The following is a 57671-nucleotide window of genomic DNA, read 5'->3' on the forward strand; positions in this document are numbered from 1 at the left end:
ACAGCAACAGCAACAGCAACAGCAACAGCAACAGCAACAGCAACAGCAACAGCAACAGCAACAGCAACAGCAACAGCAACAGCAACAGCAACAGCAACAGCAACAGCAACAGCAACAGCAACAGCAACAGCAACAGTAACAGTAACAACAACAGTAACAACAACAGCAACAGCAGTAATGCGACGTCCGGTGCTATTACTTGACGTGTGTATTGCACATAAAAAAAAGCGAACAGCTTGCGCCATTCGCTTTAAAGAGCCTTATCACGAAGAACCTGTTTACGATCTGTAGCGAGCGGGCGTCAGCGGGTTGAAGAGCCGCGCATGAGGCCCGATCACGCTCGCGCAGTAAGATCGTAAGCAGGTTCTAAGGCCTGCTTTCAATTTGCCCAGTAGGTATACTCATCATTCTTGTCGCGCGGCTGGTCCAGGGTTTTGTCTATGTAGATAGGGGCGGCAACCAGGGATGGCCAGAGCGATGCAGGCATGCTGGCGTGGTGTTGTTGCAGTATGAGTTTTAACTCACGCAATTTTTCTGGCTGCAGTGCGGCCAGGTTGGTTTTTTCCGTGGGGTCGGTTTGCAAGTTGAATAGCCAGTCTTTTTTGGGCAGCTCGGATGAAATCAGTTTCCAGTCCTGGTAGAGCACGGCGCGGTAGTCGCCGTCGCGCCAGAACAGGGGGCGCTGGGCTTGTGTGGCAGGCTGGCTGCCCAGGAAGGGCAGGAGGTTGACGCCGTCTATGATACGGCCATTGGGCAAGGGGGCTCCAGTGGCTGCGGCGATGGTGGGTAGCATGTCGATGTTGGAGACGGATTGCGCATAACGCTGGCCAGGGGCGATGTGGCCTGGCCATTTCGCCATATAGGGTACGCGTATGCCGCCCTGGAAATGGGTCAGTTTCCAGCCACGGTAAGGGCGGTTGACTTCCGGCAAACCTATATAGCCGGGGGCACCGTTGTCGCTGGAAAAAATCACCAGGGTATTGTCATCCAGGCCTTGTTCGCGCAGGGTTTGCAATATCCTGCCTACACTGCGGTCTATAGAGCGCACCATGGCGGCGTAGACACGCTGGCGGTGATCTTTGATACTGCTCAGTGCGTCGTAATCGGCCTTGCTGGCTTGTAACGGCGTATGTACACCCCAGTGTGCCAGGTACATGAAGAAGGGGCGGTTACGGTTTTTCTTGATGGCAGTGACGGCTTCGTCAGTGAAATAATCGGTCAGGTATTTGTTGGGCTCAAACCATTTTCCACCGTTATAGCTGACACCAAAACGCATGTTCGGCCACAGGAATTTATCGATAGGATCAAAGTCCTGTTTGGAATTGACCACGTCAGGACTGTTCTGCGGCAGATAGAGGCCGCTTTCCATGAACAGGCTTTCATCAAAACCCTGGTTGTTCGGTCGCATGTCTTTGGTGCTGCCGAGGTGCCATTTGCCGATGTGGATATTGTGGTAGCCGCGTTGCTTCAAGACTTCTGCGATGGTGACTTCAGACGCGGGCATGCCCAGGTCATCAAAGTCTTTCATCTCTGTGATTCTTTCTTCATTCAGGATGGTGGGATGCAGTTGGTCGGCCTCGGTATTGAGCTTAGTCACTACCCTGGCCATGGCACCCGGCAAGGGCGTGAACTCTACCCCAAAACGCCAGGGATAACGGCCAGTCAGCAAGGCCGCACGTGATACCGTGCAGACGGCAGCACCAGAATAGCCTTCAACAAAATTGACACCATCACGGGCGATGGAATCAATATTCGGGGTGGGTGCCCCCAGCCGGGTATAGCCGCCACCATTGGTGCTGACATCATTGATGCCCAGGTCATCTGCCAGGATGATGATCACATTCGGCAGACGAGGGCTAGTACTTGCGGTTTGCGCTGACCCATCCATCCACTGCACAGGCCTGTAAGCTTCACGCGGATGCTTGATATCGGTGTACCAGCCCAGTGAATAACGCAGGATACTGATGCGATTGAGATACAGCGTGCCAGCGGCGACGGCAATAAAGCCTAGTGTTACCAGAGTTGCAGATTTTAATTTCATGCCAGATTTTTTGTAGATGTGTTTTATGCAGAGCTTGCTCGCGATTATTTCAGTACGGTCAGCCTACCACGGCAAATTGCCCAGCATTATCCGCCAGCCATTGCTGCGACAGGCTGGCATCATGCTGATCGGGATGAAAGTCCGTGGCCAGATAGTCACGCCATGCCTGGCGATTGGCACTGATGATGCCATCCCTGCCAAATAGAAAACGCCAACCACTGCGCCAGGTAGCAAAATTGAAAAGTGCTTTGTCATGCCAGAGATTGCGCATGGTCTGGTACAGCACATCCGTCATGAATACCATGGTGATATAGCGAAATACCTTGATGCGTCTGGGATAGTCACCGCCTGCGGCCTGATAGATATCATAGGCGGTGCAGCGATGCTCGGATTCTTCTGCACTATGCCATAGCCACATGGTTTTCAATCTGTCTTCACTACCCTGCAAGGCATGTGGATGACGCAGCATCCAGTTCGCCAGGATGGCGGTGAAATGCTCAGTTGCTGCCGTGGCTGCCAGATGCAGGCGCACATCGAGATGGGCATTTTTTTCCAGGCGTCGCAAGGCCCGCCTTTCTATGATATTCGGAAAGCCCAGTTGCTCCAGATGGGCATTGAACAGGCTGTGTATGCGTCTGTGGGTTGCCTCTTGTCCTACGAAACCACGCACTTCCTGTTCATGCTTTGCACGTGCTGCATCTGGCAAAGTCTTCAAACCTGCTTTGACAGAATCGATGAAGTATTGTTCACCCACAGGGAAACTCATCGACAAGGCATTGAAGAATGCAGAGCGAAAGGCATCTCCGCCATTCCAGCGTGCCGGTATAGGAGCTGCCAGATCAATCAGCAAACGGCGGACGACAAGTTCAGTCATGATCTTTCCTCAGTCCAGGTTACGCAATTCACGGCGCAATATCTTGCCCACATTACTCTTGGGCAGTTCGGCGACAAAGCGTATTTCTTTGGGGATTTTATAGCCTGTCAGATGCTCGCGGCAGTGGGCCAGCAAGCTTGCTTCATTCAAGGCGGGGTTCTTTTTGACGACAAAAATTTTCACGACTTCGCCAGCATGGGCATCGGCCTTGGCGACGGCGGCCACTTCCATGACATCTGCATGCATCATGACGACTTCTTCAATTTCATTGGGGTAGACATTAAAACCGGATACAAGGATCATGTCCTTCATCCTGTCGACGATTTTCAAAAAGCCCTGTTCATCCATGATGGCGACATCACCAGTGCGCAGATAACCATCGGCAGTCATGACCTTGGCGGTTTCTTCCGGGCGCTGCCAGTAACCCTGCATGACTTGCGGGCCGAGTACGCATAATTCGCCAGCTTCACCAGGGGGCAATTCCTGCCCGTTGTCATTGCGTATTGATACATAGGTCGAGGGCAGGGGCAGACCTATGCTGCCGCTGTATTCTTTCATGTCCAGCGGATTGACGGTGACCGAAGGCGAGCACTCCGTCAGGCCATAACCTTCCACCAGTGGCGAGCTGGTGACTTGCTGCCAGCGCTCTGCCACCGGCCTTTGCACCGCTGTGCCACCACCTATGGCAAAGCGCAACTGGCTGAAATCCACCTTGGCAAATTCAGGGTCATTCAACAGGCCATTGAACAAGGTATTCACCGCAGGCAAAGAGACAAAGGGATATTTGGCCAGTATCTTGACAAACTCAGGTATCTTGCGCGGATCAGCCACCAGCACATTGGTGCCACCCAGGCCAACAAAGCCCAGGCAAGAACCAAGGGCAAAGATATGGTAAAGCGGTATCGCTGTGATGCTGGTGATTTCTTGCGACTTATCGAGGAAAGGTGCGCTCCACAATTCCCCCTGCTTGGCATTGGCGAGTATATTCAGATGACTGAGCATGGCTCCCTTGGACACGCCCGTCGTGCCACCGGTATATTGCAGGAAAGCCAGCTCATGGGGTTCTACCCTGACAGTACGATAATCACTCGCCTTGCCCTGCGCCAGTACATCCAGAAAACTGACATGCCCAGGCAGTTTATAGGGCGGCACCATTTTCTTGACTTTGCGTATCAGGAAATTGCCCAGCATGCGCTTCACAGGCGGCATCATGTCAGCCAGACCAGTGACGATCACATGTTTGACGCTGGTATTGGCAATCACCTTTTCCAGGGTATGGGCATACAGCTCCACCACGACCATGGCGACTGCACCGCTATCCTTCAACTGATGTTCAAGCTCGCGCGGCGTGTACATGGGGTTGACATTCACCACCACATAGCCAGCCCGCAAGAGGCCAAACAGGCAGACCGGGTATTGCAGCACATTCGGCATCATCAATGCCACCCGTGCCCCCTTGGGCAAATCAAGCTGGTTCTGGAAATAGCTGGCCAACTGCCGCGACAGCAGATCAAGCTCATCATAGGTATAGCTGACGCCGCTGCTGCCGCTAATGAAGGCACGGCGCTTGCCATATATCTTGACGGCTTGCTCAAAATACTCACCTATCGAAGTCAGCGCTGCCACATCGATATCCGCCGGTACCCCGGCACTATAACTGCGCGTCCAGATCCTCTCCACCATCAGCAGCCTCCATATTGGATTTGTTTTCAATACAGTAGTGTATTGAAAACTGGATGTCAATGGGAATTGTGTTGCACAAAGGGAAACGGGATGTCGACAGCGTTTTTGTGGGAGATGATGTGATGGCAATGAGATGGGACAGAATGACCGCGTTGGTGCAATGGGTCAGAGCCAAGGTAGGGCGGAGGAAAGCGCCAAGGTCGCTCGCCGTTGTAGGAGCGGCTTCAGCCGCGAATCTCCGATGAAGGATATGCCCAGTCTTAAGATGAGTCTGGGTAACTAATGTTCGTGGCTAAAGCCGCTCCTACCAAACAATAATTGATCCTAATCCATTGCCAAGACGTAGTCTCAGCATATCAATCTATCAGCGTCTTGACCAGAATACGCCCATCCGGCATCTTGCCCTCTTGTCTCAGCATGATCTGGCCTTGCTTGGCAAACCAGAATTTGGCCACCGACCCGGGACGGTTGTAATCACTGGTCACCAGCCAGCAATCGATATTGCCAGTGGGCCCGGCTATGCTTTCTTCGCCCGCCACTTTGAATGTGTAGTAAGTCGGTGCAGTAGGGCTGCCGGGATGGTAAAAATTGACCCTGGCTTCATAACCCGGCGCTAGCGGCAGGGTCTGGAAAAATTCCAGGTCGGTTTCAAAATTGTAGCTGGGTTCAGCAGATGGCATGAGGAAGTCTTTCTGGCTATTCTCTGCCAGGTCTTTCATGCCTGTGATTTTGTCGGCGCTAAACAGAAAGCCTTCGACCAGGTGCTTGCCGTCTTTGTCGGTGATACGTTCGTGGCTGATGGGTTTGAAGCTGGGGAACTGCGCCCATGAATCCAGGCGCTTGGTGGTCGCAGGGCTGCCCGCCGGATTTGCTGCTCCATCCCAGCGCTGGCGGATACGTATGCGTCGCTCGCCATCCTGCTCAACAATTTGTACCTCACGCGACCAGATATCCAGCGGTGTATTGCTGTCGCCATCCTTGAAATAGCGCAGATAATGATGCGTGCCTGCTTTTAACAAAGTTATGCGCGACAAGGTTTTGCCGGGAGATAAAGTTTCACTGGCAGCCTGAGCCTGGCTGATGCAGGCAAAGAGCAGGGCCAGGGCAGGGAATACAATTGATCGCATGATAGTCTCGCTGGAATACTTAATACTGGGATCAGACTTATTAGTCACAACTAAGTTCCTGCATAGATGCAGAGGGACGGGGGAAACAGTGGCTGCTGCATTAGCACCGGTAGGAGAGGCAATGGCCGCGAATATTGAAAATGCCTGATATTAAATAAAAGCTTCGCGGCTGAAGCCGCTCCTACAAAACAGTAGTGGGTATTAAAAAGCAAAACCTGTTGCACATGCCGGACAAAAAACTCGCTAAACTCTTGCTCTCAATGAATTTACCGGAGCCAGCCTTGCATTTTAGTCATCACAGCCATCGCAGCCACCATAGCCAACACCATAGCAACATTCTCTCCAGCATCCCCGGCATACATTATGGCTTTGGTAATGCCCGCAATTTCGTTCCGGCCATTTTGAGCGAGTATTGGGATACCGTGCCCAACAAATTGCAAGTACATGGCATGCGTGTGGTGGAAGTGACCGAAAAGTCCCAGCAGTGCGGCGATGCGGATGCTTTTTTCACGCGACTGCCCGGCATACCAGTGACCGTCATCACTGCAGATTGCGTGCCTGTCTTGCTGGCCAGGCGGGATGGCAAGATGATAGCCGCCGCTCATGCGGGCTGGCGCGGCATCGTCGGTGGTGTGGTACAGGCGCTGTGGCAAGAACTGGCAGCTCAGGGTGAGCAGCCGCAAGACTGGATAGCGGCCATAGGGGCGCATATAGGTCCATGCTGTTTTGAAGTCAGTGAAGAGCTGGCGGCGGATTTCGTGCGGCAATTTCCTGACCTGGATGCCGCAGCGATTAACCCGCGTTATCGTCACATCGACTTGAATGTACTGGCACGCCGCGCCTTGCAGGAAATTGGCATTAGCGAAGTTGATCATGCCGTGCCATGCACCATGTGCAGCAAGACAGCAGAAGGCAAATATGTCTACCGCAGTTACCGTCGTGGTGACCGTAATTCTTTTCAGCATTCAGGGCTGGTGATTTTGCCTCGATCAAATTACTAAGTCTTGTCTTGCGCATGCTGGTTCAGATAGCCAAGAAAATTGCTGGCGATTGGGGACAAGCGTTTACCATGCAGATGGACGATATACCAGTTCGACATGATGGGGAAATCTTCGACGTCCAGAACGGTCAGGTTTTGATCTGTCAAATGATCGCCCAGCGCATGGCGTGACAGGATGGTCAGCCCCATGTCTGCCGCTATCGCTTGTTTGATCGCCTCGTTGCTACCCAGCTCCAGTCTGACCAGGGGGGTGATCTTATTTTCGCTAAAGTAGTGCTCACATGCCAGCCTGGTGCCAGAACCTCGCTCACGCAGGATAAAGCGCTCTTTTAATAATTGCGCAAATTGCAGCCTGGTTTTTCCCGCCAGATGATGGTGCAAGGGCGCAACGACGACCAGTGGATTTGGCAAGAATACTTGTTTGACGACGTCAATATCTTTTGGAGGCGTAGACATGATATAGATATCGTCCAAATTGTTTCTTAAACGCTCAACGACGCCGTCACGGTTTTGCACTTCGAGCGCAATATCTATTTCTGGATATTCCCTGCAAAAATCGCCCAGCATGCGGGGGATAAAGTATTTCGCGGTGCTGACCACGGCCACGCGCAAGCTGCCCTCGGTCAATCCTTTCATTGCAGCGATTTGTTGTTCAAAGCTGGCCCATTCATGCGCCAGAGTGCGGGCGGTGCTCGCCAATTCTTCGCCTGCTTTGGTCAGATACAATTTTTTGCCTATGACTTCATATAAGGGCAAACCTATGCTGTCTGTCATTTCTTTCAGTTGCATGGACACCGTGGGTTGCGTCACATGACAGGCGCGTGCAACAGCACTGATGCTGCGTAGCTCTGCCAGGCGTACAAAGATCTGCAATTGTCTAAAGCTAATGTTCATAGGTTTTTATCTATGATTGTATTCAATGAAATTGATTTTACCTTATGATTGCCTGCGCTTACCATGCCTGCCATCGATATACTTAAGGCAGATATGCAGAGCTTACTTGACCCAGCCATCCTCTTCTTTATCTTTGGCATCCTGGCTGGCTTGATGAAATCAAATCTGGAGATTCCCTCACAGATTGCCAAATTTTTGTCACTTTATTTACTCATGGCCCTGGGTCTGAAGGGCGGATTTGCGCTGGCGCATTCTGGCCTCAACCTGCAACTGGTGACCAGTCTGGGGTGTGCGGTCGCATTGGCGCTGATTGTTCCCGCCTTGTCTTACCTGGCCTTAAAGCGAATTCTGCCAGCCCTTGACGCCGTCGCTGTTGCTGCGACTTACGGTTCTGTCAGCGCAGTCACGTTTATCACAGCTGTACAGTACATGGATACTCATAGTTTGCATTATGGTGGTCACATGGCGGCGGCAATGGCACTGATGGAGTCGCCAGCGATTCTGTTTGCCGTGATCCTGGCAAACACATTGCGCAAGCGCCGCGCGACTGCTGCCGCGGATGAGGATAGGGCTGGTACTGTACCCACGTTAAGCAAGATATTGCACGAGTCTCTGACGGATGGCGCACAGTTACTATTGCTAGGGGCCATGCTGGTGGGCATACTTTCCGGTGAGGCAGGCAAGGCATCGATGCAGCCATTTTCTGGCGACCTGTTCAAAGGCATGCTGGCGTTCTTTCTGCTTGATATGGGCTTAAAGGCTGCACGCAACCTGGAACAGGTGCGTGGAAAGTCCCCCTTGCTGATTGCCTATTCTTTGCTGGCGCCGCTGGTCCATGCCGGAATTGCGCTGATCCTTGCGGCCCTGTTCAGCGTGCCTGCAGGGGATGCTGCACTGTTGATGGTCCTTGCTGCCAGCGCCTCCTATATTGCAGTGCCGGCTGTTTTACGCTTTGCTATTCCTGAAGCCTCACCGGCACTGTATTTGGGTATGTCACTGGGGCTGACTTTCCCATTCAATATTTTGCTTGGTATTCCTTTGTACGTGAGAATCGCTCATAGTGTGTTGATTTGAAACCGACTCACCTGATTTGCTTAAAAAGCATACAATCTGGCATGCTTGATTAGACTTGTTCAACTTTAGCGGACTCAGCATGAGCAAACATGACTTGAATATCAACGGCAAGATGCAAGCAGTGGATGTTGCCCCGGATACACCTCTGCTATGGGCGCTGCGCGACAGCCTGAACCTGGTCGGCACAAAATATGGCTGCGGTGTGGGGCAATGTGGTGCCTGCACCGTGCATATCAATGGTGCGCCTACCCGCTCTTGCCTGGTGCCGGTATCTGCCCTGAGCAAGCAAAAGATTACCACCATAGAAGGCCTGGACGCCAAGGCCATGCACCCATTGCAAACTGCATGGCAAGAACTGGACGTACCGCAATGCGGTTATTGCCAGGCAGGGCAGATCATGACGGCTGCCGCCTTGCTCAAAGACAAACCCCATCCTACTGATGCTGATATCGATGCTGCCATGGGCGGCAATCTGTGCCGCTGCGCTACCTATATACGCATAAGAGCTGGCATACACAGGGCGGCTGAGCTGGCGAATGGCAAGAGTGGCAAGAAGAAGGTGACGAAATGAATAAGCGCGAGAATAGCTCAGCACAGCCAGAAGCCAGTTCCCCGGCACGTCGTGACTTTTTGCGCATGTCAGCATTCACAGGTGGCGGCCTGGTATTGGCCTACCTGGGTACTGGTGACAGTGCGCTGGCCCAGATCAGCAAACCGGTTGCACTGTCATCTACCGACTTTGTCCCGCATGCCCTGATACGCATAGGCAGCGATGGTACTGTGACCTTGGTATCCAAGCAGCCTGAGATAGGCCAGGGTATCAAGACTTCATTGCCCATGGTGATCGCTGAAGAGCTGGAAGTGAACTGGAAAGATGTGCGCATCATCCAGGGTGATCTTAACCCGGCCTATGGCAGCCAGGGCGCAGGTGGTTCGACTTCTACGCCAACGAATTACAATGAATTCCACAGGCTGGGTGCCACGGCGCGCACCATGCTTGTCAGTGCGGCTGCACAGACCTGGAATGTGCCAGCATCTGAATGCCACGCCGCCGACAGTGCCGTACATCACGCCGCCAGCCAGCGCAAGCTGACGTATGCAGCGCTGGCCGCCAAAGCTGCTACATTGCCTGTGCCAGATGCCAGGGATGTCAAGCTCAAAGACCCGGCGCAATTCAAATTGCTGGGCACGCGCATAGGCGGGGTCGATAATCCATCCATCGTTGCTGGCAAGCCCTTGTTTGGTATTGACGTGAAATTGCCCGGCATGCTGTATGCCGTGTATGAAAAATGTCCGGTATTCGGTGGCAAGCTTGTCAGTGCCAATCTCGATCATATCAAGGCCCAGCCTGGCATCAAGGATGCTTTCGTGATTGAGGGCACGGACAATCTGCGCGGCCTCATGCCCGGCGTCGCCATCATCGCCGAGACCACCTGGGCAGCCTTTAGCGCCCGCAAACTGCTGGAAGTGAAATGGGATGAAGGCAAGGGGGCGAATGCCAGTTGGGCAGACTTTACTGCGCAAGCCAAAAAACTGTCTACCCAACCCGGTACGAGCAGCTTGCGCAAGGATGGCGATGTTGCAGCCGCCATGAGCAAGGCGGCCAAAACGGTGGAGGCGGCATATAGCTACCCCTTTATCTCACATGCCAGCATGGAGCCACAAAATTGCACGGCTGCATATAACGTGCAAGACAGCAGCCTTGAAATCTGGGCACCAACCCAATTGCCAGAATCTGGCCAGGCGCTGGTGGCCGATGTACTCGCCATGCCCAAGGAAAAAATCAAGCTGCACATCACCCGTAGTGGTGGTGGCTTTGGCCGTCGCCTGAGTTCAGACTTTATCGTTGAAGCGGCAGCGATTGCCAAACGCGTCAATGCGCCGGTCAAGCTGACCTGGTCGCGGGAAGATGATATGCGGCATGATCATTTCCGTGCGGGTGGCTTTCACTTCCTGCGTGGTGGGCTGGATGACAAGGGCAAGCTCACGGCCTGGCATAATCACTTCGTCAGTTTTGGCAATCAAGTCATGCGGGATGGCAAGCCACAATTACAGGCCGGTAGTGGTGCCAGTTTGTCCGGCGATGAATTCCCTGGGCGCTGGCTGGAAAACTGCCTGCTGGAACAGACACTGATGGAGAGCCATATCCCCATGGGCCCCTGGCGCGCACCTGGCAGCAATGTGTTTGCCTGGGTATTCCATAGTTTTATTGATGAACTGGCCCATGCGGCTGGGCGTGATCCTATGCAGTTCCGCCTCGATATCCTGGGTGATAAAGAGATCGTGCCCGGCACAGGTGAGCGTGGCCAGCCCTACCATGTAGGCCGCATGAAGCGTGTCTTGCAGGAAGTAGCTGTCAAGGCAGATTGGGGTAAGAAGAAATTCCCGCGCGGCCAGGGCCAGGGCATCGCCTTCCATTTCAGCCATCGCGGCTATATTGCCGAGGTGGCCGAAGTCACCGTCAGCAAGCAGGGGGAACTCAAGGTGGACAGGGTGGTTGTGGTTACCGACATAGGTTCGCAAATCGTCAACCTCAGCGGTGCCGAGCACCAGGTACAGGGCTCAGTCCTGGATGGTATCAGTACCCTGATGTATCCCGAGCTTGATATTCAGCGTGGCCGCGTCGTGCAGGGTAATTTCAATGAATACCCCTTGCTGCGCATCAAGGACAGTTATACCAAGATTGAGGCACATTTCCTGAAGACGGATTTTCCGGTGACGGGTCTGGGTGAACCGGCGTTCCCGCCATTGGCACCGGCAGTGTGTAATGCGATTTTTGCAGCGACCGGCAAGCGCGTCAGGCAGTTGCCTTTGACGCATACGGATTTGAGCTGGAGTTAAGGGCCGAAATTTGCTTCTCGTAGGTTGGGCTACGCTTCACCAGCCCAACACTGGGCCTCAACAAACGTATACATTATTAAAACGCCGAGTGTTGGGCTGATACCCCGTAGCCCAACCTACCAAATTGCCCAAGCTACGATCTGTCCACTCAACTCTCCATCCCATACCGCAACTTCAATTGCCTTGAAATCCGCTTCATCAACAAGGTCAGCGGATAACAAAAACAAAAGAAGAACAAACAGGCATACAAATAAATCGGCAACATCAAACGCGTATTACCCGTCGCATTGATGACGGTATTGCAGCGACTGACGAGTTCACTGACGCCGATGATGGATGCGGTGCTGGATGCCATGACGATGATGAGTGCATAACTGGTCCAGCTGGGGATGAACAGGAAGGCGGCATGGTGGTTGCCTTTTTTCCATTCATCCATGGCGATGGTCAGGTTGTCACTGGTGAAGCCAATGACGGCGATCGCCAAGGCCAGCGCTGCCTTGATCCATACAGGGAAGCTGATGATGGTCTTGAAATAAGGCAGCAGGATTTCAGATGGCAGCATGAAGGCCAGGTAAAACTGGAACACGATAGTCGGTATGCTGCGTGAAAACTCAGTTGCCACCAGGCTAACTTTGACGCGGCGCGCATGGCTGGAGAGGCGCAGGGATGCCAGCATCCAGCCTATGCCCGTACCTATCACCATGGCGACGATGGATATCCAGATATTCATGGCAAAGCCACCCAGCAGATAGGGTGTCCAGGTCAGCAAGTGCTGGAAGATTTCCATTGCTTCCATCATGCTACCCTCGCCAGGATTTTTTGTTCCAGCTGGCGTATGACACGCACCACGGCAAAAATAATCAATAAGAAGGTCAACAGCAGGGCATTCATCATGACGCCGACATTGCCGCGCTCATTGATGATGGAAGTAGTAGCGGATAATAATTCCGGCACGGCGACCGCAGACGCCATCATGGTGGCCTTGGAGACATTGATCAGAGAAGCCGTGACTGAGCCACTGGCCAGCCTGGCGATGTGGGAAGTGTTGGCAAACCGCAGGCGGAATTCACCATGCTGCAAACGATAGGCGGCAGCAGCATCCAGCAAGGCTGTCATGACCCCTGCACCGGTATACACGCTGAGGCAAAACACCACCACACCAAAGGCTGGCAGCGCGATGCCGACAGTTTCACTGAGTATTGCACCCACGCCAAACAGCAGCAAATACATGCACAGCAGAGGCGGCGTCATGCGGCCCACTGTGCCCAGCAGACGTGCCGTGGCCGACAATAACCATACTCTGGATTCGGCAAACACCGCGCCGGCCCAGCCCAGCAAGAGGCTGCAAGTGATACATAAAACCGTCAGCGCCAGCGTCACCAGCAAACCATAAAAAAACTGGCTGCGGTCAAAGCTGTCATATACCAGGGTCAGGTTAATGCCTGTGGTTTCATTGAGCCATAAACCAAGTTGCGCCAGACCACCTACATCGGTCGATGTCAGGAAGACCTGGTTACGGCATTCTGCGCGCCAGCTGCCATCTGGCATGCGGTGGCAGAAGGCGCTATTGTCTTCTTCATTCTTTTGCCACAGTGCATGGGTATCTGTCAGGAACCTGGATGGGGCTATGCCCCAGGCTTTTTCTCTTTCCTGCAAAAAGCCGCTACGATGCCAGTCAGCGACGATATCGCCCAGCATTTTTTCAAACTCCGTGCCTTTTTCATCTTTGCTGATAGCCATGGCCCAGGGGGTGCTCAGGGTAGGTGGCAGCGGTGCCTTATAGCCCTTCCATTCGGGATTGGCGAGGTCATTGATGACGGCGGTATTGTCAAACAGATAGCCTATGCAGCGTCCATCCTTGACGGCCAGTTTGGCATCCCTGGCATTGTTATACATCTGCAATTCCATCAGGTAGCGCTGTTGCATGATGCGGTTGAAATAAGAGCCTTGCGTTGCGCAAACCGGGTGACCGCGGGTATCTGCCCAATCCTTGATATTGGCGGTAGGCGGCATGAAAAGCGTGACGCCAGATGCATAATAATTGGGCTCTATCATGGTGACGATCTGGCGGCGCTCTGCCGTGTCACCAGTCGTGGCAAGAACCAGATCGACGACACCTTCCTGTAATTTTTGCAGGCGGTTGCTGCCGGTAACACTGAGCTTGCGCAGTTGTACGCCCAGGCGTTTGGCGATATCGGCAGCCAGGTCATGCTCGAAGCCTTCTGGCACGCCATTGACATCCAGCATGCCAAAGGGCGGGTAATCGGTTTTGACGCCGACGACGATTGCGCCACGTTCGCGTATCAGTGTCAGTCTTTCACTTGCTACTGGGGGTTTTGTTGTCTGGGCCTGAGCGGTCATGAAAAACAGCATGAGCAAGAGCAGGCTGTAATAGAATTTTATTTTTCTTGGATACGTCATCATGATTGCATCATATTTTATACAGGCACCGCAACCGCACGTATGCCATAGCCCAGGGCCGCAGGCAGCAAGGGCAGCAGGGCTTCGTCGAGCTTGCCCAGAAAATCAGACTGGGTAATCATCCATTCCGGCAGCAGGCTTTCTGGCGACAGGGCAGTGATGGCAAAGCCTGCTTCCTGCAATTCTGCACGCAAGCCTGTAACTGAATACAGATGATAAAAAAACTGGTGCGCCTGTTTGTCTATATTGCGGGTGAAGAAAATATTACCGGGTTCTTTCTGTGTGTCGCGCGCCTTGCCTGTCATGCGTTGCCAGTGAGCCGCAAATAATTCCAAAGGGCGACGGCGGAAAATGCTGGGTACACTGAGTACCAGCTTGCCCTCAGGCCGCATCAGGCGACGTAATTGTCTCAGTGACGCGATTCTGGCGGTATGGTCGCCGACATGACTGAGTACACCAAACATCAGCATGATCATGTCATAGTCACCCTGGGCGTTGAGCTTTTCTGCTTCGCCATCGAATAAACGCATGCGCGCTGCATCCGGGTGATTTTGCAAAAAGCGTGATAGCTCGGCAATTGCGGCATGCGAGATATCAAAGGCCGTTAAATTGGCTCTGGTCTGTTGCAGCAGGGGCAGGGCATAGCGACCATTGCCACAACCAAAGTCGAGTATGTCTTTCGCTTCTTTTGCACCATTCTCAAACAGGAAGTGCAGGGTACTCTGGTTAGGCTTGGGATAACGCTTTTCGTATTCGTGGCTGGTGTAATAGCGGTCATACAAATCCGTCATCGCCTCAGTGATTTGATGATTATCACGGATGGGTGCTGGCAAATCATCTTTCACAGGCATTCTTTCGGTGTACTGGGGCTGATGCTGTCGCCACATAACCATTTGTCGCCGTTTTTCTGGTTCCAGGTCTTATGCATGTCATCGAGAAAACGTGATGGTGGTATCGACCAGGATTTTTCGGCTTGCTGCAAATAGCCATTCCTGTGCCAGTTGATGATGGTTTTGGACAGGTATTTTTCCAGTTCACCACCACGTTCAGCTGGGGCAATCGCAATCGACCAGGGCGTCGTGAAGATGGTCGTCATGGGCATGACAAAGTCATTCGCCCATTCTGGCGCACGTAGCATGGCAGCGATAGCGGTATCGTCATACACCAGGGCGGCACAGCGGCCATCACGCAAAGCCTGTTTCGACCAGTCATTCGAATACAGGGCAACTACATCGGCACCATAGGTGACCGTCACGCGGCGATTATAAAAAGCCCCGCGACGACTGCAGACCCGGCGGTTTTTCAAGTCTGTCCATTCCTTGAAGTTTTCAGTCTTGCGGGTCAACAGGTTCACACCTGAGCTATAGTAATGCGGCAGGATGAGATTGAGTTCTTTTTGCCTCTCCGGGGTATCGGTCAGGGTGGCGATCAGGATATCGACCTGACCGCTTTTGACGGCGTCTATGCGTTCTGCCGTCAGCACGCCTACCAGTTCCAGCTGTACACCCAGCTCAGTGGCGATGCTTTGTGCCAGATCAGGTTCCATGCCTATGATCTTGCCGCTACCTGCATCCTGGTAACCCCATAGCAGTACGTCTTTTTTGACACCAACGACGAGTTTGCCGCGCTGCTTGATTTCTGCCAGGCTGGTCGCCTGCGCGACACCGCCCAGCATTAACATTGTGCTGAGCATTGTCACATAGGCCAGGCTAAAGATGCTGGATTTGTATGTCATCATGATACCTGCTGATTTTCTTGTGGTTTATTGTCGGCTGCACTGTTTTTTGCAAAGTGGAAGTGCAGGGCAACACAGGTAATATCATCCGACTGCGGCGCTCCATTGGCGTGCAGGTCTACATCAGCAACAGTGCGGTTGACTGCTTCATTGACATCTGCAATCGGGTGGTTTTCAAACAGGGGTGGCAGGCGCTCTGGCGTGTATTCTTCATTTTGCGGATTGAAGGCTTCAGTCACACCATCGGTATACATGAGTACGTAATCACCCGCCTGCAACTGTATGGTTTTTTGTGCAAAGGGTATGCCATCCATGATGCCAAGTGCGCTGCCGCCCGTCATGGGCAGGAACTCTGTTGCGCCATCCTGATGTATCAGCAGTGGTGGCGGGTGGCCGCCATTGACATAGGTAAGGATGCCAGTCTCTGGATCAAGCACCGCATAAAAGGTGGTGACGAAGATACATTCATCATTGTCTTCTGCCAGTATGTCATTGGCGATAGCAATGATTTCACCAGGTTCGCTGGCATTGCGGGTGGCGGTAGCACGTATCAGGGTTTTCGATACCATGCCGAACAAGGCTGCAGGCACACCCTTGCCACTGACATCGGCCACCACTATGCCTATCTTGCCATTGCCCAGGGAGAAGTGGTCATAAAAATCCCCGCCCACTTCCTTGGCAGAGCGCATGATGCCCCACAGCGAAAACTCTTTTTCATTCGGCCAGTGGCGCGGCAAGATAGACAATTGCATGTTCGCCGCAATATCGAGTTCTTGCCTGATGCTGACGAGTTGCAGGCTTTGTTTGAAGGCTTGTGAGATGGTTTCAAACCAGGGTTTCCAACTGCCTGGTACTGCCGGTATAGGGGCGGGGGTGAACTGGCTTTCTTGCGCGATATGCGCCACCAGTTTGGATGCCGGTGAAATGAATTCACGTGTGGTCACATAATAAGTGACGACCATCAGCAGGGTCAGGCCCAGTATCACCAGTAGCATGATGGGGCCACGCTCCCATAATAGATTTTTCCATAGCTGGTTCTTGGGGACGACATACACCAGTTGCCATGGCGCTGAAATGAAGGGGTGACGTATCAACAGATAATCCCCGATCTCGACAGCCTTATTGGCAGGGATGTCGGTCAGGCGTTTGCCATCTGTGAGTATGCCTGCAGGCATGACTTTTTCCAGTCTTTGCGTCGCTTGCATTTCCAGAGCATTGGCATGAGCCTCAGGATGGGCGACCACTTCGCCATAGGCATCTACCAAAAAGGCAGTGCCAGGCGTATAGGCAAAGTCAGCATTGATGCGGTTCAGATAATCGAGACTGGTATCAATGGTGACCACACCACGGAATTTGTCATCACGGTAGATGGGGGCAGCGGTGGGCACCAGCAAACCTGCGGCCGTGCCACCGTAATACACAGGCGCCCAGTATTTTTCGCCAGTGGGGTTTTTCTCAGGCGTGCCCATGATCCAGGCCTGGCTTTGATATACCTTGTCGCTATGCGGGCGTTTGGCACTATCCATCCAGGGATAGGTATTGGAAAAATTATCGACCGAGATGAAACGGCTTTCACTGGCATTCGGTAAATTGAAAGCGATGGCCTGGAAAACCTGGTTCAGGTTCAATGCCATTTCCACATCCAGATAAAACTCAGGTGTGCGGCCTGAGAGTTTACCTATGCCATTCAGATTGCCAGTAGCATCTTTTTCTGGTGCCTTGTCGAGGTCAAAGCTGCCGGTTTCCTGCTCCAGTTTCTTGAACAGGGGGGAGTGCCCGGGATGCGTTTCTGCTTCGCTCGACGTGACTGGGGCATTGTCGTAAAAATCTGCCGCCGAGATACGCATGGCTTCCAGGCTGTCCAGCGATGAGCGCAGGATGAATTCAACAAATTGCCCATGTCTGTCTACATGGCCTTGTATGACCTTGACTTCTTCCGTATGTTTTTGCCGTATCTGGAATAAAAAGAAACCCATGGTCAGTACGACGATGGCGATATAGGTGAAGCCAACCAGGCGATTATAGTTGCGGAAGAAGTTGATATTGTCATTGCTGACGGCTGGCGCAGTGCTGGGCATTTTCTGATCCGGTGTCTGGTTGTCTCTGGTCTGTTTTCTGAAAATGCTCAGGATGGAAAATTCTTGCTAAAGCGTACTTCATTGAACTCGCCATCGCGGCGATAAGTAAAGCTGTCTGCCATCTTCCTGACAAAATGCACGCCCAGGCCACCTATATCACGCTCATCGACATCAAGCGTGATATCTGGCTCGGCAATGGAGAAAGGGTCAAAGGCAGGTGCGCTGTCGCGGATGATGACTTCGACGCCATTGACGATGCTCAGCACGCTGACTTCAATTTCACCACTGTCAGTTTTTCCATAACCATGCATGACGACATTGGTCAATAGCTCATCAAGCATGAGAATGATGCTGTTGACGGTGCGGGCAGGTATCGCCAGCCTGTCGGCCCAGCCGCGCAGGGCTTCAGTCAGTGCTTCAATTTCGGCGATATGACCGGGAATGATGTGGTGGAATCTGGCATGGTCCGGCGCTGCTTTGTCATTCGGCATTCATGCCTCCTCAGCTGATGGTATTCGCCCGTCTATAGGATAACAAATCCGGCAATATAAAGATGCAGCATGCGCATGGTTAAAGAATGTTAAAAGCTGATTGCCGAAAAACTAGCCAGGGAAAAGCAGTTAAAAAAGCAGCGCGATGCAGGAATTTCAGATTCGTGTACAGCGATCAGTAAGCGATGCTGCTTACTCAGACTATTATTCCCTTGATGGAATTTTTTGTCGATGATTTCTAACGCAAATTAACAGATTTGTCGTGTTTTCTTCGCAATTTATTTTATATGTTCGCAAGTGTTGTTTGCCTGCATTCATATTGCTGCGGCACTGCCAGATGGGTTAAACTTTTTACATCGACTCAGCCGGTTAAAAACAATGAATTCTCAATGGTTGTTTCCTACCCCGTATTGTCTTTTCGTGCGCCTGTCTGTGCGCCGCGAACGCTATGTGCAATTCAAAGACCTGGCTGGTAAAGTGGCTTTTGCCTATCAACAGCATAGCCGCCGCATGCGCTGGATGGCGTATGCCACTGTTGCTGGTCCTGCCAATTATGTCTACATCATGCTGCCACTGGCTGAGTTGGGTGATATGGACCGCATGCCTTCGCTGGACCAGGTCTTGCATGATGTGTATGGGGCAGACAGCACGCCCTTGCTGGAAAAATTCCAGGAATGTGTCTTGCAGATGGAAAGCTTTGTACTCAACCGTGTCAACGACGGCATAGACCCGATAGAACGCGAAACGCCTCCTCCTTATCTGTATTACCTGAACCTGCAAGCCCATCCTGGCCGCATGGGGCAGCTCATGCAAAACCTGCAGCAACTCGGTGTCGCTACCGCTGGCAGCCCCTTGTTTTGTTTTGCCACTTTCGCCGGGCCAGTCAGGCTGCATGCTTTTACCATGGGCAATACCATTGCCGAACTTGGTGAAGTCGCGACGCTGGAAACGCGTGTGGTGCAACACTATGGCGCGGAAGAAGGGCATAAGGTCATCGCCCAGATTCATGACACCCTGGTCGATATCGATGCCTCGATATTGCGTTATATAGGCCATCTGGATTAAGGCGGCTATGCATACCAGGGATTTGATAGCCATGTTGAGCTTGGATGCAAAAATAATTCATCGATGTATTGCCTTGGGGCATGATTTCTCCTGTCTTTTGATTTGTCCATCATGAGCGATGAAAGCGAAATGACGGCAAGAGATGTATCACATGCGATTGCTGTCATCGGCATGTCATGTGTTTTTCCTGGTGCTGCCAATATAGAGGCATACTGGTCCCTGCTTGAGCAGGAAGTATGCGCTGTCAAACCCATACCGGCTGAGCGCTGGGATGCGGCAGATCTGCCTGCATCTGCAGCACCTCATGCAGGTTTTATTGATGATGCAGCCTGCTTTGATCCGGCCTTCTTCAGTATCTCGCCCAAGGAAGCAAGCGCGCTGGACCCGCGTCAGCGTCTGAGCCTGCAACTGGCCTGGTGGGCGCTGGAAGATGCAGGTATTGCTGCCGACAGTTTGAAAGAGGCGCGCCTGGGTGTTTTCATCGGTGCAGTCAATGGCGAATTCCTCGGCAGCTTTGCTCACACTGATGATGTAGAAGCCCATATGGGCATAGGCATGTCAAATGCCATCATCGCCAACCGTATCTCCCATGTGCTGGGCTTGCGTGGCCCCAGTATGAGCATAGATACTGCCTGTTCATCCTCATTGGTTGCGGTACACCAGGCTTGCCGCAGCTTGCAGGCAGGTGATGCCGACATGGTACTGGCTGGCGGCGTCAGCCTGATGTTAAGGCCAGACAGCAGCGTGGCATTGGGCAAGGGCAGCATGCTGGCACCTGATGGCTTGTGCAAAACCTTTGATGCCTCGGCCAATGGTTATGGCCGCGGTGAAGGGGCGGGCCTGGTTTTGCTGAAGCGGCTGTCAGATGCACTGGCAGATGGTGACCGTATTCATGCCGTCATACGTGGCTCAGCCACCAACCATGATGGTGTCTCGAACGGCATCACCGCGCCGAATGGACTGGCGCAAGAGAATTTGATACAGGCGGCGATTGCCGATGCTGGCTTGTCACCATCAGCAATACAATATGTAGAAGCACATGGCACTGGCACTTTGCTGGGTGACCCTACCGAAACCCGCGCTTTGGGCCGCACCCTGGGCCAGCAGCCACGGCAAACGCCTCTGCTGATAGGCTCGGTCAAAACCAATATCGGCCATCTGGAAGCTGCTGCCGGTATCGCTGGCCTCATCAAACTGATACTGGCGCTCAAACATAAAAAACTACCCGCCAGCCTGCATTACACCCAGCCTAATCCGCACATCAATTTTGAGCAATTGCGCTTGCAGGTGGTGGCGCGGACTATGGACTGGCCAAGCAACCCTGAGGCTAGCCCGCGAGCAGCTTCCATCAGCGCCTTTGGCTTTGGTGGGGCGAATTGCCATGTCGTGCTTGAAGAATTTAATCCGGCATCTACACCAGAAAATCTGCGGACAGGTGAACCGAATATTTTGCTCCTGTCAGCATCCAGCAATGAAGCTCTGAGTTTGCTCGCGCAGCAAACAGCACAAAAGCTGCAAGCTGGAATTCATCAAGACTTTGCCGCCATCTGTGCTTTATCCCAGCATGGCCGTGCGCACCTGCGTCACAGATTGGTGCTGGTGGCGGCAAGTGCTGAGGAGGCTGCTACACATCTGCATACATGGCTGGACCAAGCCCATGCTGAGCAAGTCGTCACTGCTGTCGCTGCCAGAAGGCCGCCCAAACTGGCTTTCCTCTGCCCCGGCCAGGGCTCACAAAGGCCAGGCATGGCCAGGGGTTTATTCCAGTTTGCCAGCTTTCGCGCCACTATTGCTGAAGCTGATGCAGTGTTGCCCTGGTCGCTAAGCGAATTACTGCTAAGTTCTGATGAAAATATCGACAAGACTGCTTACACTCAGCCAGCTTTACTGGCATTGGGCGTAGGATTGGCGCGCCTGCTGGCTGAATATGGTATCAAGCCCACGGTGCTGGCAGGGCATAGCCTGGGTGAATACACCGCCGCAGTCATTGCTGGTGCTGTGAGCTTTACTCAAGCCCTGCGTCTGGTTGAAAAGCGCGGCAGACTCATGGGAGCCTTGACTTCAGATGGTGCCATGGCCGCGGTACGCGCCGATGAGCAAACTGTCTTGTCATATCTGGCGGGCACAGAGATCAGTATCGCCGCCGTGAATGGCCCGCAATCTGTGACGATTTCCGGTGCTAAATATCAACTGGATATACTCAGCCAGAAGCTGATTGCAGATGGCATACGAGTGCGCATGTTGCGGGTAAAAACTGCTTTCCACTCGGTATCGCTGGAACCCATGCTGGCAGAGTTTGAACTGGCTTTGCAAAAGCTGGAGTGGCAGCCACTGCAAGTGGCTGTGTGCTCTAATCTGACGGGTGAATTGCTACCCGTTGGCCATGTCTACGATACGGCTTACTGGTTAAAACATACGCGCGAAGCCGTGCGTTTTGCTGATAACATCGCCGCGCTGAGTAAAACCGGCATTGATACCGCGCTGGAGCTGGGCACTATGCCAGTGCTGTCTGGCATGCTGGATGATGTTGCAAGTGCCAACAATGTCAATGTCCGCAGCCTGCCCTGCCTGGATGTGACTCAGAATGACAGAGTCGCATTCCTGAAAACAGTCGCGCACCTGCATGTGCTAGGTAGCAAGCTGCAATTCGCTGACAAAAAAAATACCGCGGCTGGCGATGCCTTGGCCTTGTATCCCTTTGCCAGGGATGTCTTTCCCCTGCGCCTGGGCTTGAACAGCTTTGATGGTGGCAGGGCGGTAGCACCATCAAGTAAAGCTGTCGAAATCAGCAAGCCAGTGGCGGCAAGCACGCGCACAATCGTCAGCGATCCGCTTGCTATCCGCAAGCGCATCATTGCCATCATCGCAGGCTTGCTGGCGATTGACTCTGGCAAGGTCGATGCCGCAGCACCCTTGCTGGAAATTGGTGCGGATTCATTGATTTTGATGCAAGCGGTGGGCCGCATAGAAAACGAATTCGCAGTCAAGATACCAGTACGTGCTTTCTTTGAAAATTTGTCTTCGATTGAAGCCGTGGCTGCGTATTTGGCGGAACAGCAAGGCGGTAAAGTATCGGCTGATGTAGTCGTCGAAAAAGAGCTTGAAACTGATACATCAGCAGCACCAGTCCTTAAACCCAAAAACAATATCCTGCTCAGTAGCAACCTGAGCGAAGTACAACGTCAGCATCTGGCGGAATTCAGTCTAGCCTATTGCAAAAAAACTGCTCTGTCCAAACAACAGGCCCAGCAATACCGTCACGTGCTGGCAGACAGCCGCGCCTCAGCGGGTTTTCGTTTCTCGATCAAGGAAATGTTGTATCCCATCGTGGGGCAGCGTGCTGCCGGTTCCAAAATCTGGGACTTGGATGGTAATGAATACATCGATATTTCCATGGGTTTTGGTGTGCAGTTGTTTGGGCATGAGCCAGAATTTTTGAAAGAAGCATTGGCAGAAAGCCTGTCGCGTGGCATACGCATAGGGCCGCAGTCAGACATGGCTGGCGAGGTCGCCAGCCTTATCAGTGAGTTGACGGGAGTAGAGCGCGTTGCCTTTTGCAGTTCAGGTACAGAAGCCATCATGACGGCGCTGCGCCTGGCCCGGACTTTTACTGGCCGCAACAAGGTCGCGATATTCCGCGACAGTTATCACGGTCATTTTGATGGTGTGCTGGGTGAAGTCAATGATGACCCCTGGAAAGCGAGTCCGCGTGTGGCTGGCATTACGCCTGGCATGGTCAGCGACCTGGCTTTCTTTGAATATGGATCGGCAGAGGCACTGGAATTATTGCGTTGCCGCCTGCATGAATTTGCTGCAGTGCTGGTCGAACCTGTACAAAGCCGTAACCCTGGCCTGCAGCCGCAAGACTTCTTGCGCAGCCTGCGCGCCCTGACCAGGGCTACTGGCAGCTTGCTGATCTTTGATGAAGTGCTGGTCGGTTTTCGCATACACCCTGGTGGTGCCCAGGCGCATTTTGATGTGCAGGCAGATATCGTCACCTACGGCAAGATAGTTGGTGGCGGTTTGCCTGTGGGCGTCATTGCTGGTCGTGCCGATATCATGGCAGGTATTGATGGCGGGCATTGGCAATATGGTGATGCTTCTTACCCGGCGGCGGATACGACTTTCTTTGCGGGTACTTTCAATAAACACCCGCTGGTGATGGCAGCAGCAAAAGCAGTGCTGACCGAGATCAAGCAAGGTGGCCCGGCTGTCTATCAAAAACTGAATGACAATACCGCCAGGCTGACTGCGGAACTCAATCAGGTTTTTGCTGCGGCCGGTGCACCTATACACATGAAGAATTTCGGCTCGCTATTCCGCTTTGTATTTAGCGAGAACCTTGATCCCTTCTTTTATCATTTGCTGTATCGCGGCCTGTATGTGTGGGAGGGGCGTAATTTATTCTTGTCGACTGCGCACACTGATGAGGATATCGCTCAGATAGTCAGCCGTGTCAGTGAGAGTGTGGCTTCCTTGAAATCGGCGGGCTTTATTGCCAATGCACCTGAAGCACAGAAGCTAGCAGAGATAATTCTTCCTTTATCCAAAGCACAAAAACAATTGGCAACACTGGCAGCTTTGTCTGAGCAGGGTTCTGCAGCCTATGTCGTCAGTGTGGCGCTAGAATTGCAGGGTGATATCAATCATGCTGAAATCACACACGCATTTACAAGACTGGTAGCCAGGCATGATGCCCTGCGCGCATCGATAGACCTGGAAGCAGGTCTGCAGAAAATTGCAACTCATGTGGATGTAAAAGTGCAGTGCCATCAAGTCACTGCCAGCACGCTGGATGCAGCCTTGCAAAACAGTGTTGCAACCAGTTTTGACCTGACGCAGGCTGGTGCCTTCCGCATAGACTTGTTTGAGCTGGATGCACACCATGCTGTGCTGCTGTTTGCTGCCCATCATGTCTTCATCGACGGGCAATCCATGCAGATGCTGTTTGAAGAATTTGCAGCGCTCATAAATGGCCAGCAGCCAGACAGCAAACCGGACTATGCCTTATTGGCGCAACGCATGGCAGAGGCAGGCTCATCGTCAGAAGAGCAAGAGCACAAGCAATACTGGTTAAATAAATTACAGCACGCGCCAGTCGGTATAGAACTGCCATGCGCCCATGCCAGGGCCAGCATGCGTGGTTTTGCAGGTCAGCGCCTGACGCATGAACTCGACAAGAGCATCTTGCGCCAGCTTGAGCAAAAAGCGGGCAAGCTGGGCATGTCATCCAGCATGGCTTTGATTGCAGCCTTTGCTGCGACGCTACGTCGTGCCGGGGCAGGGCGGGACATGGTACTCGGCGTCCCTTATTCTGGTCGTGATGATGCATTGGCGCATACGCCAGGTTATTGCGCGCATCTCCTGCCCTTGCGTCTGAACATTCCTGCGCAGACGAATACCAGCACAGTGCTGGCGGAAGTGAAGCAGCAATTCCTTGATGCCATCAGCCATGCCAATTATCCGCTATCGCAACTGGTCGATGACCTGGGGCTGGCGCGTGACCCGGCCAGGCCGCCATTGGTGAATATTACGTTCAATGTCGATAAACTGGCAAGTATGCCCAGCTTACCCGGCATGACGGTGCAGGCGTATTCCCTGCCTATACGCCATGCACGTTTTGACCTGGGTTGTAATCTCGTCGATTGGCAAGATGGTGCGCGGGTGGAACTGGATTTCGATAGCCAGTTATTTGATGCTGCTGACATGCAGCAATTGCTGGACAGCTTTGTCGCCATGATAGAGCGCATGGCAGGCACTGACCAGGATTTTGATGAGCGTGCTGCTGCCAGGGCCGTCTGGTTGCCTGCCAGGCTTGAATCAGTTTCTGCTAAGCCGGGTTTGCTGCAAAAATTCCGTCAGTCAGTTGAACAAGACCCGCAAGCCGTTGCCTTGCGTGTGGATGCAACTGAGCACATGACACGCCAGCAGCTTGATCGCTTATCAGACAGGCTGGCGCGGGATATTTTAAAAGCTGAACAAAGTGCCGGCCCTGTACTCTTGCTACTGGGCCGCAGCCTGGCCTTCCCCGTTGCCATGCAGGCGGCATGGAAGGCAGCTAAAGCCTATCTGCCGGTAGACAGCAATCTGCCACAAGGCCGTGTGCTGGAATTGATAAGGCAGGCAAAACCTTGTTGCGTCATCTTGCAAGACAATCAGGATGTGGGTGATGCCTTGGCCGCGCTGGATATCCCCTGTCTGCAATTGCCAGCCAGTCTCACAGAGATCAGTGTTCAGGATTATCAGCCATTGTCTCTACCTGACATTCATCCAGAATCATGTGCCTATCAGCTATTCACTTCAGGCTCCACAGGCAAGCCCAAGCTGGTTGCCGTGCCGCACAGGGCAGTTCAGCATTATCTCGATGCGATTATCACCGCCTTTGATTTGCAGCCTGGTTTGCGTTATGCGGTGATATCGACTTTTGCGGCTGACCTGGGTCTGACTAGCGTTTTACCAGCACTATTCCATAGCGGTTGCCTCTCCATCGTCAGCAATGCCCTGGCGCGCGATGCGGACGGCTATGCAGCATTGATGCAGCAAACTCCGGTTGATGTATTAAAGATAGTCCCTTCACATCTCGAAGCTTTGCTGACGGCGCAGGACAAGGCTGCAGTCTTGCCATTGACGCATTTGATACTCGGCGGCGAAACTGCCAGCGTCAGGCTCTTGCAAGAGCTGGGTAAGCTGAAACCAGCTTGTGCCATCTTCAACCACTTTGGCCCTACCGAAGCGACTATAGGCGTCATGGTAGGCAAATGGCAGGGCGATTTGAATGGCATACGCTTCAGCCAGCCTCTGGGGCGCAACCGCATACACATACTTGATGCAGCAGGACAGCCATGTGCGTATGGCGAGACGGGCGAGATTTATCTGGCTGGCCCTGGCCTGGCACTGGGTTATGTGGGCGTGACTGAAGATGCAGCCAGCCCTTTCTTGTTTGCCGACATCGCAGGAGAATCTGAGCGCCTGTATCGTACTGGTGACCTCGCAGTCATGCATGCCGATGGCCGCATACAGATACTAGGCCGCAAGGACGAGCAACTAAAAATACGTGGTTACCGTATAGAACCGGCGGAAATCATAGCAACCCTGATGGCGCAAGAGAATGTGGCGAATGCGACGGTGATCTTGCATAAACCCGAGTCCGCAGAAAAAGCAGGTCGCGCCAATGCAGGCCGCCCATATTTGCTGGCTTATGCCGTTGCTGCGGATCAGAATAAACCACTTGATACGCAAAGCCTGCTGGAGAAACTGAAGCAGAATCTACCCGACTATATGCTGCCTAAAGCTGTGATCGCCATAGCCAGCATTCCTTATACCTCGAATGGCAAATTGGACAGGGCTGCCTTGCCAAAACTGGATGACGAGCAAGAGAATCCAGAGACAAAAAACGCTGCAGTTTCAGCAGCAGAAGCTGTCGTACTGGCAATCTGGCGCGAACTCTTGCAGCGCGAAAGCCTGAACACGCAGGCAGATTTTTTTCAGAGCGGTGGTGATTCCATCCTGGCGATACAAATGATGGCCCGCTTGCGCCAGGCTGGCTGGCAGGCCAAGGCCATGGATTTATATGCAGCGCCACTATTGGCTGACTTTGCAAAAAAACTCTTGCCTGTTGGTGAGATGGCTGGTGCGGATATTTCACCTGAAGGCATATGCGGACTCTTGCCTGCGCAACTCAGATTGCAAGAGCTGATGCATGAGATACCAGCGCATTACAATTTATCCGTCTTGCTGGAAATGGCTGACTGGGTCAGAGCTGACATGTTGGAGCAGGCCTTGCAAGCGCTGATAGTGCAACACGACGCACTGCGCCTGAGTTTTAGTGATGAAGCTGCGCATTTCAATGAACTATCCAATACGTCAGTTTTACATCTGACTAAAGACTACCAGCAAGTACAGGCTTCATTACAGCCAGGACAAGGGAGTTTGCTGGCTGCGGCATGGACACCTGCAAGCGAAGGGCGTGCATCGCAGCTTTTGCTCGCTGTGCATCATCTGGTCAGTGACGGTATCTCCATGCAGATTTTGCTGGAAGATTTGCGGCAGACATTGCTGGATTTGCAGGCAGGCCGTGCCCCTGCATTGGGTAGGAAGACTGCCTCAGTACAAGCCTGGGCAGAACACCTGAAGCGCCAGGCCAGCCAGGATGCTGTACTGGCAGAGGCAGAGTATTGGGAAATCTGCACTTCCATTCCTGCGCCGGAATTACCCGGCAGTGGTGATGGCTATGGCTGTATTGCTGAAGAAGCACAGGTCAGCGCCATCCTGCCAGCAGAAATCACCAGCCGCTTTTTGCAGGGGCTGCCAGATGCAATAGCGGAAGATATCCTCATCGCAGCCCTTACCCTGAGCCTTGGTGACTGGACAGGTGAGCCTGTCGCTTATCTGGAACTGGAAAGCCATGGCCGTCAACTCGAGCAGACTGAGCTGGATGTTAGCCGCAGCGTGGGCTGGTTCACCAGCCGTTACCCGGCCTGGTTTGACCTGACAGATATCAATGCGGATGCTGCTGCCAGTGAGATTGCGGCACAGCGCAGTGACATCCCTGAGCATGGCTTTTCTTATGGCTTATTGCGCTATCTGGGCCCCGACAAAGTGCGTGCCACGCTGGCACAAGGGCAGATGCCCGAGATCAGCCTGAACTACATGGGCCAGATCAAGCCACCGCCTGATGATGTCTGCAAGCTCTTGTCATGGTCGCCTGACCGGCAGGACAGGGGCGCAGAAAGAGCAGGGCACTTGCCACGCCTGCACAAGCTGGCGATAGAAGCTTACATTGTCGATGGTTGCCTGCACTTGCTGTGGCAATACCATGCAGGCAGTTATCCAGAACAGGAAATCCGCAGCGTCGCGCAAAAAATGGCCGGCCATATCGCCAGTATCTTGAGCGGCAGCACTGCGACAGAAGCAAAACATGGGAAGGAAGAAATAGCATGAACACGATGCCCAAACCCGGACTGAATCTGCGTCGCCCTGCCGTGCGCCTGTCGGATGGCAGCCTGGTCGACAAGCAGGGTTTCAGCAGTGCATCTGGTTTGCCACTGGTCTTGCGGCCACATGCAAAAGGCGTGGATTTGCTGGGCTGGATCAAGGATAAGCAGCCAGAGTTGCAGCAGGATTTATTGCAATATGGTGGTTTGCTATTCCGTGACTTTGATATGCACGGCGTGCAGGATTTCCAGGCTGGCCTGAATGCCTTTGGCGTGCAGCTCATGAACTACATAGAAAAAGCCACGCCGCGCAAGCAGGTGGATGACCAGGTATATACCTCGACCATCTTCCCACCCGAACATGTGATCGCCCTGCATAATGAATTGTCTTATGTACGCCAGTGGCCCGGGCGCATCGCCTTTTTTTGTGAAGTCGCTTCTGAGACAGAAGGCGAGACGCCTATCGCCGATGTACGCCGCGTACTGGCTGCGATAGATACTGAAGTCAGGGAGAAGTTCCGCCGCCTGGGTTGGATGCTGGTGCGTAATTTTGGTTCTGGCATAGGGCCATCCTGGCAGCATTCGCTGGCAGTAGAGAGCCGGGAAGAAGCCGAAGCCTATATGCAAAAATCAGATACGCAATGGACCTGGATGGAAGGCGACAGGCTGCGTACTTCACAAGTACGTTCCAGCATACGCTGTCACCCGCAGACGGGCGAAGAACTATGGTTCAATCACATCGCTTTCTGGCACCCATCCAGCATGACGGATGAAATACGTACTTCATTGACAGGTGACCTGGGTGTGGACAACCTGCCGTATAACACTTTCTATGGCGATGGTACGGTGATCCCTGACGAGATAGTGGCGCACTTGCGTGCCGCCTATGATGCAGAAACTGTCAAGTTCCGCTGGCAACCGGGTGACCTGCTCTTGCTCGACAATATGCTGGTTGCGCATGGTCGTTCCAGGTTTACCGGTGAACGCAAGATACTGACGGCCATGGGTGATGAAGTACGTCCGGCCAGTGTCTTGCCGGGTTCGATAAATTAAGCAATAACTGAGCAAGGACACGCAGTGAGCGGCAAACTGAAAAGCGGTTTTTCATTATCACCAGTCCAGCAAAGGCTGTGGCAACTGGCGCAAAGAGATGGTCAGCAGACTTATCTGGTCAGCGTTGACTTCCGATGCGCTGGCGTGGATGAAGCACTATTGCGTCTTGCCTTTGACCATGTGCTGGCCAGGCATGAAATCCTGCGCATGGAATTTGGGGTATTGCCTGGCATGCAGCTACCCGTGCAGGCACCTGCTGAAACACTGGAGCCTACGCAAATAGCGCCACCGCAACTGGCAGCCATCCATGAAGACCAGCGCGCCTGTCTGCAAAAACTCAATGACAGTCATTACCGGCTTGGCCTGTCTGCCCTGTGCGCTGATGCGCAGACAGCTTTGCTGATATTGACAGAAGTCGAAGAAAAACTGGCAGATGCAGCAAGGGGGACTGCGCCGCATGCAATAAAATTTGAGGAAGAAGACTTGCCTTTCACCAGCCTGGCGCAATGGCAACACGATATGCTGGCAGAACCCCAGGATGTGCAATTGCCAGCCTGGGATACGACAAACAGTCTGGTGGCAGGTAATCTGCCAGACTGGCCTTTCATGCGCAGGCAGCGGCCGGCTACACCCTATGTCAAGCGTCAGGCTCTGGCGTTGCCAGCAGACTTGTCTGCCGCCCTCAATGCCCTGGCTGACAAAAACCAGTTGCCAGTCGCGTATTTGCTTTATCTAGCCTGGGCAGTATTGTTATATAGATTAAATCCGCAGTCACCTGCCGTGGCTTATCAGGCCAATGGCCGTGCCTATGAAGAAATGGCGGCAGCCATGGGGCCTATGGCGCGCTTTATCCCGCTGCATACGTTCATTGCACCACAAGCCAGCTTCATGACATTGCTGAAGACATACAGCACTGCCATTGATGAAGCCTGCGCGCTGCAAGACTATATCGCACCGCTGGATAGCAAACAGGGTCTTGCGGCAGGTTTTTGCTGGCAGCAGGCGAGTACAGGAAAACTGATAACAGCAGATGCGCCTTTTGCCTGGACCGATGAATGCCTGTTGGTATTGTCAGCGTATGCAGATGCAACAGGCCAGTTGCAGTTGTATGTTGATTACGACATGGCAGTCTGTGACTCTACCTGCATGCACAATCTGGAAGAAGAATTGCTGACCCTGCTGGCATCCATAGTCGAGAGCCCGGACGCACAGATAGATCAATTGACACTGCTAGGCCCCAACGAGCGGCAGCAGATCATGCATGATTTTGCCGGACCATCAGTGCAGCCCGCAGAACCATGGCAAGCACCAGTACAAGATATTCTTGCTTGTCTGGCAAAGCACCCAGAACAGATATTCATGCAAAGCCCGCTGACCCAATTGAGTGGCCAGGCTTGCTCACAGCGCATAGCAGAACTGGCTCAACATGTGCTGCTGGCCAGGCAGCAGGATGAAGCCAGGGCCAGGGTCGTGGCGGTATTGCTGGATCGCAGTGTGGATATGATAGCCAGTATGCTGGCGATACAGGTGGCAGGGGCAGCTTACCTGCCTCTAGATACTGCCTACCCAGAAGAGCGCATTGCCTTCATGCTACAAGACAGTGGCGTCAGCGTATTGCTGACCAGCGCGGCTATCGCTACCCAATTCAAACAGCAAGCTGCTTTCTCGGGTTTGCTGGAAAAGATAAGGCTGATCACGGTTGATACCTTGCCCGCACTTGAAGATGCATCAGCCCCGCAGTTTCCTGTAGTACGAAGCAGTGACCTCGCCTATCTGATTTATACCTCGGGTTCGACCGGTCAGCCCAAGGCTGTCGCGGTAACGCATGGCGCACTTGCCAATCACATGCAATGGATGCTCAGGGATTTACCGCTGGATGCAGACGATGCAGTGCTACAAAAAACTGCCATCAGTTTCGATGCCTCAGTCTGGGAAGTATTTGCCCCACTGATGGCAGGCGCGAGACTGGTACTGGCCGAACCCGGTGTGGAAAGAGACCCGGAAGCTTTATTGCAGACACTGCAGGATTTTGATATTAGCGTACTGCAACTCGTGCCCAGCATGTTGCGCATGATGGTAGGGCAGCCGGAGTTTGCCAAATGCCTGCGCCTGCGTCGTCTGTGTTGTGGTGGTGAGGTGCTGGATGCTCAACTGGCACGCCAGGTGCTGGCGGCTTTGCCAGACGGTGCAGAGTGCATCAACCTGTATGGGCCTACCGAAGCCACGGTGCAAGTCGTTTATGAAAAAGTCAGCATGGATGACGTAGTGGTTGCCATCGGCAAGCCCATAGACAATACCCGCATCTATGTCCTTGATGAATATCTGCAGCCGCAAGCCATAGGCGTGCGCGGTGAGTTGTATGTGGCAGGTGCCAGTCTGGCGCAAGGCTATTACCAGCGTGATGCCTTGACGGCAGAGCGTTTCGTCAGCGATCCATTTGTAAGTGGCGCACGCATGTACCGCACGGGCGACCTTGGAGGCTGGCGCATGGATGGCAAGCTTGATTGCTTTGGCCGTGCAGACCGGCAAGTCAAGCTGCGCGGCTACCGTATAGAACTGGGTGAGATAGAAGCCATTGTTGCTGCACAACCTGATGTGTTGATGGCTGCTGTGGTAGTCGATAGGGATGCTGCAAACATAGACCAGTTATTGTGCTTCTATACGCTCAAGCCGGGGGCGAGCCGGTCCGTCGCCAGCATCAAGGAGAAGCTGGCTTCTGCCTTGCCAGACTACATGCTGCCAAACTGGCTGATACCGATTGATGCCTTCCCCTTCATGCCCAATGGCAAGGTCGATAACAAGGCTTTGCTGAAGTTGCGGCCATCGAATACCGCCATCTCGCAGGCCCCGCGTGACACGCTGGAAATGCGCCTGGAACGTATCTGGGAAAGTGTCCTGCATGTATCCCAGGTCGGCATCACCAGCAATTTCTTTGATCTCGGTGGGCATTCTTTACTAGCTGTGCGCCTGATGGCCGAGATAGAAAAAGAATTTGCCCACAGGCTGCCACTGACTTCGCTATTCTCTGCACCCACCATTGCAGCCCAGGCAGAACTCTTGCGCAATGAGAGCCTGCAACTTGATCCTGTCGTCATACCCATACGTGCAGGTAATTCTCTGCATACGCCTATCGTGCTGGTACACCCTACTGGTGGCAGTGTCTTGTGTTATCGCGACCTTGCCAGTGGTCTGACGACGGACAGACCGGTGATAGCCCTGCAAGATCCCGGCCTCATGGGCGATGCGACTTATGAAAGCGTGGAAGAACTGGCCAGCCTGTATCTGGACAAGATCACCCCGCTGGTCAAGGACCAGCGTTATCTGCTGGCAGGCTGGTCCTCGGGCGGCATTATCGCTTATGAAATGGCAAGGCAGGCGCTGGCGCGCGGTTATGAAATTGCCTTCCTGTGTCTGATAGACAGCCAGGTTGCACCACTGGCTGAATCTGCGCCGCCGCGTGAACGTTTATTACGCTCCATCTCACGCCTGATTGCGCATAAGGCAGACATCGCCTGTCCTGATTTATCTGGTCTGCCTTTTGATATCGCATTGCAGCGTCTGCTGGAACTGGCGCGTGAAGCCGACTATGTACCACCACATGCCGATGAAAAAGAAATCGCTCGTTTATTTAACGTGTTTGAAAAAAATGTGACTGTCATAGGCCGCTATGCCGCTGGCCCTCTGCCGCGCCGTACCCTGCTCATGAAAGCCACACAGGCTTTGCCGGAAGCGATACGTGAAGCTGCAGTGCATTACAACTCGGAAGAAAAACATCTGGGCTGGGACAAACTCTGCTTTGTCAAAGTGCGCGATATCGTCGGCGACCATATGTCGATGATGGAGGCACCGAGAGTCCATGCGGTAGTAGTTGCCCTGGACCAGGAATTGAAGGAAGTCGAGCGCCTGCATGGCCTGGGGCGGCAGATACTATTACCCATGCTGGGTCTGTAGATAGGAATGAAAACTTGTTTTTGCTATTCTAAAAACTGATGAGGGCTGGAACAAATATGGAAATGGTTTTTCCCCTGACGGCCATGCAGCAAGGCATGCTGTTTCACCATTTGCGTGAACCGGCCAGCGCTGCTTATTTCCAGCAATTGCAGGTGCGCCTGCAAGGTGAACTCGATACAGCAAAATTGCAGCAAGCCTGGGAAACCGTCATCGCCCATCATTGCGCCTTGCGCATGCGCTTCCAGTGGACAGGGGATCAGCCGCGCCAGCAATTGCAGACGACAGTCGTCCTGCCATTCAAAGTTGTCGATTACAGCCATTCACCAAAGCAGGAACATGAAGCCTTGCGCCAGCAATTCTTGCAGGCTGATAGCCAGCAAGGCTTTGCACTGGATAGCGCGCCACTGATGCGTGTCAGCATATTGCGCTGGGCTGAGCATGAGTGGGAGATGGTCTGGAGCCATCATCACCTGATACTTGATGGCTGGGCATCTGGCCTGGTACTGGCTGCGGTAGCGCAACAGTATGCAGATTTATTGCAGGGAAAGACAAACAACCTGCCAGCAGAGCGCCCCTATACCGACTTTTTACTGTGGCTGGGCAAGCGCGATAATCTGGCAGCAGAAGATTACTGGCGTCATGCTTTGCGCGGCTTTGAGCAGGCGACCAGCTTGCCGGTGTTGAAACGCAGTACGGGAGCCGCCGCAAAAGTCGTGGCTTTTGAAAGCCTGCTGGCTGCTGATGATTTTAGTGCATTATCAGCCCTGTCGCAAAAAACCGGAGTGACCACCGTCAGCGCCATCATGGCTTGCTGGGGTTTACTTTTGTCCAGATATGCGGATAGCAAGGATGTGCTGTTTGGCGTCACCACTTCTGGCCGTCCTGCTGAACTGGATGGGGTAGAGCAGATGGTAGGCCTGTTCATCAATACCATCCCGCTGCGCATCAAACACGGCGCAGACCACAGCATTGCCAGCCTGCTGAGCGATGTGCACAGACACCTGGCGGCATCGCGTGAACATGAACACAGCAGCCTGAGTCGCGTGGCTGAATGGAGTGAACTGCCGTCGGGGCAGGCGCTGTTTGACACTATCGTCGTCTATGAAAATTACCCACTGGCAGTGCAGGGTAATCAACTCGGTGATGCCAGCATCATCGATTACCATTTGCAGGAAGAATCGAATTACCCGCTGACCCTGATCGTCGAGCCGAAAGATTGTGGCCTGCATTTGCGCCTGCTGGCAGACACTGCGCGGATAGAGCCTGCAACAGCGCAAGCCATGCTGTATCAATATCGTTTTGTGTTGCAGCAACTGGCACATGCCAATAGCGAGCAGCCTGTCAGGGATTTGTATCTGCTGACGGCAGAGCAGCGTGAACTGCAACTGCAGCAATGGAATGACACTGCCTGCGCTTATGACACCACGGCTACGCTGGCGGGCATCTTCGTGGACCAGGTAGCTCGTACACCGGATGCAACAGCCCTCATCGATGCGCAAGGCAGCATGAGCTATGCCAGTTTGCAAGACCGGGTCAGCCAGGTAGTGCACGCCATCAATGCCCAGGGATTGCGCGCGAATTCGCCGGTCGCCGTCAGGCTCACGCGTGACCGTGAAATGTTGATTGCCCTATTGGCCGTAGTCGCCAGCGGCCACCATTATGTGCCTATTGAACCGCAACTGCCTGCTGCCCGCGTCATGGCGATTTTTGATAGCCTGCCAGTACGCAGCATATTGACGGTCAGCAGTCTGATGGACAGCACACAGGCCCTGGCAAATGAGCGGCAATTGCAGGTAGTCTGTGTAGATCAGACGACAGCCTTGCCAGTCGCGGCCTTGCAAAATCAGGCGCGTCCGCAAGACCCGGCTTATGTGATCTTTACATCCGGTTCCACTGGCAAGCCCAAGGGTGTGCTGGTCTTGCATCAAAAAGCCATTAACCTCATAGAGTGGGTGAACCACAGATTTGACATAGGTGCGCAGGACAAGCTCTTGTTCGTCACTTCACCGGCATTTGATTTGTCTGTGTATGACATCTTTGGCATATTGGCCGCAGGCGGTATCGTCAGGATAGCCAGCGAGATCGAGATTGCTGATCCTGAACGTTTGCTGAAAATAATAGAAACAGAAAATATCACATTCTGGGATTCTGCTCCGGCAGCTTTATGGCAACTGGAATCATTATTGCCGCAACACTCTGCCACTTCCAGGCTGCGCCTGATTTTCCTCAGTGGTGACTGGATACCGCTAGCCCTGCCAGACCGCATGAAGGCAGCTTTTCCTGGCGTCTGCGTGGTTGCTCTCGGTGGCGCGACTGAAGCGACGATCTGGTCGAATTACCATGTCGTGGGAGAGCTACAACCAGACTGGGTCAGCGTACCCTATGGCAGACCGATACAGAATGCCCGTTACTACATACTTGATGCAGACTTGCAGCCTCTGCCTGTGGGCCTGCCCGGCGACTTGTATATAGGGGGGGATTGCCTGGCCGAAGGTTATGTGGGCCAGCCTGAGTTGACGGCAGAGCGCTTCCTGCATGATCCCTATGCCAAAGTGGGTCAACAGGATGCCCGCATGTACAAGACAGGTGACCGCGCCAGGTTTTATGCAGATGGCGTCATGGAATTCCTGGGCCGCCTTGATAACCAGGTCAAGATACGTGGCTTTCGCATAGAGCTGGGCGAGATAGAAATTGCCATGGGCAGGCATGCAGCGATACGTGATGCGATTTGCGTCGTGCATGATCATAATGATGGCGGCCCGGCCTCGGGTAAATCCGACAAGGAATTGATTGCCTATTACGTCCTGCATCCCGGCCAGGACCTGGGGGCTGAGGAATTACGCCTGCATCTGCAAGCACAACTGCCCTCCAGCATGTTGCCCTCGCATTTCTTGCAGCTGGACAGTGTGCCAGTGTCAGTCAATGGCAAGGTGGACAGGAAAAACCTGCCACTGCCTGAGCGCAAGGGCAATACATATGCAGCGCAGCAGGCTGGCGTTGATGCGGTGCAGGATATTATTGCAGCAGCATGGTCAGAAGTATTGTCCGTGCCAGGCGTGCATGCCAGTGATGATTTCTTTGCCCTGGGTGGACATTCATTGCGGGCCACTGCCGTCATGGCAAGGTTGCGGGCCGCCTTCTCGGTGGACCTGCCTTTGCGCCTGATATTTGAATATACGACATTGCAAACTCTGGCAGCAGCAGTACGCGAATTACTGAGCGGTCATGCGCAAGTACAGACTCTGGCCTTACCCACATTGAATCGCGCTCTGGGTTTGCCTTTATCACGCGCGCAATCACGCCTGTGGTTTTTGCACCAGATGGAGCCAGCCAGTGCCAACTACAATGTCGCACTGGCGGCGCGGCTGGATGGCCATATAGACCACGCTGCTTTCCAGCGTGCTGTACAACAAGTGGTGACGCGCCATGAAATCCTTAACCTTCGCATACAAAAGCAGGGGCAGGGCGCTGTCATGCAGACCGTTGCTGATGAGGCTAGCCTGGCAATTCATGTTGAAGATATCGCTAAAGAAAATCTGGATGAAACACAGATCAATGCCAGGCTCAAACAACTGGCCAGCCAGGCCTTTGAACTGGAAAATGAAAGACCGGTACGCCTGAGCCTCTTGCTCAATGGCGACCAGCAAGCCTATGTGCTGATACTGATACACCACATCGCCACCGATGGCTGGGCGATAGCGCTATTTGCGCAAGAACTCTTGCAAGCCTATGCCGCTGAAGTAAGCAACACCCAGGCATTTGCAGAATCCGCATTGCAGTACGCTGACTTCAGCCACTGGTGGGAACACCAGGTGCAGGCGCAATATCTGGATAAGGAAATGCAATACTGGAAGCAGCAACTGGCTGCCTTGCCACGGCTGAACTTGCCCACAGATTTCCCGCGTCCGGCAAACAGCAGCCATGCTGGTGCACGCATCAGCTTCGGGCTTGATGCCAAGTTGTCCGATGATTTGCGCCGTGTCGCACGTCAGCATTCAGCTACTCTGTTCATGCTCTTGCTGACAGCTTTTCATGTCGTCCTGCGCCACAGGTCTGGACAGGATGATATCGTCGTTGGCAGCGATATCGCAGGCAGGGATCATCCACTGGCAGAAAAAATCCAGGGATTCTTCGTCAATCAACTGGTCTTGCGCAGCAATTTTGCTGAATGCAACAGCTTTGCCGATATGCTGGACAGCGTCAGGCAAACCAGCTTGCAGGCCTACTTTAACCAGCACCTGCCATTCGACTTGCTGGTGCAGGAGCTGAACCCACCACGTGATGCCGGTGGCATGCCGCTATTCCAGCACAAGTTCGTCCTGCAAAATGCACCGCTGGCGCAACTCGATAACCAGCACTTTCAGATACAGGCAGTCGATTTGCATACCGATACGGCCAAATACGATTTGCTGCTGACTGTCATTGATGAGCCACAATTGCGTGCCACACTGGAATTCAGTACTGAATTATTTACCGCAGCAACTGCACAAAGCATGCAAAGAGAATTTATCGCCGTGCTGGGCCAGGTCGCCGCCGACGCCAGCATCAGCTATGCCAGCCTGGCCAGCATGTTGTCACTCGATGGCGCAGAACGCCAGGAAGCGGCAAAACGTGATTTGCGCAAGAGTGGCTTGCAAAGACTGAAAGAATTGCGCAAGCCAGGGGCAACACCATGAGCAACACCATCATGAAAGATGCGATGACAGAGCAAGCAAGCATGACTGCCCATAAAGTAGAGCGGGTTTTGTGGGATGTGACGACAGTAGCGGCTGAGCTGCATGCAGCACTGTCAGTCATTTTACCCGACCTTGATGCGAGGCTGGCAGCACTGCGTGTCAACCTGCCTTGCGCACATGGTATCAACCCTTTTCAGTCTGGTGAGTATCAGCGGCCTTATCGCCATTTGCGGGCTTTTTACCAGGATACCGGCACAGGTGTGCTGGCGCATAAAGGGACGGAAGTGTATGCGCATGACCGTGACCAGCATCTGGCGGTCCTGGCGCAATTCCGCATTGATTATCCGGTGCGCGGTAAGTCGCTGTTTTCTGCGGCTGAGCATTTTTCCCTGGTCGAACAAAAAATCCCGCTGGCCATCAGTGCCTTTGAAGCAGTGGAAGATGCGAAAGCTGCTTGTATGTTGCAGCAGGCGCATCTACAGCGTTTCGGTCAACTGGCTTGCATCCCTACACCCTTGCTGGTAGTAGCCTGGCCTGCGTCGGCACGCGATAGTCATCTTTCGGCCTTGCGTAGTCTGCTGTCAGAACGCGCTATGCGCATCGTCGAAACTGCATCTGCAGATGGGCTGGCGGCGATTATCTATCATTACCCCAGTCTGCCATTACGTGTTGCGCATTTGCCTGTGGAATTGAAAAAGCTTGGCGATACACCCTGGCTGCAAAGACTGGCCAGTCTGACTGCAGGCTATGGCCTGACACCAGAGCAGGTGGTCGATCGCTGGATAGACCTGGTTGCCCGCATGCTGGCTCTGGGTTTCTTGCCTGGCCGTACAGAACACATAGGCATAGGTCATTGTCTGGAAATGCAAAATGCCGTCATCGATGGTGGTTTTGTCGATCTGGGTTCCATCATCCCCATGGCTGAAGTCAGGAGCGATGCTGCTTTCATGGAAATGCTGATGGCTGCCTTTGCTGATCTCAGTAAAACCGTGCGTCACTTCATGTTGGGGCCGGTGGCCGATGTAGAGGCGGAATACCGCAACCCATCCTTACTCATGCTGGCCTGCCTGCAAAGAGTTGTGCCTGCGCTCTTGCAAAGACTGCGCACCTATCCTGACCTGGAGCCACGCCTGCAAGCTTATCTGGATCGCAGCGAGGCTGGCTGTTTCATTGCATTGGCGGAAGAATTTCAGTACCTGAGCCCGGCCATGCTCAATCCAGCGGAGCATGCATGATGACAGCGCGACTGCTTAGCGCCATGGTACCCGGCCTGGATGCGATGTACAAACCAGTAGACCTGGTAGAGAGACCAACACCCATCAGCCATGAAACCAGCCTGGCAGCACGCTGGAATCTGCAAGAACTATGGGTAAAACGCGATGACCTCAGCTCACCCATCTATGGCGGTAGCAAGGTCAGGAACCTTGAATATTTCTTTGGCGACGCGATCGCCAAAGGCGCGACCAGTGTCGCCACGATGGGGCCACTCGGTAGTCATCAGGTATTGGCGACAGCCACCTTTGCCCGTATCCACGGGCTGCATGCGCGCGCCTTGCTGACACCGCAACCGAATGTACATGAGGCAGGCTTGAACAAACGCCTGTTGCCAGCACTGGGGATGGAATTCCTGCGCTGTGAGCGCTTTCTTGATGTGCCCATGGCTTTCCTGCGCATACGTTATCGTCGCCATCAGGGGCAACGCCCTTACTGGATACCGCCAGGCTCGCATCATCCCATTGGTGTACTCGGCGTCATCGAGGGTGCTCTGGAAATTGCAGCTGCTATTAAAAGCGGTGAGTTGCCCATGATAGACGACATCGTCATCCCCACCGGTACTTGCGCCACCGCATCCGGCGTTTGGCTAGGGTTGGCAATGGCAGGTTTGCCCATACGCGTGGTGGCGGTGCGTATGGTGCCCATGATGATTACCGGGCCTGCCAAAATGAAAAAGCTGGCGATGAAAACCCTGGCTCTGTTGCGCCAGGCTGGTTATACCAAAGAACCACAGTTTGGCGACATACTCTGGGTCGATGATTTTGCCGCACCAGGTTACGGGCAAAGCAATGCCGATGCCGACGAGGCCGCCAGGGAGGTGGCAGAAGCCAGCAATTTTCGCACCGAGACTACCTATATCTCCAAGACCCTGGCGATGTTCCGCAAATCGACCCTGCAAGGGCGGCGCGTGCTGTTCTGGAATACCTATAGCGCGGTTGATCCTGATCCATCTACCATTTTTGCAAAGGCGGCAGCATGACTAGCTTGAGCTTATCCCTGCTTGACCTGGGCATCATCGCCCCCGGCCAGAATGGTGCAGATGTACTAGCGCAAACCTTCAGGATGGCGAAGCTGGCTGACCAGCTAGGTTATGAGCGCCTGTGGCTGGCCGAACACCACGAATCCCATTTCTCCTGGGCTGCGCCAGAAATGATGCTGGCTGCGCTGGCGCAAGCCACACAGCGTATAGGCCTGGGATCAGCGGCAGTATTACTGCCCCTGTATAGTCCGCTGGCTGTGGCTGAAAATTATCGTGGCTTATCTGCATTGTCAGGCGGACGTGTCGTACTGGGCGTTTGTGGCGGCGTGCCTGCTGATCCTGTAGCACTGGCTGCATTGACAGGTTCTGATGAACCACCCGCTGTCATTACCAAACAGTTCGCCAACAAACTGGCAGATCTGAAACGCTATCTCGATGGTGATTTCCCCGAAGGGCATCGCTTTGCCCACGCAGCCACGCCATGCTTTGCAGAGCGTCCGCCACTGTGGATCATGGGCTCAGGCTTTGGCACGGCAGAATTGGCAGCAAAGTCAGCAGCCAGCTATGCCTATTCGCTATTCCACAGAGCCAGCACGCAGGACGCTGCCATCACCGCTGCCTATCAACGCCAGTATGGCGAATACCAGGGCAATACAGACAAGGCAAAAATCGCCATCGCACTCAGTTGCGTCTGTGCTGATACCGAAGAGCTTGCACAGTCTCAAAAGCAGCAGGTAGAGAGCTGGATAGGCAGTACCATGCGCGTCAATATCTGTGGCACACCTGCATCCTGCCGTGACCAGATACTGGCGATACAGGAACGCTATGCTGCCGACAGCATCATCATCTACCACATGTGGCATCTCGAAGAACGCAAGCGTGCAGCCATAGTCGCACTGGCTGAATTATTTCAACTGGAAGCTGATTTGAAGCCATGACACTGAGCCTGCTAGAAAAAATTCGTGCTGACCTCGATAGTGATGCGCATGCCGCAGCCATGTCCTGGGTGCCAGAACGCTCGCAAGACCTGGCCGAGCACCTGAGCCGCGCAGAACTATATGCCGCCAGTGAAAGCATAGCCCAGGGTCTGCTGCAACTGAGCTGGCCTGACGATCATCCGCGCATGATGATACTGGCGTTTTCACCAGGGCTGGATTTCATACTGGCATTTCTGGCTTGTCAGATTGCGGGCGTCATCGCCATCCCTATTGCCATGCCAAGGCGCGGACGCGAGGCACATATACTCGAAGCCATCGTCAGCAATTGCGGTGCGACGATGCTGTTGACCAGCGAGACTGAAGTGCTGCGCCTGCAGGATGTATTTGCCTCCAGCCCGGCTTTGGAAGGCATGCATATACTTAGCACCATACAGTTGAAAGTATTGGGTATGGGCAGGAATATGACAGGACGCAAAGCCCAGGACTATGCCTTCATCCAGTACACCTCGGGTTCCAGCAGCTTGCCCAAGGGTGTGCTGGTCAGCCACAGCAATCTTGCCGCTAACCTGGCACTCATACAAAAAGACTTCGGGGTTGATCCTGAGTTTGTCATGGTCAACTGGCTGCCACATTATCATGACATGGGCCTGATAGGCGGTTTGCTGACGCCACTGTACGGCGGCATACCTGGTGTCAGCATGGCCCCATCGGCCTTTATCAAACGCCCGGTGCGCTGGTTGCAACTGATATCGGCGCAAGAGAGTGGTCGTAAAGTGATGTCTGGCGGCCCCAATTTCGCCTATCAGTTGTGTGCTGACCGGATAGCTGATGCGGATATACAGGACTTGAACTTGCAAGCCTGGAAGACAGCTTACAATGGTGCTGAACCCATACGCGCCATCACCCTGCAAAAATTCGAACAACGCTTTGCCCCGGCAGGCTATTCCAATACGAATATGCTGACTTGCTATGGCCTGGCAGAAACCACGCTGTTTGCCGCCGGCAATCATGATCCTGTCATACGCACGGTGTCGGTGCTTGGTCTGGAGCAGGGCAATATAGGAGCACCGCTGAATGAAGAAGACAGCCGTCAACTGGTCGCCAGCGGCCATGCCGACCCTGAGCGCATAGCCATCGCCGACCCCATCAGCAAGCGAAGGCTGGCTGAGGGAACGGTGGGCGAAATCTGGATCACCGGCCCCAGCGTGCCCGAGACCTACTTCAATAATCCCGAACAAAGCCAGCTGACTTTTCATGCGCAGCTTGCCGACCAGCCACTCACCCGTTATCTGGTGACAGGCGATATCGGTGCCATTGTTGATGGGCAACTGTACGTCACCGGGCGCAGCAAAGAGTTAATGATACTGAATGGCCGCAATATATATCCACATGATGTGGAAGCATTGATACAGAATACAGTCGCCGGGATTGAGGATGTCGCCGTTTTTTCCTATGATGATGCGAGTGCAAAGAATGAAAGCATTATCGTCATTTGCGAGTTGACACGTACTGCGCGTACCTGGTTTGCAGACACGCCTGAACAGACACTGAGTACAGAACTCGAAAAACTCGCCAACCAGATCAGGCTGGCAGTAGCACCAGCAGAAATTACAATTACGCATTTACGCTTTGTTGGCCCCATGGGCATCAGCAAGACCACCAGTGGCAAGACAAGTTATGGGCAAAACCGCAGGGCTTTTGCTGAATTGCCAGACAGTATCAGATCACGCACAGCATCAGCAGAATTCCGCAATAGAGCTTAATCAGTCAATCCGGGAAGAGACAATGACAGCAAAGCTGGCAGCAAAAAACTGGAATACAGAACAAATCGAAGACTGGCTCATCAGGCGGGTAGCTCAATTGATGGAACAGCCAGAAAATGACATAGACCCAGACATGCCTTTCAATAGCCTGGGCCTGGATTCTGTCAATGTCATGGACCTTATCGTCGAATTGGATGATTTACTGGGTATAGAAATTGAATCAACCATCGTCTGGGATTATCCGACGATACATTTATTAAGTGCATACATAGCGACATTGATACCGCATTGACAGAAACAGCAAGGCAGCACGCCAGTCGGCATGGGTAATTTAAACCGGAGCAAGCATGAGCGATCAAACGGCAGCACCCAGGAAAGAAAACAGCAAACCCGCGGATGGCGAACATAAAACCAGTTTCTGGGGATTTATCGGTCAGGCGCTGGGGCTGGCCTTTACTTACCGCCTGCTGGCCAGCCTGGTGGCGCTGGCCTTGCTGGTGCAGATAGGCTTTAATTTGCTCATGCCCTTGAGTTACCGCTATATCTTCGACAAGGCCATCGTCAACAAGGACATGGGTTTGCTGGCGATTTTACTGGGCGTGCTGGCGGTGGGTTTCCTGCTCAATGCGGGTGCTGGGCTGATGCAGGACTTTGGTACTGCTACCATAGGATCCCGCATTTCCAAGAGTTTGCAGGAAAGGATGTTCGCCAACCTGCAAAAGCAATCCACCGATTTTTTCAGCAAGACACCGCAAGGCGACATCGTTGCCTGCTTTGGCCCCGATGTGATGGCGATAGAAACTGCCCTGGTACGTGGCTTGCCCAGCTTTTGCATGCGCCTGGTGACCATAGTCACCAGCCTGATCCTGCTATTCGTCATCGAATGGCGGCTGGCCATGGTGGCGCTGATACTCATGCCCATGATCGCCTTTGCTCCCAAGCCTTTTGGCCCGCGCGCGCGCAAGTTTGGCCGCTCGCGCGACGATCTGCAATCTGGCAATGCTGGCCTGGTGCAAGAGAATTTGCTGAACCACCTGACGATACGCACCTTCAACCTCAGCAAATACCGCGAGCAACAATTCGGTGACAGATTGACGCGCTTGCAGGAAGATGATTTCAGGGCGAATTTCTTTACCTCCATGATAGGCCGCTCCACCAATGTGGCTGCCGGTTTCCTGCAGATAGGCGTACTCGGTGTCGGTGCCATCCTGGCCGTTATGGGCTTTTTGACGACGGGTTTGCTGATTGCCTTCATAGGCTTGCTGCTCAATATCGGTGGTGCGACAGACAACCTGACCCAGGCCATCCCCTTGCTGGTGCAGGGCATGAACAGTTATTCGCGCATACAAAAACTGCTGGGCGCGCAGGCAGCATTGCCGGATAGCCCAACAGCTACGGCACTGCCCGCCATACAAGAGAATTTGAAACTGCAAGGCGTTGAATTTGCCTATCAGGCTGATCATCCCATCCTGCGTGGTGTCGATATAGAAATCCCGGCGGGTAAGACAGTTGCCATCGTCGGTGGTTCAGGTTCAGGCAAATCGACAGTGCTGTCTTTGCTGATGCGCCTGTACGATCCCAACAAGGGCAAGATCCTGCTTGATAATGTCGATTTGCGCGATGGCACCGAGGCATCCTTGCGCGCGCAGACCAGCGTGGTCTTGCAAAACACGGCTTTGTTTGATACCAGCATCGCAGAAAACATACGCATGGGCAGGCTGGATGCAACAGATGAAGAAATTGTTGCCGCCGCCAAGGATGCGGGCATCCATGATTTGATAGAGACTTTCCCGAATGGCTATCAAAGTGTAGTCGGCAGCCAGGGTGGCAGCCTCTCGGGCGGCCAGCGCCAGCGCATCGCGATTGCCCGCGCACTCTTGCGCAATCCCCGCATACTTTTCCTGGATGAAGCCACTTCAGCACTCGATGCCCATACTGAAGCCGAGATAGGTGCCACCCTGGATGCCATCTCTGCCGACTGGACCGTGGTATCTGTCACGCATCGCTTCACCCACATCACCAATTACGATCTCATTATCGTCATGGAAAAAGGTCTGGTGGTGGAATCTGGCACACATGCAGAATTGCTGGCTAAAGATGGCCGCTATGCCATGTTATGGCGCAAGCAAAGCGGCTTTACGATTACCGACGATGGCAAGGCCAGTGTTTCTGTAGAACGCCTCAGGGGTATCCCTTTCCTGTCAGAATGCTCGGACGAAGTCTTGCAAAAACTCTCGAAGTCACTGGTGTCAGAATCCTTTGCCGCAGGCAAGCCTGTGTTTGAAGAAGGCGAGCCCGGCAGCAAGTTCTACATTGTCGCTCGTGGCAAGCTGGAAAACTACGTGAAGATAGAAGGCGACAAAGAAACCACGCTGGGCATGCTCGATGATGGTGACTATTTTGGTGAAATGGCCCTGATACGCCCAGTACCACGCACCTGGTCTGTGCGTGCCGTGGTGGATAGTACCTGCATCAGTCTGGACCGCCAGCAATTCATGGAACTCATGGATGCCGATCCTAAGCTGAAGGATGCCGTCACCACGACTGCCTATGAGAGGGCGGCTGAGTGGACGCAAGCTATTATTGAAGCGGCGGAAGCGTGAACCAGGACTCGCGCAAAACCGCCCAAAGCGTTGCGGCTCCCGCATTTTGCAAGACCTTGTACTAAAGTACTGTCTTCGTCGCTATGGTGTAGTCGAGGTTTCGGACAATATGTTGTCCGTCGACGAAACGAATCGCCCTTGCAAGGGCGATTTCTTAAAGTGCCAACCTTGTTGGGACAATTTTGCGCGAGTCCTGACATCACAAATAAAAAGCCCTGGCAAAAATTGCGAGGGCTTTTTTATGACAGTTGAGTGAATTAAAAACGCGCCAGTGCTGCGTCCTTGTTGGCCTGTATATCCAGGATGGCATTAAAGCCACTGACTAAAAATACTTCATTGATCGATTCATTCAGGCTGCACAGTACCAGCTTGCCACTGGCGGCCTTGGTCTTCTTGGCTGTCAGTAAGATGACGCGCAGGCCCGCGCTGCTGATATAGGCCAGTTCAGAAAAATCAATGAGTATATGTACTTCACCAGCTTCTATTGCTGTGAGAATTTCTTTCTCAAATGCAGCGGAATTATTGCTGTCCAGGCGGCCAGCGGGCGTAAAGGTTTTTATATTCGGCATAATGATCCTGACAGGAAAGTTTGTGGTCCAGATGCTCGCTATTCTAGACGTAATTTTGACCCAGGCCGTACTTTTTACAACGCAAAAATAATAATATATTTTTTGAATTTGTTAAAAGCTAGACATCATTTCTATGCGCGTGTAGTATAGCCTTCGCTGCCTAAAATTTGAGCTTGAGTGTGAACTTAAGTGTGAGCTTAAGGTTTAAATTTTCAGCGGCAGAGAGTTTCGTTTCATTCCGATATTATTTTCGTTGAACCACGTAAACTAGGGGTAAGAAAAATGGCACATTTATATGACCAACTGGCATCTGCAATCGCAAAATCCGCACAAGATCCTGCATACCGTACCAAACTGCTGTCTGACCCAAACGGCACTCTGAAATCTGACGGTGTTGACATCGGCGGCGCCAAAGTTTCCATGGAATGGACAGAGATCACCAATGTATTGAGCATCCTCGTTGAAAACGGTGGTGCAAACTGGACAGGTTCTATCGTTCTCAGTATCAAGAAGTAATTCCCCGCTAGCATAGTAGAGCACATGGCTCATCCGGGCTATGTGCCTGATATCTTCAGGTTTGCGACAATCTCGTCCATCACACTCTCGTTTTCCCTGAGCAGAAATCCCTGAACAAAGTAGCTGCATCCCTGAATACGGGTGTGCTGTGCGCTGATACGCCTTGGTTTTCTAATTCAGTGCTTACAGTTTTTCTTCTCGCCAGTGCGAGCACATGTTGCTGATCATATGGCTTCAGTAAAAAATCCCAGACATGGTCAGGGCGATACTCCAATCCTTGCAATAAGCTGACTGCAGATGCGCTATCCACGCTGAACGCCAGTCTCCGCGCATCGGCAGACAAGCCGTCGCCAGTGGCTTTCAGATAGGCTTCTTTCAATACCCAGAATTCATAGAATTTTTGTGTCCGGCTTTTTTCATCCTGGCGATTGATGGCGGTGATTTCCCTGAGGTCGCACACCACAGCCATCAAGTCATCAAGATGGACCTCATGCTGCAATCTTTCCACGTCTACGCCGATATCGGCGCCATACCCTAGCGCGACAACGACCAGTTCACCCGCATGCGAAATGCTGATGGCCGGTGCGTTCACATCATGCTTCGCGAGCGCGATTGCTGGTTTGCCGGATGTCGCCAAAATGATGCGGATATCTGCTAGCGGCAAGCCCGTCATTTTGGCGGTGGCCAATTTGGCGAGGGCGCGGCCGCCCAGATACCTGTCCCTGTCATCCTGTTGCAAATAGCGCGCGCAACGGCTAAGTTCGACATCGCTTAATAGTATCAGCAGTTCTTGCCTGTATGCGCGCAGATCAGTGAGCCTGGCTATCCAGATTTCTGCTTGTGCATTCAAAGTCGGATTGTTATTGTGCTCGTACATGTGTGGCATTTATTTTTTATTAGAGCAGTTTATTTCGCGTCAAAGGAAAACCATATTGAAGATTATCGCCTATCCGTATGCTGGCGGCAGCACTTATAGCTATGCCAGGCTGGCGCGTGAACATGCGCATGAATGGGTCACCTTTGATCCACCTGGCCATGGCAGTAATATGCGCTATCCGCTGATGCACAGCATACCCGAGATGGTGACAGCCTTGCTGGAACCCACTCTGCGTGCCACTGCGGGTCAACCGTATGTCATGTTTGGCCATAGCATGGGGGCCTATCTTGCTCTGGCCATGCTGGACAGGCTGGTGGAACTGGGGGCCAGCCTGCCACAAAGCCTGGTGCTCTCAGGCGCAGCTGCACCACATAGCCGGGTTTTGCAGCACCACGCAGACTTGCCACAAAAAGAATTCCTGGCATGGGTGGCAAATATGGGCGGTATCAGCGCAGAAGTATTGGCCGAGCCGCAACTCATGGAATTATTCGAACCCATCTTGCGCGCTGATGTAGGGGCCGCAGAAGCCTATGTCGATGGCAGCCTGCGTGAGTATGATGTGCCTGTGCGCATCTTGCTGGGCAAGGATGACAGGATAGCCCTGGCCGATGGCCTGGCCTGGGCCGAATGTTTTTCACAGGCACCAGAAGTGCATCTGTTTGCCGGAGGACATTTCTTCCTGTTTGATGAAATTGCAGCAGTACAAGCCTTGATTGCCTGATCCTGATCTTGCTCCCATCAACTGAGTGGGTTGGGCTTGCTTAAACCTAATCTACGCAACTACCGGGTAACTTTCAGTTGCCCGAAAAAAATACAATCTTTGTAAAAATGTTGACAAATGTCTCATTAATGCAAATTTGTCAAAATAATCAGTGCAAAATTATTATCATATAGTAAAGTTAAAATAATAATTTCTTGCCTTCTCAAGCTTGCTTCAACAGCCAGAGTATTCCATTCAAACACATTAAGTATTGCCCGCCATTGCATGTACTGCATGAGGCAAACCCGTGATTGCTGCATCCGCAATCTTTTTTGTCATAGGTTCTTCAATACAAGGAGAAAGTCATATGAACACGCACATTCCCGCCGCTTATCAGCAAGCCTGCAAGGAGGGCACATGATACTGTTAAAGCTAGCGCCCATTACCAGTATTGCCCAGGCACAGGCCATGCTGGAAACAGCCATCAATGTAGAATTTGGCACGCTGCCACCGTATCTGTATGCACAACTGACGATACTGCCAGGCAGCAATGGGCCAGCCCTGGCACGCCTGCAATCGATTACCCACCAGGAAATGATACATCTGTGCCTGGCGGCGAACATACTCAATGCCCTGGGTGGCAGCCCCAAGCTGAGCCCGCCCACTTATCCCGGCCCCCTGCCAGGCGACATAGGCCATGACGGCAAGGTCTTGACCCTGCATATCCTGCCTTTTGGCAAGCCTGCCATGCAACAGGGCATGAACATAGAAATGCCGGTTGATCCTATCGATTTCCCGCAGTTAAAGACACTGGCTGCAGCGCCCTTAGTCAAGGCTGTCACCATAGGGCAGTTCTACGAAGCGCTGGACGCCTACCTGAAAACCCTGCCCGCCACGGCCTGGCAGGCAGGCCGCAACCAGATCGCCGACAAGCAATTCTTCCCTGGCCAGTTATTTGCCGTGAATAATTATGCCGATGCGCACAAGGCTATCCAGGTCATCATCTCTGAAGGTGAAGGCACCAGCACTGACCCACTGGATTTTGGCAAGGAGCTGGCGCACTTCTACCGCTTTGAAGAAATCTATCGCAACCAGGTGCTGACCAGTAGCGATTCGCCACAAGGATTTTCCTGGGGCGGGCCTTTGGGCGTGGATTATGACAAGGTATTTCCTGCGATTGCTGATCCGCAATTGCATGACTTTTCCAAAGAGCCGCCCGCCGCCCGCGAGGCACAGGCAGCCTGCACCATCGCCTATAGCGCCATGGTCGATTCCCTGAACCTGGCTTTGAATGGCAATACGGCACAACTGGGTATAGCGGTGCGCAAGATGTTTGATTTGCGCATGGCTGCCATCCAGGCTTTGCATGCCCCTCTGACAGACAAGCACAAAGTTGCTGGTCCTGCCTTCATCTACAAGAAAATCTGACACGGGAGAGAACAGCATGAGTATCCTGCAAATACCGCGCATCCATTTCAAGGGGCAAATTTCCTGGGACCCCATCGTCACCAATAATTACGATAATTTTTATAATGAAGACACATCGCAAGCGGTGCTGACACCGCCCGAGAGCATGAGTCAGTTTCGCCAGGCTGCCATAGATGCAGTCAAGGAGGATGGTAACTGGAATCCGCATGGCACGCACAGGGTCAAGTTCTTTGATGCCTTTGTATCGTCGGTTGACCTTGGCCATGGCCTGGTGACGACAGATAAACTCTGTGGTGCACCCTGTAACCTGAATGCCATGTTGATAGACCTGGAACCTTATGGTGCCTGCACCTCGCAACTGTTTTTTGATGCTATCAGTTTTGGCATAGACGGCGGTTGTCGTATCGTCGCACCGCGCAATGAACGCTTTACAGCACGCTACATCAATTTCGCACGCAATTCATTTGGCTATACGGCTGGTGGTGCTTCAGTCAACTGGCAAACCTCGTTCGCAACAGCAGGTTTGAAAATTGATGGCCACAAAAGTGCAGCCCTGGCAGCCTTGCAGCATGCCTTGCAAGAAGCCGATGCACAAGGCATCGTCATCAGTTTTAATGCCTATCACACCATCTATTTTGATGATCCTACACTCAGCAATGCCGTCCCTGGATCTGGTGACGCGCAGTCTGCGCAGTTGTATGACAAATTGATGGCCGGTGGTTTTCAACCCAATCCGGCGCGCAGCCTGATCGTTGGCACTATCGGCGTCTGGCGCAAGGGTGAGCCCATGCATGAACCTGGTGACAGGGCACTGCTGCCACCGCTGCCCAAAGCGCGGCCATTGGTCGCCACTGCTCATGCACGCCTGGATAAAAATCAGGTGAGCCTGGACTTGTCGAATAGTGTCAGCGAAACCGGTGCCGATTTGAAAAAATATGACTGGGGAACTTTGCAACTCTTTGCCGTCGACAGGTTAAACAAGAAAGAATATCTGCTCGGCAGCCTCAACTACAATCAATATGATAAGGCCGCCTACGAGGCCGGTTCCGGCATAGTCAGCCTGAACATCGATCACGCCACAGAAGCCGCGCAGGCTGACTGGGAATTGCGCACCGCTGACGGCAAGGTCTTACTGGTAGAAGCACCGGTACGCCTGATACCGCGCACGCCTAATCTGTATCTCGACCAGGGCCCAGCAAATTCAGTCAAGTTCCAGGCATATAAGCATGGCAAACCCTGGTTCCAGACCAGTGATGTCACCTTGTTCCAGATGTCGGCAGATGGTGGTACTGTCACCGCCACGCAAAACCTGCACACTGATGGTGAAGGTGGCTTGCGCGTCAAGGCTGATGCCAGCAAAGGCGAGGTATATGCCTATATCCCGGTGGCTGGTAAAAACATACCTGCGCCAAAAGAAGGCTTGAGTACCCAGATCTACACCTATGCCTATGTGCGTGTCCGTGCTGCTGACAATGACATTGCTGCCCTGCCTGCCACCTGGGACAATGTCTATAAGCATGTGCTGATTAACTGGAATGCCATGGCACCCTGCATGGATAACTGGCTGGACCTGGCTAATCCGGCACAGATACATGGCTATGCCTCGATACTGCATCGTCTGACTGATCCTGCTGCATTTGAAAGTTATTTATTCATGCCGGTAACCCGCGACATGACGGCAGGGCAGCGCAGCCTGCTGTATAAGTTCCTGGACAGACCAGCAGCCGAGATTGCCAGCGAAGCAGTGGCAAGCACAGCAAACAAACCTGTAACTGCGGCAGTCACTGCGACCAAGTCTGTGCAAGAAGCAGGAAGCTTGCCGCACTTCACGCAATTGAGCCGCTCTTTGCGTAACCCTGGAAAAGAATAGTTTTTTAAAGTACTGAAGTAGCCAGCAACAATGAAAAAGCCACCTGATATCAGGTGGCTTTTTCTATAGCTTGACCAGCTTCAATATATCAACATGATCTGTTTTAGTTTTTGAATATGTTCACCACTTTCTGATTGAATTCCACACCCTTGCTACCTATGCTGACGACGGCATCGCTGCCATTGATGCTGACATTCACAGCTGTGGCCGAGCAATTTTCCTTGATGATGGTGACCGTGCTCAATTCTGTTGACGCCTGATTGGCGGTTGAGCGCAAATGGTATTGATTGGGTGCCAGGGTTCCACTAGGTGGGTCTGCTGGTACTTCAAATTGGTCTGTGGTCGCCATGCTGGATGGGAAATTTTGATGATAAATGCAAATCGATGAATTGCCATTGACCACTTTGGCAAAACCCGGCGTGCTTAAATCGAATGCCTGCAAGGCGTGAAAGTTCAATTCCCATGTTCTCGGCGTGGCACTGGTCGCCCAGTCATAGATAACACTGATTTTCTCTTCCTTGAAATAGGCGATTGAGCGTATCGCATTGTTGAGCAAAGGCACCCAGTTGATCGGTGCCGGTGCCTGGCGGCGATAGGCCTTGCTGGCATCACCGGTAACAATGGCGATGCCATTCGCCTCGCCACCATTGATCAGGTCGCCAGATGAATCTGTGGTGTCGACCGGGTTGGTCGGCTTCAAGGGGACGGCACTGGATGCCGCCTCTGATTGGCCTATGCCACCGTCAAAAGTGAGTACATTGTGCGACTTGCTGGCCCTGGTCTGCAAATGATGAGGTGAGCCGTATGAGAAATAGTAGCCGCTGCTGATCAGCATGTCCTTGCCATTCGATACCAGGGTGAAGCTGTTCTGGTCTGCATAAGAATGGTTATAGGCCCCCCATTTGCTGGACCTGAAAGCCAGGCTGGACCTGTTTGCATTGCTGATGTCACTGGTCAGTGAAGCCAGGCCTGCATCCGGGAAGTACCAGTTATTTTTATCCGGTGTTTTTTTAGTTACCGGGCGCTGGCCCATCCCCACCAGATTAAAGTAAGTAACAGGTCGTAGCGCCTGATTGGTGGCATTCTGTGCATTCGCTTCAAAATACCATTGGTGATAGGCATTTTGGGTGAACAATGCATAAGGTTGCAAGGTGTCGAAGGAAGAAGCCAGATAAAAATACGTATAGGCGTGGTCATCGCCAAATGGCACCATCAACTCCTTGTATAAAGGTGCGGTGAAAGCCATCAGGTAATCCGGATATTTTGCATAATACGGCAGGCTGCTGAGATCGATGCCTGTCACTGATTTGATGGTGACCAGGGTTTCCAGCAGGGTAGCGACATACCAGCCATAGCCATTACCATTCTGGAAGGCACCGTCATCACCACCGAATGCGGTGCTGCTGATCAGGAAAGTATTGTAGGCATCTGTCAGATAAGTTTCTGCTTCAGGGAAGTTACTGTCACCAGCCAGCAGCAACAAGACATTCACCATGAAACCTACATCGGTCACCCCATGCGAATTCAATTTTTTCGTATGTATGCTGGTGATCAGCGTAGCCATCTGCCTGGTTCTGTTCTTGATGACAGCAATCACCTGATCACGCTCTTGCGCACTCAGGTCGGCGTAGAAGTAGTCATATCCCTTGGCCAAGCCTAGCAGTACCTGTCTGGCAGCCTGGTCCTGGAACTGGAAGCTGGTTGTCCCTGTGTCTGCATCCCATTTTGCCATCTCCAGCAGTCTGGCCTTGCCAGCGGCCTTGGTAGTGGCATCGTTGGTCAGTGCCGCCATATAACCCAGATAGGCGATTTCACTCGCGGCTGTGGTGGCTGTCGTATTCAAGGAATTGACCCAGCGCGTATAGTCTGTCGCCACGGGGAAGTCGCTGGGCTGCATCATAGGCGGCTGGGTAATTACCTTTTGCGCTTGTATGGTTTTAATTTTGGCGCTCAAGACGGCAAAAGGGGCTGTCGCATTGCTGGTGATGTTGCCGAGCATTTGCTCACGGCTGACATTGTGTGGCAAGCCACGTGGACGGCTCGCTATTTTTGCAGCGTCTACGATATTTTTCGGCGTGATGATGGGCAAGGATACTGCACTGGCATCAACAAAAAAACGACGCGGACTACTGGCGATGATGTTGCCATTACTAGCCTTGTAGTTGACTGTCCATTGATATTCACCAGCTGGAAGCTCGGCAGGAATTTGGAAGTGCGGGAATTTGCTGGTGGCTGTCAAATAAGATTTGCCGTCTTTATTGATCTGTATATTCCATGGCGTGGTATCCGTGGCGGCAGGGTAGATATTCCCTGCAGGCCATTGCAAGACGGGTGACGTATTATTTGCTATAGCACAGTCTTCAGGATAGATCTTGCCGAATACCATGGGCAGGGCTGAGATGAAGTCCGGTTTTTGATTGGCGGTACAAGTCTGGCTATATCTGCTTTTTAGCAAATTGCTGTCGAATGTAGCGACCAATTGGCTTGCTGGTGGTGGCCCTGCAGGAATTGCCTTCAGGCTGGCTGTGTCGCCATTATTCAGACCTAGCCGCGCCATGTCTTTATTCGCAGAGGCTTCATTGGGAGTGCCGCCGCAAGCACTTAACATGATGGTGGCGATACAGCTTGCCAATATACTCAGCTTGTGCTGACCTAAGGTAGGGGAATTCTGTGTCGTCATGAGGGGATAACTCACTTTCTTTTTCAAGGAAATGGAAGTGGTGCTGAGAGAACCTGGGCTAACTGATATTAAATAAGTCATGGATTGTGGACAGTAGCAAACCCGCTGGCTACCCAGTTGAAGCCTATCCTGCTGGCAAGCAAGGTATTTCGATAGCAATGCCATTAGGCAATGAATTATCAGGCGAATATGGATTAGGTCAATATTTAGAGTGAGGATACTGGTAAGCGTTTGTAACATTGAGGTGATCGGGAGATGCCGGGGCGTCTCCAGCCTGCAAGCGCTACTTGGTCAGCAGCTATCAAGACCTTTGATATAGTCAAAGGATGGCTTGGTGCCAGAATGTATTAATTCACTGGTGCTGACGGTGGGCCAACACCAGCGATGTCAAACTGTTTTGAGTCTTGCGCTGAAGCTTGTAGCGAGCATTTTATTGCGCCTTCAAATACTCCAGCAAATCCAGCCTTTGCTCTTTCGTCAGCATAGGCAAGTCGCCAGTTTCTTTTGCTGCCCTGGTGCCATATTCATGGCCAAAATTGCGATTGCCATTGAGCCTGGTATCGAAAGTAAAACCTTCATAGCCACTACTCTTCAGACCGACTTTTTCTGCATCAAATTCACGCGAACCGACCAGGAATTTTTCAGGACGGCATTCTGCATCTTTTTGATCGGCAGGGCAGGTCGCTGGCAGCAGTAAATCATACAGGGTAGGCACAGAACCATTATGCAGATATGGCCCGGTTGCCCAGATGCCATTCAATGAGCGCCCCTTGTAGGCTTGCAGCGAAGAGTAGGGCGTCATCGTCGTATCCGGGTTGTAATTGCCATGCTTGTTGGAGTCATGGATTTCATTGCCAAACCAGGCCTGGAAAATATTATGCAGCCATTCAGACCAGCGGCGTATGAAACCCTTGTCGGCATCTGGTGTCGTCACCACACCCAAAGTTGCCTTGGTCAGCAGGGCGGCGATAGGGGCTTTTTTGTCGAGCAGCACGTCACCCACGCCAGCGCCCACGTATTGATTGCGCAAGATGCCTGAATAACCTTCGTACTTGATGCTGTTATCGGCCATGGTAGGGTCGGTGCCGACTTCTTCCAGCTTGGACATATGGGCCACCACACGCCTTTGTGGTGAACTGCGGTCTATCTCTGCATGGCACTGTATGCAATAATTGGCAAATAGTTTTTCACCGCGCTTGATGCGGGTCTGGTCCAGCTTGCCCAGAATTTCTTGCGGCCATTTGGGCGACTGTAGTTCTGTCAGCTGGTTTTCTATACGGCGTAAATTCTCTGTATTGACCGAGCTATCATATTCAACCACCTTCTTGGTCCACCCCTGACCTGCGATCAATGAGGTAAGAGAAAAGTGCCTGCCCTCATGCCAGTCCAGCGAACCAAACACGCCGATGACTTCTCCTGTATTGCGCCCCAGTGGCCCCAGGCCACCATTGCCGCCCAGACCATTCCACTGCACATAATCATGCTGGGCAATATCCCACAAGAAGGGATAACTGACAGGTGCATCCGCCTTGATGAATAATTCCTGCCTGAGCTTGACGATATTCTTGGCCGAGGTCGCCACTCTTTCTATGATCTTGTCGCGATCGGCAGAACTGATATCCTGACCTATACCTGCCAGTGCCGTCTTCACTTCCTCCTCGGTTAATATTTTCCCCAGTACTTCTTCGATTTGCTGGCGGTTCAGCAGATGTTCCAGCGTGCGGTTGTAGATGCGGCCAAAAGCATCCAGCCGGGCATAACCATAATCGACAGGGCTGTGATTGATGACGTTATAGCTGGTCAGGCGCAGGGTATAAGTCTTGATGTCGGCAATGATATCTGCTTCGCTGCTATAGGCACCCAGCGCCATGACAGCTTTCACGAAACGCTTTTGCACATCGGGTTTATCCCTGACAGCCACCATTGCCGCAGTCAGGCCATTCAGAAAGCCTTGCATGTCAGCGCTGGCCGGGCCACCGTCGATGCGCATGCCTGTACCCTTGAAATTGACTTGCGCAGTATGGCAAGCCGCACAGGTAAAGCCCATGTAATTTTTGCTCAGGTAATTGTCTTTGACAAAACCTACCGGCAAAGCATCCGGGTTACTCGAGGTTTTTTTCTGCGGCAGGTAACGGTAGCGGTTAATGTTTTCATCACTGCGGAATAGTTCGGGCTTGTCAGCCTGTTCCAGCACCAGGAAAAAATCATAAGGCAGCAAATTCGATCCCTGGGTGGTGGTGTAGAACCACAGGCTTTGCTCAGGCTTCCAGTTTTGTTCGAGGTAGACGATCTTGCTGGCACTGTCGCCAAACACATCCTGCTTCACTGTCATTGCCCCGCGATCAGGGTCGCTGTCAGACACTTCCCAATGCTGGGTCAGCACGATGATCAAAGGCGGAAGGACGAACAACAAGATCAGCAACAAAAAGCCATGCCGTATTTTCAGTTTTATTTTTGGGATTTTCATCTGGCCCTCGCTAACCAGCAGTTGTTGTTGCTCTTGAAATTGAGTCAACAACTTGCAAATTTGATATTTGTTGTCATTATAGATGCTTTCCTTGCTGCAGTTTATATTTGTATAAAATTAGCAACAACTTGACTGCTGTTTTTATGACTGACTAAGCAGGGGGAAATGATGGGCATGACAAACGCAAAACGTCGCCAAGCAGAGAAGGGGATGCCCGGAACCAACCGGGCATTCCGTACATACGGTAGGAGCGGCTTCAGCCGCGAAAAAACTAGGGTAATATCTGCAAGCAGCAAGATACAGCTGCTGACACCTTAGCTTGAGCTAGTTGCGAAGCGCAATTACTCAATTAATCAATTACTCAGCTTGCGCAGTGCCTTTCTTGCGCCGCCCATCGACATAAATCCCCAAGCCCAGCAAGCTGCCACCGACCAGCAATAAGTGTACAAACCAAAGTGACGGAGATTTGCTGGCCAGGAACTGGAAGTAGAAGGTATATAAATTAATGATTAAAAAAGTGTAGGCATAGCCACGCAGCAATTGCAGATTGAAATGCAGGCTCGCCCATACCGAGCCGCCCGCCACCGCCGCCCACAAGATTGAAAACGCCAGGCGTTCGCCCTCGGTATCATCCCAGCGCACGTCATGGTTCTCGTAATAGCCAAACACACTTAAAAACCATAGCGACAGATTGATCAGCAGCAAGCCATAATGAAAATACACCCGTGCAAACGGTGCCAGGCGGCCACGCAAAAATTCCACATGCGCCCAGGCCAGGCACAGCACGCCAGCGCCTATGGCGAGGAAGCGCGCTGGATAAGTCATGCCCAGGTAATAAGCTCCCCAGCCAGAGATGTAGCCGGTTTCTGCCCCGCAAAAGAAAAAGAACAGCGCCAGCGAATACCATAACAGCAAGCGGTTGGCCAGCGCATACGCCAGTGCCAGCAGCAGGGCTGCATCAACACCCAGCAGTACAGGCCAGTTTTTGCTGCCACTGGAATGATGCAGGGCGAGCACGATACTCAGGCCCTGCAAGGCCATACCGCTTGCCAGTTCCAGCGCTTCGGCC

General features: G+C 52.9%; 36 protein-coding genes (1 of these 36 running past the window's edge). 20 read left to right on the forward strand and 16 right to left on the reverse strand.

Translation table 11 applies throughout. The features are described from left to right. The coding region (locus ACO0LF_RS28425; protein WP_423020269.1) for a hypothetical protein at positions 1-291 on the forward strand (291 nt) is incomplete at its 5' end. A gap of 88 nt (positions 292-379) precedes the next feature. Here ACO0LF_RS28425 and ACO0LF_RS28430 read toward each other — a convergent pair. The 4 genes from ACO0LF_RS28430 to ACO0LF_RS28445 form a co-directional block, all read right to left on the reverse strand. Further along, entirely contained in the window at positions 380-2041 is a 1662-nt protein-coding gene (locus ACO0LF_RS28430; protein WP_423020271.1) for a sulfatase-like hydrolase/transferase, read from the reverse strand. A 58-nt stretch (positions 2042-2099) separates the two neighbouring features. Next, positions 2100-2915, reverse strand: a complete 816-nt coding sequence (locus ACO0LF_RS28435) for a metal-dependent hydrolase (protein WP_423020273.1) — start codon at positions 2913-2915, stop codon at positions 2100-2102. 9 nt (positions 2916-2924) lie between these two features. Next, on the reverse strand, positions 2925-4595 hold the full coding sequence (locus ACO0LF_RS28440; protein ID WP_423020348.1) for an AMP-binding protein: 1671 nt from the start codon (positions 4593-4595) through the stop codon (positions 2925-2927). 359 nt (positions 4596-4954) lie between these two features. Then, positions 4955-5725: a hypothetical protein gene (locus ACO0LF_RS28445; protein WP_423020275.1), complete on the reverse strand. Its 771-nt coding sequence runs from the start codon at positions 5723-5725 to the stop codon at positions 4955-4957. Between the two features lie 224 nt (positions 5726-5949). Here ACO0LF_RS28445 and pgeF point away from each other — a divergent pair, with 224 nt between their 5' ends. Further along, the gene (pgeF, locus tag ACO0LF_RS28450) at positions 5950-6726 is read left to right on the forward strand and encodes a peptidoglycan editing factor PgeF (RefSeq protein ID WP_423020277.1); all 777 of its coding nucleotides are present in this window, start codon (positions 5950-5952) and stop codon (positions 6724-6726) included. Here the strand turns inward: pgeF and ACO0LF_RS28455 are convergent. Next, positions 6723-7619 carry a LysR family transcriptional regulator gene (locus tag ACO0LF_RS28455; RefSeq protein WP_423020279.1) on the reverse strand — a complete coding sequence of 299 codons (897 nt, stop codon included), beginning with the start codon at positions 7617-7619 and terminating at the stop codon, positions 6723-6725. The genes pgeF and ACO0LF_RS28455 overlap by 4 nt on opposite strands. A 93-nt stretch (positions 7620-7712) precedes the next feature. Here ACO0LF_RS28455 and ACO0LF_RS28460 point away from each other — a divergent pair, with 93 nt between their 5' ends. The 3 genes from ACO0LF_RS28460 to ACO0LF_RS28470 all read left to right on the forward strand — a co-directional run bounded on the left by ACO0LF_RS28460 (position 7713) and on the right by ACO0LF_RS28470 (position 11534). Beyond that, entirely contained in the window at positions 7713-8693 is a 981-nt protein-coding gene (locus ACO0LF_RS28460; RefSeq protein ID WP_423020281.1) for a sodium-dependent bicarbonate transport family permease, read from the forward strand. Between the two features lie 79 nt (positions 8694-8772). Next, positions 8773-9264 carry a (2Fe-2S)-binding protein gene (locus ACO0LF_RS28465; RefSeq protein ID WP_423020283.1) on the forward strand — a complete coding sequence of 164 codons (492 nt, stop codon included), beginning with the start codon at positions 8773-8775 and terminating at the stop codon, positions 9262-9264. After that, on the forward strand, positions 9261-11534 hold the full coding sequence (locus ACO0LF_RS28470) for a molybdopterin cofactor-binding domain-containing protein (RefSeq protein WP_423020285.1): 2274 nt from the start codon (positions 9261-9263) through the stop codon (positions 11532-11534). The genes ACO0LF_RS28465 and ACO0LF_RS28470 overlap by 4 nt, the downstream gene beginning before the upstream one ends. 148 nt (positions 11535-11682) lie before the next feature. Here the strand turns inward: ACO0LF_RS28470 and ACO0LF_RS28475 are convergent, their stop codons facing one another. From ACO0LF_RS28475 to ACO0LF_RS28500, 6 genes are read right to left on the reverse strand one after another with little or no spacing between them, the layout of a single operon-like run. Then, positions 11683-12333 carry a polar amino acid ABC transporter permease gene (locus ACO0LF_RS28475; protein WP_423020287.1) on the reverse strand — a complete coding sequence of 217 codons (651 nt, stop codon included), beginning with the start codon at positions 12331-12333 and terminating at the stop codon, positions 11683-11685. Beyond that, positions 12330-13958: a transporter substrate-binding domain-containing protein gene (locus tag ACO0LF_RS28480; RefSeq protein WP_423020289.1), complete on the reverse strand. Its 1629-nt coding sequence runs from the start codon at positions 13956-13958 to the stop codon at positions 12330-12332. The genes ACO0LF_RS28475 and ACO0LF_RS28480 overlap by 4 nt, the downstream gene beginning before the upstream one ends. Before the next feature lie 14 nt (positions 13959-13972). Next, entirely contained in the window at positions 13973-14800 is an 828-nt protein-coding gene (locus ACO0LF_RS28485; RefSeq protein WP_423020291.1) for a class I SAM-dependent methyltransferase, read from the reverse strand. Then, on the reverse strand, positions 14797-15693 hold the full coding sequence (locus ACO0LF_RS28490; RefSeq protein ID WP_423020293.1) for a transporter substrate-binding domain-containing protein: 897 nt from the start codon (positions 15691-15693) through the stop codon (positions 14797-14799). Before ACO0LF_RS28490 ends, ACO0LF_RS28485 begins: the two co-directional genes overlap by 4 nt. After that, positions 15690-17768 carry a SpoIIE family protein phosphatase gene (locus ACO0LF_RS28495; protein ID WP_423020295.1) on the reverse strand — a complete coding sequence of 693 codons (2079 nt, stop codon included), beginning with the start codon at positions 17766-17768 and terminating at the stop codon, positions 15690-15692. Before ACO0LF_RS28495 ends, ACO0LF_RS28490 begins: the two co-directional genes overlap by 4 nt. A gap of 47 nt (positions 17769-17815) precedes the next feature. After that, complete coding sequence (locus tag ACO0LF_RS28500) at positions 17816-18259, reverse strand: ATP-binding protein (protein ID WP_423020297.1); 444 nt, start codon at positions 18257-18259, stop codon at positions 17816-17818. Positions 18260-18637: 378 nt separating this feature from the next. On the opposite strand from ACO0LF_RS28500, the gene ACO0LF_RS28505 reads away from it, so the two are divergent. The 11 genes from ACO0LF_RS28505 (at position 18638) to ACO0LF_RS28555 (ending at position 45495) form a co-directional block, all read left to right on the forward strand. Next, positions 18638-19324 (forward strand): hypothetical protein, encoded by a 687-nt coding sequence (locus tag ACO0LF_RS28505; protein WP_423020299.1) that lies wholly within the window; start codon positions 18638-18640, stop codon positions 19322-19324. Positions 19325-19435: 111 nt separating this feature from the next. Further along, complete coding sequence (locus ACO0LF_RS28510) at positions 19436-28264, forward strand: aminotransferase class III-fold pyridoxal phosphate-dependent enzyme (RefSeq protein ID WP_423020301.1); 8829 nt, start codon at positions 19436-19438, stop codon at positions 28262-28264. After that, positions 28261-29310, forward strand: a complete 1050-nt coding sequence (locus ACO0LF_RS28515) for a TauD/TfdA family dioxygenase (RefSeq protein ID WP_423020303.1) — start codon at positions 28261-28263, stop codon at positions 29308-29310. Before ACO0LF_RS28510 ends, ACO0LF_RS28515 begins: the two co-directional genes overlap by 4 nt. Before the next feature lie 24 nt (positions 29311-29334). Then, entirely contained in the window at positions 29335-33261 is a 3927-nt protein-coding gene (locus ACO0LF_RS28520; RefSeq protein WP_423020305.1) for a non-ribosomal peptide synthetase, read from the forward strand. Between the two features lie 56 nt (positions 33262-33317). Beyond that, positions 33318-37937 carry an amino acid adenylation domain-containing protein gene (locus ACO0LF_RS28525; protein WP_423020307.1) on the forward strand — a complete coding sequence of 1540 codons (4620 nt, stop codon included), beginning with the start codon at positions 33318-33320 and terminating at the stop codon, positions 37935-37937. Then, positions 37934-39172 (forward strand): hypothetical protein, encoded by a 1239-nt coding sequence (locus ACO0LF_RS28530; protein ID WP_423020309.1) that lies wholly within the window; start codon positions 37934-37936, stop codon positions 39170-39172. The genes ACO0LF_RS28525 and ACO0LF_RS28530 overlap by 4 nt, the downstream gene beginning before the upstream one ends. Continuing rightward, positions 39169-40191 carry a 1-aminocyclopropane-1-carboxylate deaminase/D-cysteine desulfhydrase gene (locus ACO0LF_RS28535; RefSeq protein WP_423020311.1) on the forward strand — a complete coding sequence of 341 codons (1023 nt, stop codon included), beginning with the start codon at positions 39169-39171 and terminating at the stop codon, positions 40189-40191. Before ACO0LF_RS28530 ends, ACO0LF_RS28535 begins: the two co-directional genes overlap by 4 nt. Further along, positions 40188-41129: an MsnO8 family LLM class oxidoreductase gene (locus tag ACO0LF_RS28540; RefSeq protein WP_423020314.1), complete on the forward strand. Its 942-nt coding sequence runs from the start codon at positions 40188-40190 to the stop codon at positions 41127-41129. The genes ACO0LF_RS28535 and ACO0LF_RS28540 overlap by 4 nt, the downstream gene beginning before the upstream one ends. Then, complete coding sequence (locus ACO0LF_RS28545; RefSeq protein WP_423020316.1) at positions 41126-42892, forward strand: fatty acyl-AMP ligase; 1767 nt, start codon at positions 41126-41128, stop codon at positions 42890-42892. Before ACO0LF_RS28540 ends, ACO0LF_RS28545 begins: the two co-directional genes overlap by 4 nt. 22 nt (positions 42893-42914) lie before the next feature. Next, positions 42915-43184 carry an acyl carrier protein gene (locus ACO0LF_RS28550; protein WP_423020318.1) on the forward strand — a complete coding sequence of 90 codons (270 nt, stop codon included), beginning with the start codon at positions 42915-42917 and terminating at the stop codon, positions 43182-43184. Between the two features lie 55 nt (positions 43185-43239). After that, a complete protein-coding gene (locus tag ACO0LF_RS28555; RefSeq protein ID WP_423020320.1) occupies positions 43240-45495 on the forward strand; it encodes an ABC transporter transmembrane domain-containing protein in 2256 nt (751 codons plus the stop codon). A 257-nt stretch (positions 45496-45752) separates the two neighbouring features. Here ACO0LF_RS28555 and ACO0LF_RS28560 read toward each other — a convergent pair whose 3' ends face one another. Beyond that, the gene (locus ACO0LF_RS28560; RefSeq protein WP_423020322.1) at positions 45753-46064 is read right to left on the reverse strand and encodes an STAS domain-containing protein; all 312 of its coding nucleotides are present in this window, start codon (positions 46062-46064) and stop codon (positions 45753-45755) included. Positions 46065-46346: 282 nt separating this feature from the next. Between ACO0LF_RS28560 and ACO0LF_RS28565 the strand changes: the two genes are divergently transcribed. Next, positions 46347-46580: a hypothetical protein gene (locus ACO0LF_RS28565; RefSeq protein ID WP_162042255.1), complete on the forward strand. Its 234-nt coding sequence runs from the start codon at positions 46347-46349 to the stop codon at positions 46578-46580. Positions 46581-46659: 79 nt separating this feature from the next. Here the strand turns inward: ACO0LF_RS28565 and ACO0LF_RS28570 are convergent, their stop codons facing one another. Continuing rightward, on the reverse strand, positions 46660-47466 hold the full coding sequence (locus tag ACO0LF_RS28570) for a 4'-phosphopantetheinyl transferase family protein (RefSeq protein WP_423020324.1): 807 nt from the start codon (positions 47464-47466) through the stop codon (positions 46660-46662). Positions 47467-47512: 46 nt separating this feature from the next. On the opposite strand from ACO0LF_RS28570, the gene ACO0LF_RS28575 reads away from it, so the two are divergent. The 3 genes from ACO0LF_RS28575 to ACO0LF_RS28585 all read left to right on the forward strand — a co-directional run bounded on the left by ACO0LF_RS28575 (position 47513) and on the right by ACO0LF_RS28585 (position 51455). Beyond that, entirely contained in the window at positions 47513-48178 is a 666-nt protein-coding gene (locus ACO0LF_RS28575; protein ID WP_423020326.1) for a thioesterase II family protein, read from the forward strand. A gap of 396 nt (positions 48179-48574) precedes the next feature. Continuing rightward, positions 48575-49585, forward strand: a complete 1011-nt coding sequence (locus ACO0LF_RS28580; protein ID WP_423020328.1) for a ferritin-like domain-containing protein — start codon at positions 48575-48577, stop codon at positions 49583-49585. Between the two features lie 16 nt (positions 49586-49601). Continuing rightward, positions 49602-51455 (forward strand): hypothetical protein, encoded by a 1854-nt coding sequence (locus ACO0LF_RS28585; protein ID WP_423020330.1) that lies wholly within the window; start codon positions 49602-49604, stop codon positions 51453-51455. A gap of 103 nt (positions 51456-51558) precedes the next feature. On the opposite strand, the gene ACO0LF_RS28590 is transcribed toward ACO0LF_RS28585, so the two are convergent. The 3 genes from ACO0LF_RS28590 to ACO0LF_RS28600 all read right to left on the reverse strand — a co-directional run. Next, on the reverse strand, positions 51559-54150 hold the full coding sequence (locus ACO0LF_RS28590) for a DUF4962 domain-containing protein (RefSeq protein ID WP_423020332.1): 2592 nt from the start codon (positions 54148-54150) through the stop codon (positions 51559-51561). A gap of 415 nt (positions 54151-54565) precedes the next feature. Continuing rightward, entirely contained in the window at positions 54566-56602 is a 2037-nt protein-coding gene (locus tag ACO0LF_RS28595; RefSeq protein WP_423020334.1) for a di-heme-cytochrome C peroxidase, read from the reverse strand. 357 nt (positions 56603-56959) lie between these two features. After that, positions 56960-57671: the 3' portion of a hypothetical protein gene (locus ACO0LF_RS28600; RefSeq protein WP_423020336.1), read on the reverse strand. 305 nt of this gene lie beyond the right edge of the window; 712 of the gene's 1017 nt are visible here — the last part of the coding sequence; the start codon falls outside the window, past its right edge — the gene reads right to left on this strand; the stop codon is at positions 56960-56962.

This window comes from Undibacterium sp. Di27W (genome assembly GCF_049340345.1).
Taxonomy (GTDB): domain Bacteria; phylum Pseudomonadota; class Gammaproteobacteria; order Burkholderiales; family Burkholderiaceae_D; genus Undibacterium.

What these genes read in the sequence shown, in the direction of transcription:
- ACO0LF_RS28430 (WP_423020271.1), bottom strand. Translation starts at nt 2,041, where the DNA reads ATGAAATTAAAATCTGCAACTCTGGTAACACTAGGCTTTATTGCCGTC.
- ACO0LF_RS28435 (WP_423020273.1), bottom strand. Translation starts at nt 2,915, where the DNA reads ATGACTGAACTTGTCGTCCGCCGTTTGCTGATTGATCTGGCAGCTCCT.
- ACO0LF_RS28445 (WP_423020275.1), bottom strand. Translation starts at nt 5,725, where the DNA reads ATGCGATCAATTGTATTCCCTGCCCTGGCCCTGCTCTTTGCCTGCATC.
- pgeF (WP_423020277.1), top strand. Translation starts at nt 5,950, where the DNA reads ATGCCGGACAAAAAACTCGCTAAACTCTTGCTCTCAATGAATTTACCG.
- ACO0LF_RS28455 (WP_423020279.1), bottom strand. Translation starts at nt 7,619, where the DNA reads ATGAACATTAGCTTTAGACAATTGCAGATCTTTGTACGCCTGGCAGAG.
- ACO0LF_RS28460 (WP_423020281.1), top strand. Translation starts at nt 7,713, where the DNA reads ATGCAGAGCTTACTTGACCCAGCCATCCTCTTCTTTATCTTTGGCATC.
- ACO0LF_RS28465 (WP_423020283.1), top strand. Translation starts at nt 8,773, where the DNA reads ATGAGCAAACATGACTTGAATATCAACGGCAAGATGCAAGCAGTGGAT.
- ACO0LF_RS28470 (WP_423020285.1), top strand. Translation starts at nt 9,261, where the DNA reads ATGAATAAGCGCGAGAATAGCTCAGCACAGCCAGAAGCCAGTTCCCCG.
- ACO0LF_RS28475 (WP_423020287.1), bottom strand. Translation starts at nt 12,333, where the DNA reads ATGATGGAAGCAATGGAAATCTTCCAGCACTTGCTGACCTGGACACCC.
- ACO0LF_RS28480 (WP_423020289.1), bottom strand. Translation starts at nt 13,958, where the DNA reads ATGATGACGTATCCAAGAAAAATAAAATTCTATTACAGCCTGCTCTTG.
- ACO0LF_RS28490 (WP_423020293.1), bottom strand. Translation starts at nt 15,693, where the DNA reads ATGATGACATACAAATCCAGCATCTTTAGCCTGGCCTATGTGACAATG.
- ACO0LF_RS28495 (WP_423020295.1), bottom strand. Translation starts at nt 17,768, where the DNA reads ATGCCCAGCACTGCGCCAGCCGTCAGCAATGACAATATCAACTTCTTC.
- ACO0LF_RS28500 (WP_423020297.1), bottom strand. Translation starts at nt 18,259, where the DNA reads ATGCCGAATGACAAAGCAGCGCCGGACCATGCCAGATTCCACCACATC.
- ACO0LF_RS28505 (WP_423020299.1), top strand. Translation starts at nt 18,638, where the DNA reads ATGAATTCTCAATGGTTGTTTCCTACCCCGTATTGTCTTTTCGTGCGC.
- ACO0LF_RS28510 (WP_423020301.1), top strand. Translation starts at nt 19,436, where the DNA reads ATGAGCGATGAAAGCGAAATGACGGCAAGAGATGTATCACATGCGATT.
- ACO0LF_RS28515 (WP_423020303.1), top strand. Translation starts at nt 28,261, where the DNA reads ATGAACACGATGCCCAAACCCGGACTGAATCTGCGTCGCCCTGCCGTG.
- ACO0LF_RS28525 (WP_423020307.1), top strand. Translation starts at nt 33,318, where the DNA reads ATGGAAATGGTTTTTCCCCTGACGGCCATGCAGCAAGGCATGCTGTTT.
- ACO0LF_RS28530 (WP_423020309.1), top strand. Translation starts at nt 37,934, where the DNA reads ATGAGCAACACCATCATGAAAGATGCGATGACAGAGCAAGCAAGCATG.
- ACO0LF_RS28535 (WP_423020311.1), top strand. Translation starts at nt 39,169, where the DNA reads ATGATGACAGCGCGACTGCTTAGCGCCATGGTACCCGGCCTGGATGCG.
- ACO0LF_RS28540 (WP_423020314.1), top strand. Translation starts at nt 40,188, where the DNA reads ATGACTAGCTTGAGCTTATCCCTGCTTGACCTGGGCATCATCGCCCCC.
- ACO0LF_RS28545 (WP_423020316.1), top strand. Translation starts at nt 41,126, where the DNA reads ATGACACTGAGCCTGCTAGAAAAAATTCGTGCTGACCTCGATAGTGAT.
- ACO0LF_RS28550 (WP_423020318.1), top strand. Translation starts at nt 42,915, where the DNA reads ATGACAGCAAAGCTGGCAGCAAAAAACTGGAATACAGAACAAATCGAA.
- ACO0LF_RS28555 (WP_423020320.1), top strand. Translation starts at nt 43,240, where the DNA reads ATGAGCGATCAAACGGCAGCACCCAGGAAAGAAAACAGCAAACCCGCG.
- ACO0LF_RS28560 (WP_423020322.1), bottom strand. Translation starts at nt 46,064, where the DNA reads ATGCCGAATATAAAAACCTTTACGCCCGCTGGCCGCCTGGACAGCAAT.
- ACO0LF_RS28565 (WP_162042255.1), top strand. Translation starts at nt 46,347, where the DNA reads ATGGCACATTTATATGACCAACTGGCATCTGCAATCGCAAAATCCGCA.
- ACO0LF_RS28570 (WP_423020324.1), bottom strand. Translation starts at nt 47,466, where the DNA reads ATGCCACACATGTACGAGCACAATAACAATCCGACTTTGAATGCACAA.
- ACO0LF_RS28580 (WP_423020328.1), top strand. Translation starts at nt 48,575, where the DNA reads ATGATACTGTTAAAGCTAGCGCCCATTACCAGTATTGCCCAGGCACAG.
- ACO0LF_RS28585 (WP_423020330.1), top strand. Translation starts at nt 49,602, where the DNA reads ATGAGTATCCTGCAAATACCGCGCATCCATTTCAAGGGGCAAATTTCC.
- ACO0LF_RS28595 (WP_423020334.1), bottom strand. Translation starts at nt 56,602, where the DNA reads ATGAAAATCCCAAAAATAAAACTGAAAATACGGCATGGCTTTTTGTTG.